Annotated in this window: 60 protein-coding genes (2 of these 60 cut by a window edge); 44 read left to right on the forward strand and 16 right to left on the reverse strand. The window is 63.7% G+C overall.

Going from position 1 to position 56050, the window contains the following annotated elements:
• The 9 genes from F2P45_RS12015 to F2P45_RS12055 all read left to right on the forward strand — a co-directional run.
• Nucleotides 1-148: the 3' portion of a GspE/PulE family protein gene (locus F2P45_RS12015; RefSeq protein WP_166874730.1), read on the forward strand. It extends 1556 nt beyond the left edge of the window; the window shows 148 of its 1704 coding nt (coding positions 1557-1704); its start codon lies beyond the left edge, outside the window; its stop codon occupies nt 146-148.
• On the forward strand, nt 135-941 hold the full coding sequence (locus F2P45_RS12020; protein WP_166874733.1) for a hypothetical protein: 807 nt from the start codon (nt 135-137) through the stop codon (nt 939-941). Before F2P45_RS12015 ends, F2P45_RS12020 begins: the two co-directional genes overlap by 14 nt.
• A 2-nt stretch (nt 942-943) precedes the next feature.
• On the forward strand, nt 944-1498 hold the full coding sequence (locus tag F2P45_RS12025) for a hypothetical protein (protein WP_166874736.1): 555 nt from the start codon (nt 944-946) through the stop codon (nt 1496-1498).
• Nucleotides 1486-2100 (forward strand): type 4a pilus biogenesis protein PilO, encoded by a 615-nt coding sequence (locus F2P45_RS12030; protein ID WP_166874739.1) that lies wholly within the window; start codon nt 1486-1488, stop codon nt 2098-2100. Before F2P45_RS12025 ends, F2P45_RS12030 begins: the two co-directional genes overlap by 13 nt.
• The gene (locus tag F2P45_RS12035) at nt 2097-2636 is read left to right on the forward strand and encodes a hypothetical protein (RefSeq protein ID WP_166874742.1); all 540 of its coding nucleotides are present in this window, start codon (nt 2097-2099) and stop codon (nt 2634-2636) included. The genes F2P45_RS12030 and F2P45_RS12035 overlap by 4 nt, the downstream gene beginning before the upstream one ends.
• Before the next feature lie 53 nt (nt 2637-2689).
• Nucleotides 2690-4609 carry a secretin GspD/PilQ domain-containing protein gene (locus tag F2P45_RS12040; RefSeq protein ID WP_166874744.1) on the forward strand — a complete coding sequence of 640 codons (1920 nt, stop codon included), beginning with the start codon at nt 2690-2692 and terminating at the stop codon, nt 4607-4609.
• Nucleotides 4606-5076, forward strand: a complete 471-nt coding sequence (locus tag F2P45_RS12045) for a prepilin-type N-terminal cleavage/methylation domain-containing protein (RefSeq protein ID WP_370663236.1) — start codon at nt 4606-4608, stop codon at nt 5074-5076. The genes F2P45_RS12040 and F2P45_RS12045 overlap by 4 nt, the downstream gene beginning before the upstream one ends.
• A gap of 5 nt (nt 5077-5081) precedes the next feature.
• On the forward strand, nt 5082-5465 hold the full coding sequence (locus F2P45_RS12050) for a type II secretion system protein (RefSeq protein WP_166874746.1): 384 nt from the start codon (nt 5082-5084) through the stop codon (nt 5463-5465).
• Between the two features lie 169 nt (nt 5466-5634).
• Nucleotides 5635-6174, forward strand: a complete 540-nt coding sequence (locus tag F2P45_RS12055) for a type II secretion system protein (RefSeq protein WP_229505047.1) — start codon at nt 5635-5637, stop codon at nt 6172-6174.
• A gap of 49 nt (nt 6175-6223) precedes the next feature.
• Here F2P45_RS12055 and F2P45_RS12060 read toward each other — a convergent pair whose 3' ends face one another.
• The 9 genes from F2P45_RS12060 to F2P45_RS12100 form a co-directional block, all read right to left on the reverse strand.
• Nucleotides 6224-6529, reverse strand: coding sequence for a hypothetical protein (locus F2P45_RS12060; protein WP_166874595.1), 306 nt, complete (start codon nt 6527-6529; stop codon nt 6224-6226).
• On the reverse strand, nt 6463-7242 hold the full coding sequence (locus tag F2P45_RS12065; RefSeq protein WP_166874748.1) for an MORN repeat-containing protein: 780 nt from the start codon (nt 7240-7242) through the stop codon (nt 6463-6465). The genes F2P45_RS12060 and F2P45_RS12065 overlap by 67 nt, the downstream gene beginning before the upstream one ends.
• Before the next feature lie 139 nt (nt 7243-7381).
• On the reverse strand, nt 7382-7930 hold the full coding sequence (locus F2P45_RS12070) for a GNAT family N-acetyltransferase (RefSeq protein ID WP_166874751.1): 549 nt from the start codon (nt 7928-7930) through the stop codon (nt 7382-7384).
• A gap of 2 nt (nt 7931-7932) precedes the next feature.
• Nucleotides 7933-9060: an acyl-CoA dehydrogenase family protein gene (locus F2P45_RS12075; RefSeq protein WP_166874753.1), complete on the reverse strand. Its 1128-nt coding sequence runs from the start codon at nt 9058-9060 to the stop codon at nt 7933-7935.
• A gap of 19 nt (nt 9061-9079) precedes the next feature.
• A complete protein-coding gene (locus tag F2P45_RS12080) occupies nt 9080-9748 on the reverse strand; it encodes an SDR family oxidoreductase (protein WP_166874756.1) in 669 nt (222 codons plus the stop codon).
• A 103-nt stretch (nt 9749-9851) separates the two neighbouring features.
• Entirely contained in the window at nt 9852-11051 is a 1200-nt protein-coding gene (locus F2P45_RS12085; RefSeq protein ID WP_166874757.1) for an acetyl-CoA C-acyltransferase, read from the reverse strand.
• Nucleotides 11044-12870, reverse strand: a complete 1827-nt coding sequence (gene aceK, locus F2P45_RS12090; RefSeq protein ID WP_166874761.1) for a bifunctional isocitrate dehydrogenase kinase/phosphatase — start codon at nt 12868-12870, stop codon at nt 11044-11046. The genes F2P45_RS12085 and aceK overlap by 8 nt, the downstream gene beginning before the upstream one ends.
• A gap of 107 nt (nt 12871-12977) precedes the next feature.
• Nucleotides 12978-14162, reverse strand: coding sequence for an isovaleryl-CoA dehydrogenase (locus tag F2P45_RS12095; RefSeq protein WP_166874763.1), 1185 nt, complete (start codon nt 14160-14162; stop codon nt 12978-12980).
• A 93-nt stretch (nt 14163-14255) separates the two neighbouring features.
• A complete protein-coding gene (locus F2P45_RS12100; protein ID WP_099881878.1) occupies nt 14256-14648 on the reverse strand; it encodes a MerR family transcriptional regulator in 393 nt (130 codons plus the stop codon).
• Nucleotides 14649-15179: 531 nt separating this feature from the next.
• On the opposite strand from F2P45_RS12100, the gene F2P45_RS12105 reads away from it, so the two are divergent.
• Both F2P45_RS12105 and F2P45_RS12110 read left to right on the forward strand, forming a co-directional pair.
• Nucleotides 15180-15587 (forward strand): hypothetical protein, encoded by a 408-nt coding sequence (locus F2P45_RS12105; RefSeq protein ID WP_166874766.1) that lies wholly within the window; start codon nt 15180-15182, stop codon nt 15585-15587.
• 332 nt (nt 15588-15919) lie between these two features.
• The gene (locus tag F2P45_RS12110) at nt 15920-16090 is read left to right on the forward strand and encodes a hypothetical protein (RefSeq protein ID WP_166874768.1); all 171 of its coding nucleotides are present in this window, start codon (nt 15920-15922) and stop codon (nt 16088-16090) included.
• 112 nt (nt 16091-16202) lie between these two features.
• Here F2P45_RS12110 and F2P45_RS12115 read toward each other — a convergent pair whose 3' ends face one another.
• From F2P45_RS12115 to F2P45_RS12130, 4 genes are all read right to left on the reverse strand, one after another.
• The gene (locus F2P45_RS12115; protein ID WP_166874771.1) at nt 16203-16799 is read right to left on the reverse strand and encodes a UbiX family flavin prenyltransferase; all 597 of its coding nucleotides are present in this window, start codon (nt 16797-16799) and stop codon (nt 16203-16205) included.
• A complete protein-coding gene (grxD, locus tag F2P45_RS12120; RefSeq protein WP_166874774.1) occupies nt 16792-17103 on the reverse strand; it encodes a Grx4 family monothiol glutaredoxin in 312 nt (103 codons plus the stop codon). The genes F2P45_RS12115 and grxD overlap by 8 nt, the downstream gene beginning before the upstream one ends.
• Before the next feature lie 161 nt (nt 17104-17264).
• Complete coding sequence (locus F2P45_RS12125) at nt 17265-17729, reverse strand: GNAT family N-acetyltransferase (RefSeq protein WP_166874776.1); 465 nt, start codon at nt 17727-17729, stop codon at nt 17265-17267.
• A 6-nt stretch (nt 17730-17735) separates the two neighbouring features.
• The gene (locus tag F2P45_RS12130) at nt 17736-20087 is read right to left on the reverse strand and encodes a Tex family protein (protein WP_166874779.1); all 2352 of its coding nucleotides are present in this window, start codon (nt 20085-20087) and stop codon (nt 17736-17738) included.
• A gap of 161 nt (nt 20088-20248) precedes the next feature.
• On the opposite strand from F2P45_RS12130, the gene F2P45_RS12135 reads away from it, so the two are divergent.
• Entirely contained in the window at nt 20249-21253 is a 1005-nt protein-coding gene (locus tag F2P45_RS12135; protein WP_166874782.1) for a serine hydrolase domain-containing protein, read from the forward strand.
• A gap of 131 nt (nt 21254-21384) precedes the next feature.
• Here the strand turns inward: F2P45_RS12135 and F2P45_RS12140 are convergent, their stop codons facing one another.
• Entirely contained in the window at nt 21385-21855 is a 471-nt protein-coding gene (locus tag F2P45_RS12140) for a YegJ family protein (protein WP_166874783.1), read from the reverse strand.
• A gap of 303 nt (nt 21856-22158) precedes the next feature.
• On the opposite strand from F2P45_RS12140, the gene F2P45_RS12145 reads away from it, so the two are divergent.
• From F2P45_RS12145 to tatC, 30 genes are all read left to right on the forward strand, one after another.
• Entirely contained in the window at nt 22159-25269 is a 3111-nt protein-coding gene (locus tag F2P45_RS12145; RefSeq protein WP_166874786.1) for a DEAD/DEAH box helicase, read from the forward strand.
• Nucleotides 25270-25356: 87 nt separating this feature from the next.
• Nucleotides 25357-26544, forward strand: coding sequence for a PAS domain-containing sensor histidine kinase (locus F2P45_RS12150; protein ID WP_229505048.1), 1188 nt, complete (start codon nt 25357-25359; stop codon nt 26542-26544).
• 39 nt (nt 26545-26583) lie between these two features.
• Nucleotides 26584-27267 carry a response regulator transcription factor gene (locus F2P45_RS12155; RefSeq protein WP_166874790.1) on the forward strand — a complete coding sequence of 228 codons (684 nt, stop codon included), beginning with the start codon at nt 26584-26586 and terminating at the stop codon, nt 27265-27267.
• A gap of 373 nt (nt 27268-27640) precedes the next feature.
• A complete protein-coding gene (locus F2P45_RS12160) occupies nt 27641-28342 on the forward strand; it encodes a transposase (RefSeq protein WP_166874792.1) in 702 nt (233 codons plus the stop codon).
• 225 nt (nt 28343-28567) lie between these two features.
• Entirely contained in the window at nt 28568-33304 is a 4737-nt protein-coding gene (locus F2P45_RS12165; protein WP_166874795.1) for a glutamate synthase-related protein, read from the forward strand.
• 54 nt (nt 33305-33358) lie between these two features.
• Complete coding sequence (locus tag F2P45_RS12170) at nt 33359-34822, forward strand: glutamate synthase subunit beta (protein WP_166874798.1); 1464 nt, start codon at nt 33359-33361, stop codon at nt 34820-34822.
• Between the two features lie 498 nt (nt 34823-35320).
• Nucleotides 35321-36124: an ABC transporter ATP-binding protein gene (locus F2P45_RS12175; RefSeq protein WP_166874801.1), complete on the forward strand. Its 804-nt coding sequence runs from the start codon at nt 35321-35323 to the stop codon at nt 36122-36124.
• Nucleotides 36121-36900, forward strand: coding sequence for a lipid asymmetry maintenance ABC transporter permease subunit MlaE (gene mlaE, locus F2P45_RS12180; protein WP_166874804.1), 780 nt, complete (start codon nt 36121-36123; stop codon nt 36898-36900). Before F2P45_RS12175 ends, mlaE begins: the two co-directional genes overlap by 4 nt.
• Nucleotides 36901-36977: 77 nt before the next feature.
• A complete protein-coding gene (gene mlaD, locus F2P45_RS12185; RefSeq protein ID WP_166874807.1) occupies nt 36978-37445 on the forward strand; it encodes an outer membrane lipid asymmetry maintenance protein MlaD in 468 nt (155 codons plus the stop codon).
• A 5-nt stretch (nt 37446-37450) separates the two neighbouring features.
• On the forward strand, nt 37451-38314 hold the full coding sequence (locus F2P45_RS12190) for an MlaA family lipoprotein (RefSeq protein ID WP_166874810.1): 864 nt from the start codon (nt 37451-37453) through the stop codon (nt 38312-38314).
• A gap of 72 nt (nt 38315-38386) precedes the next feature.
• Nucleotides 38387-39025 carry an MlaC/ttg2D family ABC transporter substrate-binding protein gene (locus F2P45_RS12195; RefSeq protein WP_166874813.1) on the forward strand — a complete coding sequence of 213 codons (639 nt, stop codon included), beginning with the start codon at nt 38387-38389 and terminating at the stop codon, nt 39023-39025.
• 37 nt (nt 39026-39062) lie between these two features.
• The gene (locus F2P45_RS12200; RefSeq protein WP_370663237.1) at nt 39063-39359 is read left to right on the forward strand and encodes an STAS domain-containing protein; all 297 of its coding nucleotides are present in this window, start codon (nt 39063-39065) and stop codon (nt 39357-39359) included.
• A gap of 150 nt (nt 39360-39509) precedes the next feature.
• Nucleotides 39510-40439 carry an ABC transporter ATP-binding protein gene (locus tag F2P45_RS12205; protein ID WP_166874818.1) on the forward strand — a complete coding sequence of 310 codons (930 nt, stop codon included), beginning with the start codon at nt 39510-39512 and terminating at the stop codon, nt 40437-40439.
• On the forward strand, nt 40436-41200 hold the full coding sequence (locus F2P45_RS12210) for an ABC transporter permease (protein ID WP_166874821.1): 765 nt from the start codon (nt 40436-40438) through the stop codon (nt 41198-41200). Before F2P45_RS12205 ends, F2P45_RS12210 begins: the two co-directional genes overlap by 4 nt.
• 15 nt (nt 41201-41215) lie before the next feature.
• Complete coding sequence (locus F2P45_RS12215; RefSeq protein WP_166874824.1) at nt 41216-41452, forward strand: BolA family protein; 237 nt, start codon at nt 41216-41218, stop codon at nt 41450-41452.
• Nucleotides 41453-41465: 13 nt separating this feature from the next.
• The gene (gene murA, locus F2P45_RS12220) at nt 41466-42716 is read left to right on the forward strand and encodes a UDP-N-acetylglucosamine 1-carboxyvinyltransferase (protein WP_166874827.1); all 1251 of its coding nucleotides are present in this window, start codon (nt 41466-41468) and stop codon (nt 42714-42716) included.
• A 10-nt stretch (nt 42717-42726) separates the two neighbouring features.
• Entirely contained in the window at nt 42727-43401 is a 675-nt protein-coding gene (gene hisG, locus F2P45_RS12225) for an ATP phosphoribosyltransferase (protein WP_166874830.1), read from the forward strand.
• Nucleotides 43402-43420: 19 nt separating this feature from the next.
• Nucleotides 43421-44743 (forward strand): histidinol dehydrogenase, encoded by a 1323-nt coding sequence (hisD, locus tag F2P45_RS12230; RefSeq protein WP_166874834.1) that lies wholly within the window; start codon nt 43421-43423, stop codon nt 44741-44743.
• Nucleotides 44740-45555 (forward strand): DNA-methyltransferase, encoded by an 816-nt coding sequence (locus tag F2P45_RS12235; RefSeq protein ID WP_166874838.1) that lies wholly within the window; start codon nt 44740-44742, stop codon nt 45553-45555. The genes hisD and F2P45_RS12235 overlap by 4 nt, the downstream gene beginning before the upstream one ends.
• A 141-nt stretch (nt 45556-45696) precedes the next feature.
• Entirely contained in the window at nt 45697-46791 is a 1095-nt protein-coding gene (gene hisC, locus F2P45_RS12240; RefSeq protein ID WP_166874841.1) for a histidinol-phosphate transaminase, read from the forward strand.
• Between the two features lie 12 nt (nt 46792-46803).
• Nucleotides 46804-47415: an imidazoleglycerol-phosphate dehydratase HisB gene (gene hisB / locus F2P45_RS12245; protein WP_166874843.1), complete on the forward strand. Its 612-nt coding sequence runs from the start codon at nt 46804-46806 to the stop codon at nt 47413-47415.
• Between the two features lie 134 nt (nt 47416-47549).
• On the forward strand, nt 47550-48188 hold the full coding sequence (hisH, locus tag F2P45_RS12250; protein ID WP_166874846.1) for an imidazole glycerol phosphate synthase subunit HisH: 639 nt from the start codon (nt 47550-47552) through the stop codon (nt 48186-48188).
• Nucleotides 48189-48237: 49 nt separating this feature from the next.
• Nucleotides 48238-49014, forward strand: coding sequence for a 1-(5-phosphoribosyl)-5-[(5-phosphoribosylamino)methylideneamino]imidazole-4-carboxamide isomerase (gene hisA, locus F2P45_RS12255; RefSeq protein WP_166874849.1), 777 nt, complete (start codon nt 48238-48240; stop codon nt 49012-49014).
• A 16-nt stretch (nt 49015-49030) separates the two neighbouring features.
• Entirely contained in the window at nt 49031-49792 is a 762-nt protein-coding gene (gene hisF, locus F2P45_RS12260; RefSeq protein ID WP_166874852.1) for an imidazole glycerol phosphate synthase subunit HisF, read from the forward strand.
• A 2-nt stretch (nt 49793-49794) separates the two neighbouring features.
• Nucleotides 49795-50241, forward strand: a complete 447-nt coding sequence (hisI, locus tag F2P45_RS12265) for a phosphoribosyl-AMP cyclohydrolase (protein ID WP_166874855.1) — start codon at nt 49795-49797, stop codon at nt 50239-50241.
• A gap of 10 nt (nt 50242-50251) precedes the next feature.
• Complete coding sequence (locus F2P45_RS12270) at nt 50252-50599, forward strand: phosphoribosyl-ATP diphosphatase (RefSeq protein WP_166874858.1); 348 nt, start codon at nt 50252-50254, stop codon at nt 50597-50599.
• 148 nt (nt 50600-50747) lie between these two features.
• On the forward strand, nt 50748-51119 hold the full coding sequence (locus F2P45_RS12275) for a histidine triad nucleotide-binding protein (RefSeq protein WP_166874861.1): 372 nt from the start codon (nt 50748-50750) through the stop codon (nt 51117-51119).
• Nucleotides 51120-51207: 88 nt separating this feature from the next.
• A complete protein-coding gene (gene tatA, locus F2P45_RS12280; protein ID WP_166874864.1) occupies nt 51208-51429 on the forward strand; it encodes a Sec-independent protein translocase subunit TatA in 222 nt (73 codons plus the stop codon).
• Nucleotides 51430-51477: 48 nt separating this feature from the next.
• A complete protein-coding gene (gene tatB, locus F2P45_RS12285) occupies nt 51478-51963 on the forward strand; it encodes a Sec-independent protein translocase protein TatB (RefSeq protein ID WP_166874867.1) in 486 nt (161 codons plus the stop codon).
• 33 nt (nt 51964-51996) lie between these two features.
• Nucleotides 51997-52752, forward strand: a complete 756-nt coding sequence (gene tatC, locus F2P45_RS12290) for a twin-arginine translocase subunit TatC (protein ID WP_166874870.1) — start codon at nt 51997-51999, stop codon at nt 52750-52752.
• A gap of 58 nt (nt 52753-52810) precedes the next feature.
• Here tatC and F2P45_RS12295 read toward each other — a convergent pair whose 3' ends face one another.
• Nucleotides 52811-53470, reverse strand: a complete 660-nt coding sequence (locus F2P45_RS12295) for a hypothetical protein (protein WP_166874873.1) — start codon at nt 53468-53470, stop codon at nt 52811-52813.
• 248 nt (nt 53471-53718) lie between these two features.
• Between F2P45_RS12295 and F2P45_RS12300 the strand changes: the two genes are divergently transcribed.
• Both F2P45_RS12300 and F2P45_RS12305 read left to right on the forward strand, forming a co-directional pair.
• A complete protein-coding gene (locus F2P45_RS12300) occupies nt 53719-54678 on the forward strand; it encodes a hypothetical protein (protein ID WP_166874876.1) in 960 nt (319 codons plus the stop codon).
• Nucleotides 54675-55640, forward strand: coding sequence for a hypothetical protein (locus F2P45_RS12305; RefSeq protein WP_166874879.1), 966 nt, complete (start codon nt 54675-54677; stop codon nt 55638-55640). The genes F2P45_RS12300 and F2P45_RS12305 overlap by 4 nt, the downstream gene beginning before the upstream one ends.
• 1 nt (nt 55641) lies before the next feature.
• Here the strand turns inward: F2P45_RS12305 and F2P45_RS12310 are convergent, their stop codons facing one another.
• A protein-coding gene (locus F2P45_RS12310; RefSeq protein WP_166874882.1) for an extracellular catalytic domain type 1 short-chain-length polyhydroxyalkanoate depolymerase crosses the window boundary here: on the reverse strand, nt 55642-56050 show its 3' portion. 1325 nt of this gene lie beyond the right edge of the window; only the last 409 of its 1734 coding nucleotides appear in the window; its start codon lies beyond the right edge, outside the window; its stop codon occupies nt 55642-55644.

The following is a 56050-nucleotide window of genomic DNA, read 5'->3' on the forward strand; positions in this document are numbered from 1 at the left end:
GCGCGAAATGATCACCACCCGCGCGCCGGTCAGCCGCATGAAGGAAGAAGCCTCGCGCGCCGGCATCCGCCTGGTGCGCGAGGCCGCGCTGGACCTGGTGCGCCAGGGAGAAACCACATTGATGGAGCTAAACCGTGTCACTTACTGAACTCTTCTCCAGCCGCACGGTGTGCGTCTCGCTCGCCCCCGACCTGCTCACCGCCGTGGTCCGCAGCGGCAAGCGCATCGTCGCCCACAGCGAAGTGCGGATTCCCCTCGACCAGACCGACGGCAAATGGGATGGCGCGCTGGCCGCCTTCGGGACCTACCTGCGCACCGCCGGCGTGACCCTGAAAGGCGTGCCGGTGTCGGTCGCCCTGACCACGCGCTGGTGCCAGCTGGCCATGATCCCATGGAGCGACGCCCTGCTGCACCAGGGTTCGGCGCAGCGCTTCCAGCAGGCCCAGTTCATCGGCATCTACGGCGACGCCGCCCGTACCTGGGCCATCGTCTGCGACGACGCCCCGTACGGCCAGCCACGCCTGGCCTGCGCCATCGAACGCGACTTCCTGCAAGGCCTGCAGGACGTGGCGCGCGACTGCGGCCACCCGTGCATGGCGATCGAATCGGTGCTGTCGATCACCTGGCGCGCCATCGCCTCGAGCCAGCCGCAGGCCTTCGCGCTGGTCGAACCGGGCCGCCTGGTGCTGGCCGCCGCCGCCAACGGCCGCATTCATGCGGTGCAGGCGCAAGCCCTGCGCGGCCCGTGGGAAAACGAACTGCCGCAAGCGTGGCAGCGCTGGACCCTGCGCGCGCCCGAACTGGGCGAGATTGCGCAGGTGGCGCTGGTCAGCCTCGACGAGCGCCCGGCAGCGCAGGCGCTGCCCGAGCACTTCGACATGGTCAAGCTGCCGCCGGCCCCGGCGCCCGGCTACGCCGCCGTGGCCATGATGAGGTGCTGAGCATGGCGCTGACCCAACTCAATTTTGTGCGGCAGGCGCCAGCGCCCAGGGGCTGGCGCCTGGCCTTGCTCGCTGGCGGCCTGCTGGCCCTTGGCGTGGCCGGCGTCGACCGGGTGGTGCAGGCGCGCCAGGCCGGCGCCCTGGAAGCGCAGCTGGCCCCGCGCGAAGCGCCGCGGGTGCGCCTGTCGGAAGCCGACCAGCGCGCGCAGGAGCGCCAGTTGGCCATCATCGGCGACGCCGTGCGCCAATTGAATTTGCCGGTCACGCGCCTGGTCAACACCGTGCAGGCGCCGCTTGATATCCACGTCGCGCTGCTCGGCATGGACTTGAACAGCAAACCGGAAAATGGCGCGGACAACGGTGCCAGGGGCGGCAGCGCCGCCGGCGGCCTGAAGATCGCCGCCGAAGCCGAAACCGCGGCCGACATGATGAACTACGTCGCCTACCTCAACGAGCAAGCCCTGTTCACTTCCGTGTACCTGGTCAAGCACGAATTGAACGGCGCGGCGGCCAACCGGCCGTACCGTTTTCAACTGGAGGCGCAATGGCAGGACTGAAAATCGCCAGCACCGCGCGCCAGGCGGCAGCGCCGTCGATGCTGGCCGCGCGCCTCGCCTGGGAAGCGCGCCGCCATGGCGCCCGCCTGGGCTGGGGCGCCGCCGTCGGCGCCTGCGCGCTGGCGCTTGCGGCCGTGTGCGCGTGGCAGGCGCAGCGCCTCGAAGCGCGCCAGCGCGACCTCGCGCAGGCCATCAGCGCCGCGCGCGCGCTCAAACCGGCGCAGCAGCGGGTGGCGCTGCCCGACGGCGCGCGCCGCGTGGCCGCCTTCTACGCCTGGCTGCCGGCCCATGAAGCGATTCCCGACCTGCTCAAGCAGCTGGTCGACGTCGCCGCCAGGAATGGCGTGGTGCTGGCCAAGGCCGACTACAAGGCGCAGGCCGAGGATGGTGCCGCGTTCATGCGCTACCAGATCACCTTGCCGATCAAGGCCGATTACGCCAGGGTGCAGGCCTTCATCGTCGGCGCGCTGCGCGACATGCCGGCCCTGACGCTCGATTCCGTCACATTCAAGCGCGAGCAAATCGATACCGGCGAGGTCGAAGCGCGCGTGCATTTCAACCTGCTGGTCAGGAAGGCCGCAGCAAAAGGAGGACGCCGATGAAAAAGATGACCATGGCGGTGGCGTTGGGCGTGACGCTGCTGGCCTGCTATTTCGCACCCGACGACGATACCGACATCATCGCCCCGGCCCAGGCGCGCACCATCGCCCCGGCGCCGTTGGTGCCGGTGCAGGCGGCGGCGCAGGAAAGCGAGGCGCCGGTGCTCGAGATTCGCCCGCGCGGGCAGGACGAAGAACTGGGCAACGCCTTTGCGCGCCAGAGCTGGCAGGCGCAGGTGCCGGTGGTGGAGGCCGCGCCGGCCAAGCCGGCCGACAGCGCCGTCACCAAGCCGGTGCAGGCCAGGGCGCCCGCCGGCGCCGGCGGCGCGCCGGAACTGCCGATCCGCCTGCTGGGGCGCTTTCTCGACGACGGCAGGCAGGCCTACTTTTTACAGGTCGAGGAACGCAACGTGGTCGCCTACGTGGGCGACAAGATCGACGACAGCTACAGCTTCGACAGCGCCGGGACGGACACGCTGACCTTCACGTATCTGCCGCTCCAGAAACAGCAGACACTCGCAGTAGGGGAGATGAATTGAATCGCACACTGACCCGCAACACGCTTCGCACCACACTTCGCACGCGCTTGTCCATGACTGCGCTGGCGCTGGCGCTTGCCGCCTGCGCCGGCCCGCAGACCTTCAAGGAAGGCAAGGCCCTGATCGAGCAGGGACAGTTCGAGCAAGGCCTGGCCAGGCTCGAAGAAGCAGTGCGCCAGGACCCCGGCAACGCCGAATACCGGATTGGCTATTTGAACCGCAAGGCCAGCATCGTCCATGCCCTGAACGGACGCGCCGACCAGCTGCGCGGCCAGGGAAATTTTGCCGAGGCCGACAAGCTCTCGGCCCAGGTATTGGCGATCGATCCGGCCAACGTGGTCGCGCGGCAGGGCATGCAGGCGGGGGCGCTGGAACAGCGCCACAAGGAGATGGTGGCCGGCGCCGAAGCGTCGTGGCGGCGCGCCGGCGAGGCCGACCTGGCGCAGGCGCTCGAAGCGCTGCGCGTGGTGCTGCAGGAGCGCCCCAACCAGCGCGACGCGCTGGCGCTCAGGAGCCGCATCGCCGACGAGCTGGCCAAAAAGAACGCCGGCGGCGGCAAGCTGGCCGCCGCCTACAAAAAGCCCGTGACGCTGGAGTTTCGCGACGCGCCGGTGCGCTCGGTGTTCGACTTCCTGGGCAAGGTCTCCGGCCTGAACTTCGTGTTCGACCGCGATGTGGATCCGGCCATCCGCACCACCATCTCGGTGCGCAATACCAGCCTGGAAGAAGCGATCCGCATGCTGCTGTCGGCCAGCCAGCTCGAACAGACGGTGACGGGCGAGCGCGCCATCACCATCTATCCGAACACCGCGCAAAAGGTGAAGGACTACCAGCAGCTGGTGGTGCGCAGTTTTTACCTGACCAATGCCGACGCCAAGACCGTCTCGTTTTCGATCAAGACCCTGCTCAAGGCCAAGGACATCGTCACCGACGACCGCCTCGGCATCATCATGATGCGCGACACGCCCGACATGATCCGCATGGCCGAACGCATCATCGCCATGCAGGACATGGCCGACCCGGAAGTCATGCTCGAAGTCGAGGTACTGGAAGTCAAACGCACGCGTCTGATGGAACTGGGCGTGCGCTGGCCCGACAAGGCCACCCTGACCCTGGCCAGCGTGGGCGACAGCCTGAAGCCGCTGACCCTGGCGGACCTGGGTGGCATCAACCGCGGGCGCATCAACGTCGCCGTCGGCAGCGCCACCATCAGCGCCAACCAGGTCGATAGCGACAGCAACATCCTGGCCAATCCGCGCATCCGCGTGCGCAACAAGGAAAAGGCCAAGGTGCTGATCGGCGACCGGGTGCCGGTCATCACCGTCACCACCAACAACGGCGTCAGCTCCGACAGCGTGAACTACGTCGACGTCGGCCTCAAGCTCGATGTCGAGCCGAATGTGCATCTCGATGACGAAGTGGCGATCAAGATCAATCTGGAAGTGAGCAATGTGGTCAAGGAAGTGATCAGCAAGTCGGGCACGCAGGCTTACCAGATCGGCACGCGCAGCGCGGGCACGGTGCTGCGCCTGAGGGATGGCGAGACCCAGGTGCTGGCGGGCCTGATCAGCGACGAGGACCGGCGCAGCGCCGACAAGCTGCCGGGCCTGGGCGAACTGCCGGTGCTCAAGCGCCTGTTCGGCAGCCACAAGGACGATACCTCGCGCAGCGAGATCGTGCTGTCGATCACGCCGCGCATCCTGCGCGGAATGCGCCGCCCCGACCTGACGACCGCGCAGTTCGATTCCGGGACCGAATCGAACGTGGGCGGTGTCGGGCCGGGTCCGGGCGGTGGCGCTGGCGCTGCCGGCGCAGCGCCGCCACCGGCCGCGCAGGCGCAGCCAGTCGAGGCGCCGCCGCCGGCGCCATCGGCCATGACCGGCAACGACGAGCCGGCGCCGCAGCCCCAAAGCGGCGACGCCGGCACCGGCAAGCCGCCCGGCGCCGATGCGCCGCGCAAGGTGATCCAGTGACGGCGCGCGGCTTCACCTTCATCGAGCTGATGATCACGCTGGCGATCATGGGGACGCTGGCGGTGGTGGCGGTGCCGATGGCGCAAGTGGCGGTGCAGCGTGAAAAGGAGCGCAGCCTGCGCAGCGCCCTGATCGAGATTCGCGAAGGGCTCGAAGCGTACAAGAAGGCGGCCGACCTTGGCCGCGTCAAGATCGCAGCCGGCGACTCGGGCTATCCGAAAAAGCTGGAGGAACTGGTCGAGGGCGTGCCCGACCAGCTCAGTCCCGCCAGGAAGAACATGTATTTTCTGCGGCGCCTGCCGCGTGATCCGTTTGCCGCCCCGGACCAGGAGCGCGCCGCCGATACCTGGGCCAAGCGCTCGTATTCCTCGCCTCCGGATAACCCGAGCGAGGGCGAGGATGTGTTCGACGTCAGCTCGCGCTCGGCGGCGCTGGGATTGAACGGCGTGCCGCACAAACAATGGTGATGACGATGAAACTGAAACGGGAACATTCCGGATTCACGCTGGTCGAACTGCTGGTGGTGATGGCGATCATCGCCACTCTCTTGAGCATCGCCGTGCCGCGCTATTTCAGTTCGGTCGACAAGTCGAAGGAAGTCGCGCTCAAGGAAAACCTGCAGGTGCTGCGGGTGGGGATCGACAAATTTTATGGCGACAAGGGCGTCTATCCATCCTCGCTGGGCGACCTGGTCACGCACAAGTATTTTCGCTCGGTGCCGGTCGATCCGGTCACCGAATCGAGCGTGACGTGGCAGCCGGTGGCCTCCAGCGATCCTGACAAGCCGGGCGTGGCCGATATCCGCAGCGGCGCGCGCGGCAAGACGCGCGAAGGCGTACCGTATGAACAGCTGTGATGACGGGATTGTGCGCAGTATCGCCGGCTTAAGAGCCGTCATTCCCGCGAAGGCGGGAACCCAATTTTGTACCGAAGCTACAGGCGATTCCATAAAATTCGATTCCCGCCTTTGCGGAAATGACGGTCTTGAGGTTCCCGATGACTCAAAAAATTGTCGATCGAGAGCGTTGAGGAGCGAGGCGGGGTTTGCCTATATCTGGACCCTGCTGCTGGTGGCCTTCATGGGCATCGGCAGCAGCATCGCCAGCGAGCTGTATTCGACCTCGGTACGGCGCGACAAGGAACGCGAGCTGCTGTTCATCGGCCACGAATTCCGCGCCGCCATCGCGCGCTATCACGGCAGCGCCGCCGCCGGGCCGCAGATGTATCCCCTGACCCTGCAGGACCTGGTCAAGGATCCGCGCTTCCCGAACGCCAGGCGCCACCTGCGGCGCCTGTACGCCGACCCGATCACCGGCAAGGCTGACTGGGGTTTGATCCGGGTGGAGGGGCGCATCGTGGGCGTGCATTCGCTGTCGCGGCGCGCGCCCATGAAGGTCGACAATTTCGACGATCACGACAGCGCATTTCGCGGCAAGGGACGGTATGCGGATTGGACCTTCGTCTATCCGCACGATATGTTCATCCCGCCGCAGGAGGGCGAGGAAGGCAAGAATGGCGGGCCGCTGCGCATCGGCGAGCTGCCCAGGCCGGGTGCGCCGCGCTAGCGCCGGATTGCTGCACCGTGCCGAGCGAAATGATGGCCAGCCGGCGCCGTCAGAACCACTTGCGGGTGAAGGTCATGGTGTACGGGAATGGCATCGCGCAGGGTTTGCCCGCGCAGCGCGCCGGTTTGTATTTCTCTTTCATGGCCACGAAGCCCGCCATTTCCGACAGCTTGGCGTCCGGCGTCACGTACACATTGACCGACTGCGCATTGCCCTCGCTGTCGACCATGACAATCATGCTCAGCAGGCCGTAGGATGGATCGCGCGCGTTGATCTTCTGGATCGCGCTCAGTACGTGGCCGTTGCCGAGCAGGGATACGGCGGCTCGTCGGCCGGGTCGAGCAAGGGGTACCATCCGCGCACGATGGTCCGTTCGGCATCGCTCATTTGTTCGTACGACAGCTTGAAGGGCACCGCGCCGTTGCTGACGACCTTGTGCGGGATGTGCGAGCCCAGGCGCGGCCGTTCCGATTTGAGGTTGTGGTCCTTGGCCGGCTCCGCCGCCTTCGGTGCGGGTGCGGGCGCGCTCACTTTGCCCTGCTCGCCATCGGCGCTCTGGCGGACGGCGGCGGCGCCGACCTGGCGCCCGTCCGCGTAGAACGCCTGGCCCCCGGCCGGCCGGTCATTCTTCCATTCACCGTCGTAGCGCCCGCCGAGCGTGAAGACGATCTTGCCCTTGCCCTCGCGCTGGCCGGCTTTCCATTGGCCGTCGTAGCGGTCGCCGAACTGGTTGACCGAGGTGCCGCTGCCGTCGCGCAGGCCGTCGCGGAATTGGCCGTCGTATTCGTAGCCCGGGTAGTACATCAGGTAGCCCTTGCCATGCGGCCGGCCCTGTTCGACCATGCCTTCGTAGCGCCAGGTTTCCAGTTCGATGGTGCGCTTTTCGATCACGCCCACGCCGTGCGCATACCCGTCCTTGCATGGCCCTTGCCAGCGCATGTCGTCGCCTTTGGCGGCGTCGGGCAGGGCCAGCTTGCAGGCTTCCTGGGCGTGCGCCGCCAGCGGCGGCAGCAGCGCCATGAGCAGGGCGGGGAGGGGGAGCAACAGCGCGCGGGATCGGATCGGCATGGCGGATTCTTTCAGTCGCAAACAGGGATGGCCCTGTTCGATCGGCCAATGAGTGAATGGTTCCGCATATTGCCACGATCCCGCCAGCTTTTGCGAGAAACATTGTCATTTCACCCTTGCCGGCTTACGCCAGGCAATATCAGCGAAGGGCGAGCGACATGAAGCAATAGGCCAGCGCCTGGCCGTCGATGCGGAACATGTCGGCCGTTTCGCCGGTCTGCACGAAGCCGCAGCGCGCGTACAGCTGGCGCGCGGGCAGGTTCACCGACAGCACTTCAAGGTCGATCCAGTCGAGTGCCGCCTCGCTGGCCGCCCACGCCGCCGCCACGGCGATCAGGCGCGCCCCCAGGCCCTGCTTGCGGGCGTCGCGCTGTACGCCCATGCCGAGCAGCGCGCGGTGCGCACAGGCGCCTTCGGGACGCGCCCGCAGGTCGATGTGGCCCGCAATGCCGCCGTCGTTATCGAGCGCCAGCCACAGTCGGCGCCATCCGGGCTGCCCGAGCGCGCTCGCGCAGGCGCTGCGAAAGGCGCTTTCGCGCTCGGGGCCGAAGCGCGAGGCGGCGCGCGCCATCGGCATGAACAGCGCCGTGGCGCCGCTGCCGTTGTCAAGCAGGTGGTCGTTCAGGTAGGCGAAGAACCGATCCAGGTCGTCGCTGCCGGCTTGCCGGATGATCGCTTCGCCCGCCATGCCTACAGCGCCCGCGCGATCAGGATTTTCTGGATGTCGCTGGTGCCTTCGTAGATCTGGCATACGCGCACATCGCGGTAGATGCGTTCGACCGGGAAGTCGCTCACGTAGCCGTAGCCGCCGTGCACCTGGATCGCGTCGGAGCAGACCCGTTCGGCCATTTCGGACGCGAACAGCTTGGCCATCGCGGCTTCTTTCAGGCAGGGCAGGCCGGCATCCTTCATCGACGCGGCGTGGCGGATCAACTGGCGCGCCGCCTCGATCTGGGTCGCCATCTCGGACAGTTTGAACTGCACCGACTGGTGCTCGAAAATCGGCTTGCCGAAGCTTTCGCGGTCGCGCGCGTACACCAGCGCCGCCTCGAACGCGGCGCGCGCCATGCCGACCGCCTGCGAGGCGATGCCGATCCGTCCGCCTTCAAGGCCGGACAGGGCGATCTTGTAGCCCTGGCCTTCTTCGCCGATCAGGTTGGCGGCCGGGATGCGGCAGTTCTCGAACAGGATCTGCGCCGTGTCCGACGAGTGCTGGCCCATCTTCTGTTCCAGGCCGGCCACGATGTAGCCGGGGGTGGCGGTCGGCACCCAGAACGCGCTGATGCCCTTCTTGCCGGCCGCCTTGTCGGTGACCGCCATGACGATCGCCACGTCGGCGTATTTGCCGCTGGTGATGAACTGCTTGGTGCCGTTCAAAACGTATTCGTTGCCCTCGCGCGTGGCGGTGGTGCGCAGCGCCGAGGCGTCGCTGCCGGTGTGCGGCTCGGTCAGCGCGAACGCGCCCAGCATCGCGCCTTGCGCCAGCGGCCGCAGCCACTGTTCCTTTTGCGCGTCGTTGGCATACATCATGGCGATGCTGCACACCGGGCAGTTGTTGACCGAGATGATGGTCGAGGTGCCGCCGTCGCCGGCCGCGATTTCTTCGAGCACCAGCGCCAGCGACACGTAGTCAAGGCCGGCGCCGCCCAGTTCCTCGGGCACCGCCACGCCGAACGCGCCCAGCGCGGCCAGCTCCTTCAGTTCTTCCTTGGGAAAGTAGTGCTCCTTGTCCCAGCGCGCGGCGTTGGGGGCAAGGCGCTCCTGCGAAAAGCTGCGCAGGGCGTCGCGGATCATCTGGTGTTCTTCGGTCAGTATCATGGGTTTCGCTAGGTTGGGCTTACCAGGGAAGTGGCGTGCCGTCGTAATTGAGAAAGGCGCCGTTGGCGCTGGCATCGATGCCGGCCAGGGTGGCGCGCAGGCCGGCCGCGCTTTGTTCGGGTGTGATGTCGGCCCCAGGGCCGCCCATGTCGGTCTGGACCCAGCCCGGATGGAAGGCCACGCAGGTCGCGCCCTTGGGACCGAAGCGCAGGCTGGTGTCGACCAGCACCGAGTTCAGGGCCGCCTTGCTGGCGCGGTACAGGGTGCCGGAAGCGCTGCCGCGCGCGCCCATCGACGCCATGCGCGAGGAGATCACGGCGAGCTTGCCGCGTGCCTCGGCCACCATGGGCGCGATCACCGGCAGCAGGCGCAGGGCGGCCAGCACGTTGGTGTGCATGACCGCGTCGAAGTCGTCCCGGGTGGGAAAGCCGTCGTGGCGCGGGCCGTACACGCCGGCGTTGAGGAAGGCGGCGTCGAGCAGTTCGCCGTCCAGGTTCCAGCCCAGCGCGGCGATGGAGTCGGCGCTGGTGACATCGAGCTGGTATGGATGCGCGCCCATGGCGCCGAGGGCGGGGCAGTCGTCGCTTTTGCGGGCGCTGGCGAGCACGCGCCAGCCGTCGGCCAGGTACTGGCGCACCAGTTCGCGGCCGATGCCGCGCGAGGCGCCGATGATGAGTGCTGTTGGCATGAAGTTTCTAGGTCGGTATTCGGGTATGCAGGGCTGCCGCTATCGTGAGCTCCGTCGTCCCCGCCAAGGGGGCCGCCCAGGCCGGGAACGACGGGTGGTCGGCTTACATCATCTCGAACGCCATGGCCGTCGCTTCGCCGCCGCCGATGCACAGCGATGCCACGCCGCGCTTGCCGCCGGTCTTCTTCAACGCGCCGAGCAGGGTGACGATGATGCGCGCGCCGGAGGCGCCGATCGGGTGGCCCAGTGCGCAGGCGCCGCCGTGGATGTTGACCTTGTCGTGCGGGATGTCGAGTTCGTGCATCGCCGCCATCGGCACCGCCGCAAACGCCTCGTTGATCTCGTACAGGTCGACTTCGGACGGCTTCCAGCCGGTCTTGGCGAACAGCTTTTGCAGCGCGCCGATCGGGGCGGTGGTAAACAGGTTCGGCTCCTGCGCAAACGTGCTGTGGCCGACGATGCGGGCGATCGGCGCCAGGCCCAGTTCGCGCGCTTTCGATTCGCGCATCAGCACCAGGGCCGCGGCGCCGTCGTTGATCGACGACGACGAGGCGGCGGTGATGGTGCCATCCTTCTTGAAGGCGGGTTTGAGCGCCGGGATCTTGTCCAGCTTGGCCTTGGCCGGGCCTTCATCCTTGTCGATGATGGCGTCGCCGGCGCGCGTGGTCACCGTGACCGGCGCGATTTCCCACTTGAACCAGCCTTCGTTGCTGGCGTCCTGCGCGCGCTTGACCGAGGCGATCGCAAACGCATCCTGCGCTTCGCGCGTGAACCCATACTTGGCCACGCATTCTTCGGCAAAAGTGCCCATGGAACGGCCTTCGCCGGTCTTCTCGTTGCGCGAGTAAGCGTCTTCCAGGCCGTCGTACATCATGTGGTCGAGCATCTGTCCGTGGCCGATGCGGTAGCCGCCGCGCGCCTTCGGAATCAGGTACGGCGCATTGGTCATCGACTCCATGCCGCCGGCGACGACGATGTCGGCGCTGCCCGCGAGCAGGCTGTCATGCGCGAAGATGGCCGCCTGCATGGCCGAGCCGCACATCTTTGACAAGGTCACCGCACCGGCGGACAGCGGCAAGCCGCCCTTGATGGCTGCCTGGCGCGCAGGCGCCTGGCCCTGGCCGGCCATCAGGCAGTTCCCGAAGTAGACGTGCTCGACCAGCTTGGCATCGACGCCGGACCGCGCGACAGCGGCGGCAATCGCCACGGCGCCGAGGTCGCTGGCGGACTTGGAGGAAAAATCGCCCTGGAACGCGCCCATGGGTGTGCGGGCCGCGCCGACGATAACGACTGGATCATTCATTGTGTAAGTTCTCCAAATAGGACGGGGTATACGCCGCCGGATTATCGGCGGCACTCTGGTTGCAAAAGCGGATTTGCTGCGGATACGGGAACACGTCTTCGATATGGCCGTCCATGATGCGCTGTTTGCGCGACTGCCAGAAATCCCTGGTCAACAGATCCGCGTGGTGCTTCATGAAATACAGGCGGATTTTTGCGTTACCCAGCAAAAATGCGCCGAACTGCTCGGGAAAAACATCGTGCTTGCCGATGGAATACCACGGCTCGGCCGACATTTCATCTTCTTCGTTGCGCGGCTCCGGGATATTGCGGAAATTGCAGTCGGTGATATATTCGATTTCATCGTAATCGTAAAACACCACCCGGCCGTGGCGCGTCACGCCGAAGTTCTTGTACAGCATATCGCCCGGGAAGATATTCGCCGCCACCAGTTCCTTGATGGCGTTGCCGTATTCGAGCACGCCATGTTCGATCAGCGCATCGTTGCCGGCCACTTCCGCCGTGTTCAGAAAAATATTCAGCGGCACCATGCGCCGTTCGATGTACAGGTGGCGGATGATGATGCGGTCGCCTTCGTACTCGACCAGCGAGGGCGCGTGATGCATCAGCTCGGCGATCAGCTCTTCCGAAAAACGTTCCAGCGGAAAGGCCACGTTCGAGTATTCGAGCGTGTCGGCCATGCGGCCCACGCGGTCGTGGTTCTTGACCAGCAGGTATTTTTCCTTGATCTGGGCGCGTGTGGTTTCCTTGGGCGCTGGAAAGAAATCCTTGATCACCTTGAACACGTACGGAAACGAGGGCAGCGCGAACACCAGCATCACCAGGCCCTTGATGCCGGGCGCGATTTCGAAGCGGTCGGCGGTGTGTTTCAGGTGCTGCAGGTAATCGCGGTAGAACAGCGTCTTGCCCTGCTTTTGCAGGCCGAGGATGGTGTAGATCTCGCTGCGTGGCTTGCGCGGCAGCAGGCTGCGCAGGAACTGCACGTAGGCCGAGGGCACTTCCATATCCACCAGGAAGTAGGCGCGCGTGAACGAGAACAGGATCGTGATCTGTTCGTGGTCGAACAGCACCGTGTCGAGGATCAGCTCGCCGTGGCGGTTGTGCAGGATCGGCACGATGAACGGATATTCGCGGTTGCCGTTGATGCCCTTGCCGACGATATAGGCGCCCTTGTTGCGGAAAAACAGGCTCGACAGCACCTGGATCTGGTGGTTCGGCTCCAGCGCTTCGCCGCCGAAGATCAGCTTCAGGCGGGCTTCGACCAGGGCGATGTCGCGGTCGAGGTTGGCGAACTTGCAGTTCAGCTGGAAATTGGTGACGATGCGCTTGAGCGCGAAGCGCAGGCCGTCCTTGGCCGGGTAGTACACGCGGTAGGTCGGCAGCAGCTCGTCGGTTTCGATGTACTCGGTGGAGACCACCGGGCGCACGAAAATGAAATCGTTGTGGAAATAGGTGCGGTGCAGGATGTTGCAGCAGACCGAGTTGAAGAAGGTTTCGGCCAGTTCGGGCTGCTTGTGGCCGGACAGCATGCCGATGTAATGCAGCTTGAGTTCGCGCCAGACTTCGTCGGTCAGTTCGCCGTTATCGTATTCATCTTCGAGGATTTGCACGCATTCCTGCACGCGCTGGTCGTAGAAGCCGATGCGTTCGCGCGCCGCCTGCTGGGCCACGGCCCAGGAACCGGTTTCGAAATGGCGCTTGGCCGTCTGGCTGGTCTGGCGGAACAGGCGATAGTGCTTGTCGAAACCGTCGAGGATGGTGCGGGCGATGTCGAAAGCAATCTGCGAAGACAGCAGCTTGGGGAACGCAACTTGTGTCATCTGGCTTCTCGATCAGTCTTTGGTGGGAAGACTATTCTATACGCCTCAAGCTCGTCGTTCCCGCCTGCGCGGGAACGACGGTTTTGCATGAAACGTACTAACAGCCCTTACTTCGTCTCGGCAAACAATTCCCGCCCAATCAGCATGCGGCGGATTTCGCTGGTGCCTGCGCCGATTTCGTAGAGCTTCGCATCGCGCCACAGACGTCCGACCGGATACTCGTTGATATAACCATTGCCGCCCAGGGTCTGGATCGCTTCGCCCGCCATCCAGGTGGCCTTTTCGGCGCTGTACAAAATCGCGCCCGCCGCATCCTTGCGCAGGTTGCGGATCGCTTCCGGCGTTTTTGCGCGGTCGCAGGCCTGGCCCACGGCATACACATACGCCTTGCACGCCATCATGGTCGAATACATATCGGCCAGCTTGCCCTGCATGAGCTGGAATTCGCCGATCGGCTGGCCGAACTGCTTGCGGTCGTGCACGTACGGCACCACTGCGTCCATGCAGGCCGCCATGATGCCGAGCGGTCCGCCCGACAGCACGGTGCGCTCGAAATCGAGGCCCGACATCAGCACATTGACGCCCTTGCCCAGGCCGCCCAGCACGTTTTCGGCCGGCACTTCGCAATCCTGGAACACCAGTTCGCCCGTGTGCGAGCCGCGCATGCCCAGCTTGTCGAGCTTTTGCGCGATCGAGAAACCCTTGTAGCCTTTTTCGATGATGAAGGCGGTCATGCCGCGCGGGCCGGCTTCCAGGTCGTTCTTGGCGTACACCACCAGCACGTCGGCGTCCGGACCGTTGGTGATCCACATCTTGGTGCCGTTGAGCACCCAGCGGTCGCCCTTGAAATCGGCGCGCAGCTTCATGCTGACCACGTCCGAACCGGCATTCGGCTCCGACATCGCCAGTGCGCCGATGTACTCGCCGGAAATGAGCTTCGGCAGGTACTTCAGCTTCTGTTCTTCGCTGCCGTTGCGCTTGATCTGGTTGACGCACAGATTCGAGTGGGCGCCATACGACAGGCCGACCGAGGCCGACGCGCGCGAGATTTCTTCCATCGCCACGATGTGCGCCAGGTAGCCCATCTGGGCGCCGCCGTATTGCTCGTCGACAGTGATGCCCAGCACGCCCAGGTCGCCCATCTTGCGCCACAGATCCATCGGGAACTGATCGCTGCGGTCGATTTCCGCCGCGCGGGGAGCGATCTCTACCGCGGCGAATTGTTGGACTGCTTCGCGCAGCGCGGCGATGTCTTCGCCATGGTCAAAGGTCAAGCCTGGAAGATGCAGCATTTGTCGTCCTCGCGGGGTCGGAATGGGAAGAGTTCATCATACGCATGTTTGACGTTAACGTAAACGTCAAGCAGATGGCGTTTTTCTTGGTATTCAGGCATTGGCCGTGGTTTCGGCCAGCATGCGGCGGCATTCTTCTTCATGGGCGGCAATTTCGGCCAGCGCCATGTCGATATCCTCGCGCTGACGCTCAAGCGTTTCGCGCTGGTGGGCCAGCACGCCGAGGAAGCGGTTCATCTGCGCCGCCGTGTCCTTGGGCGACTCGTACATGTCGACGATGCTTTTGATTTCCGACAAGGTCAGGCCAAGGCGCTTGCCGCGCAGGGTCAGTTTGAGGTGGGTGCGGTCGCGCGCCGTGTAGACCCGGTTGCGTCCGCCCACGCCTTCGCGGCTGGGGCGCAGCAGGCCCTGGTCTTCATAGAAACGGATGGCGCGCGCGGTAATGTCGAATTCGCGCGCCAGTTCGGCGATGGTGTAAGTACGGATGGACATCAGAGGCTCGGAGCTATTCAAAGGCGCGGTGGGAAGGGGCCGCGCGCAATCGCCTGGATTGGTGCGCAGCTTGCCGTTTACGTCAACGTCAACCTATTGTAGCGTGCCTGCCGCTATCCCGGACACGAAAGAATGCCGCAGGCGGACCTCGAAAAACCGTCGCGGGCGCTGCAAGTTTCGTGCGGGAAGCGCCGCCGTACGACGCCGGTACGACGGCATCTTGCGCCGCAGCCATGAAAACGACGGCATCCCGCGCTTCCATCTGATCTAAGCCAAACCACCGGTTCGTGCGCGGGGGTGGCGCGGCGGCGCTGCGCCTACACTGGTTTTCCCGACCAGTGACATCCAATCAGGTGCACCAGGGTGTAAAAAACTGCCGAAGAATTAACATTCGACAGCGTTTTTTCCCTTGTTTTATGTGTGTACAAATCTCGCTTGATTGTTACATTGTAAATGTAACTTGTCACAATTGGTCTCAACCGTGAAGAGACTGACTTTCATGCAGTTGCATGAAATAGTGCCACCATGAATTCATCCAACGAACGCGAAAGCTTTAGTGAGCGCCTGCAGCAGGCACTGAAGAACGCCCACTACTCACCCGACAGCCCCACCCGCCTGGCGCGGGAATTTAACATTCGCTTCGATGGACGGCCGATCACTGTGCATGCTGCCCGGAAATGGCTTGTCGGAGAGGCGATTCCGACCCAGGAGAAGCTGCGCATGATCGCGCAATGGCTGGGCGTCCCGGCGGAGTGGTTACGCTTTGGCGGGGACGAAAGCGCGGCCGCGAATAGCGAAGGCGCGGGCGGTTTGTCGCGTTTCGAATCCGCCGATGTGAAATTAATTGCAGATTTACAGCGGCTGGACGAACATCATCGTCAAATTGCGCGAGAATTCATTCGCATGCTTGTACGCATTAATTACCAAAAGTAGCTATTTGGTACGTATATCTATCCTTTGCGGGTTGATATAGACATAAATATTTTCACGCCAGGCGCCCCCAAATTGGCGGCGCCCTGTCCGCCGACGCTTTCTGCGTCACATCAAGCCAAATCACGTCAGCGTCCTCTGCAAATTCGCCGGGACTTTATCATTTGTCATGGCGAGGCCATAAAATTCATGCACAATGGTCAGACCGTGGTGAGGTTTCCCAGGTGCAACGGATTATATTGTGCCGCACAAAAGCGGCATAGTGGCTCATAATCACAACAGCAATTGCAGTCTTGTCATCCCGTTACGCAACACGTCGAGGACCCAGCCGTCTTATGAAAAGTAACTACAGCAACACCGCGCAACTCAAGGACCTGATGACTGTTCCCCCGATGACTGCCGCGCAGCACGCAGAAGTCATGCGCAAGCGCATTGCCCATCGGCGGATGGTCGAGGAAGCAAAGGAATTGAAAAAGGCCGACAGCTGGCAGTTCGACAAGCGCTGATCGCGGCAAGCGCGGCAGGGCGGCGCCGGCGTGGCTGGCGCGGCCGTCTGCTTGCCCGCTGGCCTGTGCGCTCGTTGGCGCTATGCCGCCCACAGCGGGGTAGCGGGGCGCCTCAGGCGTCCGGCCCCGGCTTCATGCCGGCCCAGCGCGGCGCCATCGTGTGCACCACGCCAAACAGGTCCATGACCCGTGCCACCGTATGATCGACCATCTCGTCGATGCTCTCCGGCTTGTGATAAAAGCTCGGCAGCGGTGGAAAGATTACTCCCCCCATTTCCGTTACCGCCGTCATATTGCGCAGGTGCGCCAGGTTGAATGGCGTTTCGCGCACCATCAGCACCAGCCGGCGGCGCTCCTTGAGCACCACGTCGGCCGCGCGCGCGATCAGGTTGTCGGACAGCCCCAGGGCCACGGAGGCCAGGGTTTTCATCGAGCAGGGCGCGATGACCATGCCATCGGACTGGAACGAGCCGCTGGCGATCGAGGCGCCGACATCGCGGTTCTTGTGGACGACATGGGCCAGCGCCTCGACTTCGCGGCGCTGCATGCCCAGTTCCTGGTGCAGGGTCAGGACGGCCGCATCCGAGACGATCAGATGCGTCTCGATGCCGGGCGTGGCGGCCAGTTGCCGGACCAGGCGCACGCCATACACGGCGCCGGTGGCGCCAGTGATGGCGACAACCAGGCGCCGTGGGGGAGAATCAGGCATCGAGCAGGGCTTTGAGTTCGCCGGACTCGAACATCTCGTTCATGATGTCCGAGCCGCCGATGAATTCGCCCTTGACGTAAAGCTGGGGAATGGTTGGCCAGTTCGAATAGTCCTTGATACCCTGGCGCACTTCCGGATCTTCCAGCACATTGACGGTGGCGATATTCTCGACGCCGCAGGCTTTCAGGATCTGGATGGCACGGCCGGAAAAGCCGCATTGCGGGAACTGGGCGGTTCCCTTCATGAACAGCACCACAGGGGTGGCGGTTACGGTGTCTTTGATCCAGGTTTTTACGTCGCTCATGGCTTGCCTCGGTGGGAAATAGGTTAGATGCCGCCATTTTATAAGAAAACGGCGGGGGGCGGACGTTTGGGGGCCGGCGGCGTTGGGAGTAGGGGGGAATAGTCAATTTGGGGTAGGGGGCCGCCGAGGCCGGGAACGACGGGGGGCGGCGAAAGGCGGCGCTATTCCTCTCCCAGCGCTTTACCCAGGCAAACCGCATCGTCGCGTCCCACATACCTGCCGTAATTGGCAATCGGGCGATACCCGTGCCTTTCATAGAACGCCACGGCGCGCGTATTGACCTTGCGCGTTTCCAGCCACAGTGCGCGGTAGCCGAATTCGCGCGCCGCCTGTTCCAGGTGCGCCAGAAGGGCCGCGCCGGTGCCTTTGGTGCCGGGCCGCGCGAACATGCGCTTGATCTCGCCCACGTCCGCGTTTGCCTCCAGCGGGCGCAGCGCCGCGCAGCCGAGCAACTGCCCAGCCTCGCTGCGCGCCACCACGAACAGCGCGCGCGCCGCCCGTGCATCGTCCGCCGAAAACGCGGCCTTGCCGCTGTCCCCGGTAAGCGCCGCCAGCGCCGCCGACAGCTCTTCGATCAGCACGCGCGCGTCAAGGCTGTCCGGATCGCAGGCGCAAATCGCGATCATGGACTGTTACCCGCGCAGCTTGGCGAACGCCGCCGCCATGCTGCCGCCGGCCGGCGCCGGCGCGCGCTCCTGCTTCTGCTGATGCTGCGCCAGGCGCTTGCCGTCGGTGCGGTCGCCGCGCTGCTCGGGCTTGGACCCGGCCTGCGGCGCACTGTCGGTCAGGCGCATGGTCAGGGCGATGCGCTTGCGCTTCTCGTCCACTTCCAGCACCTTCACGCGCACCACCTGGCCGGCCTTGACCACCGTGTGCGGGTCCTTCACGAAGGTGTTCGACAGCGCCGAAATATGCACCAGTCCATCCTGGTGCACGCCGATATCGACAAACGCGCCGAAGGCCGCCACGTTGGTCACCACGCCTTCCAGGATCATGTCCGGGCGCAGGTCGCGGATCTCTTCCACGCCTTCCTTGAAGGTGGCGGTGGTGAACTCGGGGCGCGGATCGCGTCCCGGCTTTTCCAGTTCCTTGAGGATATCGGTAATGGTCGGCACGCCGAATTTGTCATCCGCGTACCTGGCCGGATTGAGCGTCTTCAAAAGCGACGCGTCGCCGATGACGGACTTCATCTCCTTCTTGATATCGGCCAGGATTTTTTCGACCAGCGGATACGATTCCGGGTGCACCGCCGAGGCGTCGAGCGGATTGGCGCCGCCCATCACGCGCAAGAAGCCGGCCGCCTGCTCGAAGGTTTTCTCGCCCAGGCGCGGCACGGCTTTCAGGTCCGCGCGCGAGGTGAACGCGCCTTTCAGGTCGCGGTAGGTGACGATGGCCTGCGCCACGCTCGAGGACAAGCCGGACACGCGCGCCAGCAGTGGCGCCGAGGCGGTGTTGACGTCCACCCCGACCGCATTCACGCAATCTTCGACAACCGCGTCGAGCGAGCGCGCCAACTGGGTCTGGCTGACATCGTGCTGGTACTGGCCCACGCCGATCGACTTGGGATCGATCTTCACCAGTTCGGCCAGCGGGTCCTGCAGGCGGCGCGCGATCGACACCGCGCCGCGCAGCGACACATCCATGTCGGGCAGCTCGCGCGAGGCGAATTCGGAGGCCGAGTAGACCGAGGCGCCGGCTTCCGACACGACGATCTTGGTCAGCTTGAGTTCCGCGCGCTGCTTGATCAGGTCCTGCGCCAGCTTGTCGGTTTCGCGCGAGGCGGTGCCGTTGCCGATCGAGATCAAGGACACATTGTGTTTCGCGGCCAGCGCGCCGAGCACGTGCAGCGAGCCATCCCAGTCGTTCCTCGGCTGGTGCGGATAGATGACGGCGGTGTCGACCACCTTGCCGGTGGCGTCGACCACGGCCACCTTGACGCCGGTGCGCAGCCCGGGGTCGAGGCCCATGGTGGCGCGCGGGCCGGCCGGTGCGGCCAGCAGCAGCGCTTTCAGGTTCAAGGCGAACACATTGATGGCATCGAGTTCGGCGCGTTCGCGCAGGGCGCCCATCAGCTCCGTCTCCAGGTGCATGAAACTTTTCACGCGCCAGGTCCAGCGCGCCGTGTCGGCCAGCCATTTGTCGGCCGGACGGCCCTGGTTCTTGATGCCGAAGCGCGCGGCGATGCGGCCTTCGCACGGGTTGTGCGGCGCGTCCCACTTCGGTTTTTCGGCTTCGGTGTCGAGCCGCAGGACCACGTCGAGGATGCCTTCGCGGCGCCCGCGCAACAGCGCCAGCGCGCGGTGCGAAGGCACGGTCGATATGGTTTCGGAGTAGTCGAAGTAATCGGCGAACTTTTCGCCTTCATCCTGCTTGCCCTCGACCACTTTCGATTCGACGATGCCGTGTTCCTGCACGTATTCGCGCAGCGACTGCAACAAGGTCGCGTCTTCGGCGAAGCGCTCCATCAGGATCTGGCGCGCGCCGTCCAGCGCGGCCTTGGTGTCGGCCACGCCGGGGTTGTTGCCGTCGTCGCTGGTGAAGGCCTCGCGCAGGTACTTGGCCGCTTCTTCTTCGGGAGCGATGGTCGGGTCGCCCAGCAAGCCTTCGGCCAGCGGCGCCAGGCCCGCTTCGATCGCGATCTGCGCCTTGGTGCGGCGTTTCTGCTTGTACGGCAGGTACAGGTCTTCCAGGCGCGTCTTGTCTTCGGCGTGGGTGACGGCGTCGAGCAGGGCCGGCGTCATCTTGTTTTGTTCGGTGATCGACGCAATGATCGCGGCGCGCCGGTCTTCCAGTTCGCGCAGGTAGCGCAGGCGCTCTTCCAGCAGGCGCAACTGGATATCGTCCAGTCCGCCGGTCGCTTCCTTGCGGTAACGCGCGATGAAGGGAACGGTGGCGCCCTCGTCGAGCAGGGCAATGGCGGCGGCAACCTGGACAGGCTTGGCGGCAAGTTCAATGGCGAGACGTTGTTCGATAGTTGGGAGCATGGGAGAACATCCTGATGAGTCAAGCAGGCAATGATACGCAATCGCGGCGAATGCGCCAGTCTTGACAGTGCCTGAACGGTGTGCAGGGCGACCGCCGGTCTGGCTGTTTAGTATCGGACAGTGTACATTGCCCCGGTCCTGTTGATCAGCATAAAAAAACGATGGAAACATTGCGCCAGTATTTTCTTGAACTTCAATCGACATTACCGGTCGAAGGGCCGGGTTTCAGTGCCGTCGTGCTGCAGGATAATGCGGTGGCATGCGAGCTGCATCACGGGATGGCGTCGCTGGAACTGGCGGTCCCCTTGTCGGGAAAGTCGGCCTATTATCTGGCGTCGGAATCGAAGCAGTTTACGGCGGCCTGCGTGCTGGTGCTGGTGCGCGCAGGGCGGATCGGGCTCGATGACGATGTGTGCAGCCACCTGCCGGAACTGGCGCGCATGGAACAGGCGTTTCCCTTGCGCTCGCTGCTCAATCACAGCAGCGGCATTCCCGATTATTTTCAGTTTTTGCAATGCCAGCTGGGACGGCACGAGGCCGATTATTTTAACAATGCGCTGATTTTAAAAATGATCGCCGGTTTCGCGTTGGTGGCTTTTCCGACCGGTACCCAACATGGTTACAGCAACAGTAATTATATCCTGCTTGCGGCACTGATCGAGCGCCTGAGCGGCGTCTCCGCGGCGCGCTTTGCACGCGACACCTTGTTCCAGCCGCTCGGCATCGAGCGCATGGGGTTCGACGATGACCGCAGCAATGTCATCATGCAGCGCGTGCTCAGTTATGAAGCGGATGCGGCGCGCCCGCGCGGGTTCAAACAGCATCTCGGCAATGCGAACACCGTGGGCGATGGCGGCGTGTATGCCAGCACCGATGAACTGCTACTGTGGGAACGCGAATGGCATCGCCAGTGGCACGATAGCGGGAGTCTGTTGCATGCGATGCTGCAGCCATCGGCGCTGGCCGATGGCACGGTGCTGCCTTACCGTTTCGGGCTGGAGATCATCGAGCGTAACGGCGCCGCCGTGGTGTTTCACAGTGGCGGCTTATGGGGATTCAATACCCTGCTGATGCGGCTGCCGGCGCGGCGCCTGTCGGTGATCTTCCTGGCCAATTGCGACAGCGCGCAACCGGATATGGAACGCATGCTGGCGGCGCTGGCGTAACATGGTGGCCGGCCGGGCCGACTTCGTCGCTGCCGTCGTCGTAAAAATCGTCGGCCGCGAGCCTCGCAAAGCGCGGATGGCAATTGTCCCGGTTCATGCCTTCTTCAGGGTCGAAAAAGTACTGCTTCATGTCAGCATTCGAAGCCATGCTGTTCGCGATACTGCTTGACCACGTTGGCCGGCATCGTTTTGAACAGGGCGCACACGGTGTAGCTGCCTTTCTGCTTGCCATTCTGAACATAACCCCAGTCCGAAATGTCGGAACGCTTGAAGGTGATTTCTTCGCCGTTTTCGACGCTCTCGATGATCTGTGGATCATTCGAGACGGTGCCGCTAAAGCCGGTTTTGGTCTGCTTGAATGGCATCACCCACATATGCTCGCTGCCATTTTCATCGGTGATTTTCACCTTCACGCGGAACATGTCGGCGCCGGCGGGTGGTTTCGCGTAGGTCGCCAGAAAAGTATCGAGCGAGCCTTGCGCCTTGGCGATTGCCGCAGCCATCACCGGACTTTCATCCTTGGCCATGACCACGCGGTCGCCGATCTGGGCATTGGCAGTGGCGGTAAACAGCAGCAGGGCGAGGACGGCGGACAGTTTCATGATTTCTCCAGGAGGGGATGAGCGGGGCGACCAAAAACGCAGGGCTCGAAAGTTGCCATCTTATCTATTTAGTAAATAAATAGCAATATTCGTAACACACCGGTGTCAATATCAGGAATGTGGCGGCGCGCTCCATGCAACTTCCCGGACTTACCCGTGCCGCATGAATGCCCTCGCACGCCCCATGCGCCCGCACAAACCCGGCCCCTTCGTGCGAAAGAGAACAGAACACAAGCGTCTTTATGTCGGATAATATCGGGTGTTATCGTCTTCGATATTGCCCTTACAGAACACATGCACACGATGGATTTAACGCGCGACGAACCCCGAGAAGGACGCCCTGCCACCGCTGCGCCGCACGCCACGCCGGCGTCGGCCCTGCCGGCGCCGATCGCCAGCTGGCTGCAACGGGTCGAGGCCGCCGCCCACCCGCAGCCCAAGCTCGACCTGGAGGTCAAGGATCCCAAAGTCGCCCAGTACAAGTTCGTCTATGTGCTGGCCCCGACCAGCGGCGGACGCCACGTGGCCCTGTGCCTGTGCAAGGCGCGCCTGCGCCCCAACGGCGAAGTGGCCGCCGCCAGCCCGGTCAGCGAAGTGTTTTCCCTGCTCTCGGCCCCGCCCGCCTATCTCGAAGGCGACGATGAAGACCTGGTGCGTTTCTTCATCGCCATGCGCAGCGGCGCCGCGTCCCAGGGCGGCAGCGCGACCGAGCCGAAAGGCAAGGTCGGCGCCATCCTGCTGCACATGTTGCTGGAACAAGACAAGCTGCTGTGGGCGAATTCCTGGGCCGACATGGCCAACGGCCTGATCTATCCGCTGCAGGCCGGCCCCGTGCGCGAAGCCAACCTGGTCTGGCGCGAGGAAGGCCGTAGCGCGCGCCTCGGCTGGCAAGTCCAGCCCGCCAGCGGCGCGACCCACACCGCCGCCGACCAGATCGACTACATGCTGCCGACCGATCCGCCGTGGTACATCGACAACCTGTCCTGCGGCGCGCTGGCGCTCAACCGCGGCGGGGTCGACATTTCCCTGGCCGACTTGCAGGCGCTGGTGGCGCAAGCCCCGGCGCTGAGCGGCAACGACAAAAAGCGCGTGTCGCAACTGTTGCTGGCCCATGGCTTGCAGCAACTCATGCCCCTGCCGCAGCCGCTCATCCAGCGCCTGCGCGACGACGTCAAGCCGCGTCCGCACTTGCTGCTCGACAGCGTGCCGCTGGCCGACGGCGCGCATCAGCGCTGGCACGATTACGCCGTGCTCTCCTTCGACTATGACGGCGAGCGGGTCGCCTTCGACCCGGCCCAGCGCGTGGTGCGCCAGGTGGGCGACGTGACCGAAGTCATCGCGCGCGATAGCGCGGCCGAGGCCGCCGCACTGGAAGAACTGACCGCGCTCGGTTTCCGCAAGCCCGGCACGGCGCCGCTCAACGCCCTGGCCGGCGCCCGGCAGCTGGAAAGCCAGGCGCACTGGCTGCGTTTTGCCGAAGGCGACCTGGCCGGCCTGATCGAGGCTGGCTGGCATGTTCAGAAATCGAGCAAATACCGCTACGACGTGGTCGCGGTGGAAGACTGGTACGCCGAGATCGACGAGCCGGCCGAAGCGGGCAACGCCTGGTTCGAGCTGGAGCTGGGCATCGTGGTCAACCAGAAACGCGTGCCGCTGCTGCCGGTGCTGGTGCAGCTGATCCGCAGCGCCCCGAGCGACTTCGATCCCGAGGTGCTGGCCGCCCACGCCGACGCCGACCAGATGCTGGCCACCCTGCCCGACGGCCTGCGCGTGGCGCTGCCCTGGGGCCGCCTGAAGCCGATTCTCAACACGCTCGGTGAACTTTACTTCAGCGACAAGATCAAAACCAAGGTCAGGCTCTCGACCCTGGATGCGGGCCGTCTCGAAGAACTGGCGCGCGGAACCGCTTTGCGCTGGTTCGGCGGCGAGCAGTTGCGCGAAACCGGTCGTAAGCTGAGCTTGTTCGGTTCGGTGCAAAAAGTGGCGCCTCCGGCGGGGCTGCAGGCGACCCTGCGCGACTACCAGGCAGACGGCCTGGCCTGGATGCAGTTCCTGCGCGAGTACGACCTGGCCGGCATCCTGGCCGACGACATGGGCCTGGGCAAGACGGTGCAAACCCTGGCCCACATCCTGATCGAAAAAGAAGCCGGCCGCCTGACCCATCCGGCCCTGGTCATCGCGCCCACCAGCCTGATGACCAACTGGCAGGACGAGGCGGCCCGCTTCGCGCCAAGCCTGCGCGTGCTGCTGCTGCAAGGCAAGGAGCGCCTGGAACAGTTCGACAAGATCGAGGAAGTCGACCTGGTCCTGACCACCTACGCCCTGTTGCCGCGAGACGAAGAAAAACTGCGCGAGCACGAGTTCCATCTCGTCATTCTCGACGAATCGCACTACATCAAGAACAACCGCTCCAAGGCGGCCCAGAGCGCCGGCCTGCTCAAGTCGCGCCACCGCCTGTGCCTGACCGGCACGCCGCTCGAAAACCACCTGGGCGAATTGTGGTCGCAGTTCCACTTCTTGCTGCCGGGCTTGCTGGGCGATGAAAAAACCTTCAACAGCCAGTTCCGCCATCCGATCGAGCGCCAGGACGATCCGCTGCGGCGCGCGCTGCTGAACCGCCGCATCCGGCCTTTCCTGCTGCGCCGTACCAAGGACAATGTCGCCAAGGAATTGCCGCCGAAAACCGAGATGGTGCGCAAGGTCGAGTTGTCGGGCGCCCAGCGCGACCTGTACGAAACCGTGCGCCTGGCGATGGACAAGAAGGTGCGCGACGAGATCGACAAAAAGGGCGTGGCGCGCAGCCAGATCGTCATCCTGGAAGCCTTGCTCAAGCTGCGCCAGGTCTGCTGCGACCCGCGCCTGGTGAAGGCGCTGCCTGCCAAGAAGAAAGACAGCGGCTCCGCCAAGCTGATCGACCTGATGCAGATGGTCGACGATTTGCTCGAAGAAGGCCGCAAGATCCTGGTGTTCTCGCAATTTACCAGCATGCTGGCGCTGATCGAGGAAGAGCTCAACGCGCGCCGCATTCCGTACGCCTTGCTCACCGGCGACACCAAGGACCGCGCGGCCCAGGTCGCCGCCTTCCAGCAGGGCGCGGTGCCGATCTTCCTGATCAGCCTGAAGGCGGGCGGCGTCGGCCTGAACCTGACCGCGGCCGATACCGTGATCCACTACGATCCGTGGTGGAATCCGGCCGCCGAAAACCAGGCCACCGACCGCGCCTGGCGCATCGGGCAGGACAAGCCCGTGTTCGTCTACAAGCTGATTGCCAAGGGCACCCTGGAGGAAAAGATCCAGTTGCTGCAGCAAAAGAAATCCGACCTGGCGCAATCGATCCTGGCCGAAGGCGAGTCGCAAAAAATGAGCCTGACGCAAGAAGACCTGCAAGCCATTTTCGCGCCGCTGGACGAATAGCGGTCGCGGATTTGTGTTCATATACTTACTACAATGTTGGCGATATACTAGCGAAATGTGATATTGAACAGGTAAAGAAAGCGTTCCATGAACAATAGTGTCACCGAGGCAAACACAGGGTCGGTGCGGTCCAGCGACAACATGCTCGTGGAACAGTTTCGCGCCATCGCCGAGTTGCGCGGCGATGTGGCCTGGATCGTCGATTGCGCGTCCGGCACCTTGTCCTATATCAGTCCCTCGGTGCGGGACCTGCTCGGATACGAGGCGGTCGATTTCATCAAGCAACTGTCCAGCCGGCAGGCGGAGTCGCCGCTGGCCGCTCTGTGCGCGGGATTGCCGGAACGTATAGCTCGCTTCACCGCCGGCGACCAGAGCCGGCGCGAGCTGCTGCGCCGTGTCGACCAGCTGCGTCCGGATGGCAGCACGGTCCCGCTCGAGGTGCGCTCGACCTTGCTGACCGACGCCAGCGGCAAGCCGTGCGCGCTGGTCGGCGTGCTGGTCGACGCCAGTGCCGAGCGCGCGCGGGCCGAGGAAACGCGTCGCTTTGCGAGCATGCTGAACCATGAATTTCGCACGCCCTTGTCGACCATCGACGGCGCCATCCAGCGCCTGGAGGCGACCGCAACGCACGCCGACGAGCCGACCCGCCAGCGTTACCGCAAGATTCAGGGTGCGGTGGACCGGCTGATCGGTATGCTTGACCAGTACCTGTCGCCCGACCGCATGGACGAGATCGGCAGCGCGCGCCAGCCCGACACCGTCTCGCCCGAGCTGCTGTTGCAGGAAGCGGCGGCCCAGGTCAGCGCGGCAGGGGGCATTGCGCGCGTCGAATCGAGCGGCTTGCCGCCCTTGATTCGCGCCCAGCCGAGCGCGCTGCGCCTGGCGTTGAAGGTGCTGGTGGACAACGCGCTGCAATATTCGCCGCCCGGACAGCCCATCATCCTGGCCGGGCACGCGACAAAGGACGGCATCGAACTGTCCGTGCGCGATCGCGGCCAGGGCGTGCCGCCAGCGGAAACGGCCACGATCTTTGGCAAGGGTTGTCGTGGGAGTAACGCCGTGGGTGCGGGTTCCGGCCTCGGCCTGTACATGGCGCGGTCGGTCGTCGAAGTGCATGGAGGCACCATCGATGTTCAAAATGTGACATTGTCGGGCCCGGTGTTCAAAATCTGGCTCCCCGCGCAACGCGCGGCGGGGAAAAGAGTTGCGCCAGAAGGTAGCAGCAGTGATAATTCCGGTAATCAACACACTAGGGAAGGCACCGCGCGCAAGTAGGGAAGCACGGGGTAATGAAATGAAGAAAATGGCCAACCCATGACGCAGATATTGATTGTTGAGGACAACGGCGACTATGCCGGCGATATGGCGGAGTTTCTGACGGAACTCAACCATGAAGTAATGATTGCGACCACCGCCGCCGACATGTGGGCGGCCCTGACCAAGACCCCGACCGCCGTGGTCGTGCTCGACCTCGGCTTGCCCGACGAAGACGGTTTCAATGTGATTCCGCGCATGCGCCAGCTGTATCCCGAAATCGGCCTGCTGGTGCTGACCGGGCGCGTCGCGTTCGACAACCGCATCCTGGGCTTGCGCCTGGGCGCCGACCATTACCTGACCAAGCCGATCAAGTTTCCGGAACTGGCCGCGCATATCGAGGCGCTGGACCGGCGCGTGCGTCCGCCCGAGCCGGCCGCCCAGCTGCCGAGCAAATGGACCTTGCGCGTCAGTGCGCGCCAGCTCGAACTGATGGGGGCGGTGATCGACCTGACCGAGAAAGAGTGCAACTTCCTGCACCTGCTCACGCTCAACACCCGTCCGGTGCCGCGCCAGGTGATCGTGGCCGGCATGGGCGGCGACGATCCGGACGCCAGCCGCCGGGTCGACATGCTGGTCTACCGCTTGCGCAAGAAAGCGCGCTCCGGCCTCGGCCAGGACTTGCCCCTGCGCAGCGCCTACGGCGAAGGCTACAGCCTGTCCGCCGGCTTCACCCTCGCGTAACCGGTTACATCGCGCCGCCTTGTGCCAGTCCACCATTGCCGGCGCGCCACTTCCGGCGCCGGGCGATGCGCGCGTCGCCGCAATGACAGCGCCGACATTGCCGCTCGCCGCGATCGCTTGCCGCTCGACCGGGCAACAAAATGACTGCCGAGCCCTCAGGTTTCACCGCGATCTGTCTCGTATCGTGGTTTCGTCACGCGGCATTTGACGACATGATGGCCTTTGGGATCAACTGTGGCGGCGACGTGGACACCGCCGCCGCGTCATAAATAGGGACATAGCCACGCATCATCAGCATGAGCCTGTATTTAATGAGGGACAGAGTCGCGACAGTTCAGTAAAATACGGCGCTCCGCTTCCTTTTCATACCACCATGGCCCGCCTTCCCCGTCTCGTCCTGCCCAACCAGCCGCACCACATCATCCAGCACGGCAACGACCGCCAGCTGATTTTCCGCGAAGCCGACGATTACCAGCGCTTCCTCGGCTGGCTGAAAGATAGCGCCAGGGAATTCAAAGTCGCCATCCACGCCTACGTGCTGATGCCCAACCACCTGCACCTGCTCGCTTCCCCATCGACGCTGGAAGGCCTGGCCCAGACCATGCAGCGCGTCGGCCGCTACTATGTTCCCTGGTTCAACGCCAAGTACGGCCGCAGCGGCAGCCTGTTCCAGGGCCGCTTCAAAACCTCGCTGATCGACGCCGCCGCCTACTTCCTGCTGTGCAGCCGCTATATAGAACACAACCCGGTGCGCAGCGAGCTCGTTTCCGATCCGCTGGACTACCCGTGGTCGAGCTACCCGCACCACGCCGGCGCCCAGCCCGACAATGTGATCACCGACCACGCCCTGTATTGGGCGCTGGGAAACACTCCCTTCCAGCGCGAAGCCGCTTATATCGAACTGAGCCGCCCAGCCCTGACGCGCGAGCAGCTCGACCAGATCAACGGTGCCGTGCTCAAGGGCTGGCCGCTCGGTTCCGATGCCTTTAAGACAGAATTGCAACACCGCGCCAAGCGCCAGGTACTACCCGCCAAGCGCGGCAGACCGTTCAAAATCAAGCCGCCCGCCCCCTGAAAACGCCCGCTGGGCGTTTTTTTTCGCCTGCCAGAAACGCCAAAAACCCTTTTCCCAGCTAGCCGCAAGGCATAAACGCGACAATCGACTGACTGTGTCCCTATTAAATTTTCGGAGCGACGCCAGCGCGATTAATTGGACTCTGACCCTAATTAATCCGCTTGCCCATTCTGCTGCATTGCACTAATGTTGGTGTTCGATTTTAAAAAGCTGTGGAGAATGCGCATGATTGCCCAAGGAATGTACGATCCATCCAATGAACACGATGCCTGCGGCGTCGGTTTCATCGCCCACATCAAGGGCAACAAGAGCCACTCCATCATCGAGCAGGGCCTGCTGATCCTGAAGAATCTGGATCACCGGGGCGCTGTCGGTGCCGACAAGCTGATGGGCGACGGGGCCGGCATCCTGATCCAGATCCCGGACCAGTACTTCCGCGACGAAATGGCGAAGCAGGGCGTGGAACTGCCTCCGCCGGGCGAATACGGCGTCGGCATGGTATTCCTGCCGAAAGAAAACGCTTCCCGCATCGCCTGCGAGCAAGAAATCGAGCGCGCCGTGCGCATCGAAGGCCAGGTCGTGCTCGGCTGGCGCAACGTGCCGCTGGACGACACCATGCCGATGTCGCCGACCGTGCGCGGCAAGGAACCGGTGATCCGCCAGATCTTCATCGGGCGCGGCCCGGACATCATGGTCACCGACGCGCTCGAACGGAAGCTGTACGTGATCCGCAAGTCGTCCGGCCACGCGATCCAGGCGCTCAAACTGCTGCACGGTAAAGAATTCTTCGTGCCATCGATGTCGGCCCGCACCATCGTCTACAAGGGCTTGCTGCTGGCCGACCAGGTCGGCGTCTATTACAAGGACCTGCAAGATCCGCGCTGCATCTCGGCACTGGCGCTGGTGCACCAGCGTTTCTCGACCAACACCTTCCCGGAATGGCCGCTGGCCCACCCCTACCGCCTGATCGCCCACAACGGCGAAATCAACACCGTCAAAGGCAACTTCAACTGGATGCGCGCGCGCGAAGGCGTGATGAAGTCGGCCGTGCTGGGCGACGACCTGCAAAAGCTGTTCCCGCTGATCTATGAAGGCCAGTCCGACACCGCCTGCTTCGACAACGCCCTCGAACTGCTGATCATGGCCGGCTACCCGATCGCCCAGGCCATGATGATGATGATCCCCGAAGCCTGGGAAAATCACACCATGATGGACGACAACCGCCGCGCCTTCTACGAATACCACGCCGCCATGATGGAACCGTGGGACGGTCCGGCCGCCATGGCCTTCACCGACGGGCGCCACATCGGCGGCACCCTCGACCGCAACGGCTTGCGTCCGGCGCGCTACATCGTCACCGACGACGACCTGGTCGTGATGGCCTCCGAATCGGGCGTGCTGCCGATTCCGGAATCGAAAATCATCCAGAAATGGCGCCTGCAGCCGGGCAAGATGTTCCTGATCGACCTGGAAGCGGGCCGCATCATCGACGACAAGGAATTGAAAGACACCTACGCCAACGCCAAGCCCTACAAGGCATGGATCAACTCGGTGCGCATCAAGCTCAACGAGATCAAGCTCAAGGAAAGCCAGCTCGGCCACAACCGCGCCAAGGACGGCACGCTGGCCCAGGGAGAAAAAGCCCCGGCCACCGTGCTCGATCGCCAGCAAGCCTTCGGCTACACCCAGGAAGACCTGAAATTCCTGATGGCACCAATGGCCGTGCTCGGTGAAGAAGCCACCGGTTCGATGGGCAACGATTCGCCGCTGGCGGTCATGTCCAACAAGCTGAAACCCTTGTACAACTACTTCAAGCAACTGTTCGCGCAAGTGACCAACCCGCCGATCGACCCGATCCGCGAAGCCATGGTCATGTCGCTGGTCTCCTTCATCGGCCCCAAGCCGAATTTGCTGGACACCAACAACGTCAACCCGCCGATGCGCCTTGAAGTGTCGCAGCCGGTGCTCGGTTTCGACGACATGGCGCGCCTGCGCAACATCAGCGCCCATACCGGCGGCAAGTTCAAGTCGTACGAGCTGAACATTTGCTACCCGGTCGCCTGGGGCAAGGAAGGCATCGAAGCCTCGCTCGCCTCGCTGTGCGCGGAAGCGGTGGACGCGGTCAAGTCCGGCCACAACATCCTGATCGTCTCCGACCGCGCCGTCTCGGCCGAACAGGTCGCCATCCCGGCCCTGCTGGCCACCTCGACCGTGCACCAGCACCTGGTGGCGCGCGGCCTGCGCGCTTCCACCGGCCTGGTCGTCGAAACCGGCTCGGCCCGCGAAACCCACCACTTCGCCCTGCTGGCCGGCTACGGCGCCGAAGCCGTTCACCCCTACCTGGCCATGGAAACCCTGATCGAACTGGCCCAGGGCATGAGCGGCGAGATGTCGGGCGAGACCGCCATCTATAACTACACCAAGGCCGTCGGCAAGGGCCTGATGAAGGTGATGTCCAAAATGGGCATCTCGACCTACATGTCGTACTGCGGCGCGCAGATTTTCGAAGTCATCGGCCTGAACAAGTCGCTGGTCGACAAATACTTCAAGGGCACGTCCTCGAACGTCGAAGGCATCGGCGTGTTCGAAGTGGCCGAAGAAGCCCTGCGCCTGCACACCCTGGCCTTCGGCAACGATCCGCTGCTGCTCGACGCCCTGGATGCCGGCGGCGAATACGCCTTCCGCGTGCGCGGCGAAGAACACATGTGGACCCCTGACGCAATCGCCAAGCTGCAGCACTCCACCCGCAGCAACAATTTTTCGAGCTACAAGGAATACGCGCAGATCATCAATGACCAGAGCCGTCGTCATTTGACACTGCGTGGCCTGTTCGAGTTCAAACTCGATCCGACCAAAGCCATTGCGCTCGACGAAGTCGAACCGGCCAAAGAGATCGTCAAGCGTTTCGCCACCGGCGCCATGTCGATGGGCTCGATCAGCACCGAAGCCCACGCCACCCTGGCCATCGCCCTGAACCGCATCGGCGGCAAGTCGAACACGGGCGAAGGCGGCGAAGATCCGTTCCGCTACACCAAGGAATTGAAAGGCATCAAGATCAAGCAGGGCGAAACGATGGCCTCCGTCATCGGCGAGCAGAATGTGGTGGTCGATATTCCTTTGCAGGAAGGCGATTCCCTGCGTTCGCGCATCAAGCAGGTCGCTTCGGGCCGCTTTGGCGTCACCGCCGAGTACCTGAACTCGGCCGACCAGATCCAGATCAAGATGGCGCAGGGCGCCAAGCCGGGCGAGGGCGGCCAGTTGCCGGGCCACAAAGTGACCGAATACATCGCCAGCCTGCGCTTCTCGGTGCCGGGCGTGGGCCTGATTTCGCCACCGCCGCACCACGATATCTATTCCATCGAAGATCTGGCGCAATTGATCCACGACCTGAAAAATGCCAATCCGCGCGCCTCGATCTCGGTCAAGCTGGTCTCGGAAGTGGGTATCGGCACGGTCGCCGCAGGCGTGACCAAGGCCAAGGCCGACCACGTGGTCGTTGCCGGCCATGACGGCGGCACGGGCGCATCGCCATTGTCGTCGGTCAAGCACGCCGGTACGCCGTGGGAACTCGGTCTGGCAGAGACGCAACAGACATTGGTGCTGAACGGCTTGCGCAGCCGTATCCGCGTGCAGGCCGATGGCCAGATGAAAACCGGGCGCGACGTCGTCATCGCCGCCATGCTCGGCGCCGACGAGATCGGCTTCGCCACGGCCCCGCTGGTGGTCGAAGGCTGCATCATGATGCGCAAATGCCACCTGAACACTTGTCCGGTCGGTGTGGCGACCCAGGACCCAATCCTGCGCGCCAAGTTCTCGGGCAAGCCTGAATACGTGGTGAACTATTTCTTCTTCGTCGCCGAAGAAGCGCGCCAGTTGATGGCCCAGCTCGGCATCCGCAGCTACGACGAACTGATCGGCCGGGTCGACCTGCTCGACAAATCGAAAGCCATCAGCCACTGGAAAGCCCGTGGCCTGGACTTTTCCAACATTTTCTACCAGCCGGAAGTGCCGGCCGGCGGCGCCGTGCGCCAGGTCGAAGAACAGGACCATGGCCTCGAAAAAGCCCTGGACCACAAGCTCATCGCCCAGGCCAAAGCGGCCCTGGAAAAAGGCGAGCGCGTCTCCTTTATCTCGCCGGTGCGCAACGTCAACCGCACCGTCGGCACCATGCTCTCGGGCGAAGTGGCCAAGCGCTACGGCCACGCCGGTTTGCCGGACGACACCATCCACATCCAGCTACAAGGCACGGCCGGCCAGTCCGCCGCCGCCTTCCTGGCAGCCGGCATCACCCTGGACCTGGTGGGCGAGGGCAACGATTACGTGGGCAAGGGCTTGTCGGGCGGACGCATCATCGTGCGTCCCAACACCGAATTCCGTGGCTGGGCGGTGGATAACATCATCGTCGGCAACACGGTGCTGTACGGCGCGATTGCCGGCGAAGCCTTCTTCAACGGCGTGGCGGGCGAACGCTTTGCCGTGCGCAACTCCGGCGCCACCGCGATTGTCGAAGGCTGCGGCGACCACGGCTGCGAATACATGACCGGCGGCACCGTCGTGGTGCTGGGCGCGACTGGCCGCAACTTTGCGGCGGGCATGTCGGGCGGCGTGGCCTATGTCTACGATCCGCTGGGCGACTTCGAGAAGAAATGCAACACCGCCATGGTCAATCTGGAGCGCGTGCTCAGCACCAAGGAGCAGGGCGACCGCGCCGGCTGGCACAGCCAGAGCCGCGCCAGCGATCCGGAATCGGACGAAGCCATCCTCAAGCGCCTGATCGAACGCCACTTCAAGCACACGGGCTCGACCCGCGCGCGCAACCTGCTGGACGACTGGGCGACAGGCCGCGCCAAGTTCGTCAAAGTCTTCCCGACCGAATACAAGCGGGCGCTGGAAGAACTGCACAACAGCAGCATGGAAGAAGCGAACGACAAGATCGATACGGTCGCCAAGATCGCTGCCTAAGACAGTCCGGGCGGGCACCAGGTGCCCGCCGCATAGAACACAAGGAAAAACATCGTGGGTAAAATCACCGGCTTCATGGAATTCAAGCGTCAGGACGAGGGCTATCTCGAGCCTGCGGCGCGCGTCAAGAACTACAAGGAATTCGTTCTCCACCTGAGCGACCCGCAAGCGAAGGTGCAGGCGGCGCGCTGCATGGATTGCGGCATCCCTTTCTGCAACAGCGGCTGTCCCGTCAACAACATCATCCCCGACTGGAACGACCTGGTCTTTCACGGCAACTACCGCGCCGCATTGGAAAACCTGCACTCGACCAATAACTTCCCCGAATTCACCGGCAGGGTTTGTCCCGCGCCATGCGAGTCGGCCTGTACGCTCGGCATCATCAACGACCCGGTCGGCATCAAATCGATCGAGCACAAGATCATCGACACCGGCTGGGAGCACGGCTGGGTGGTGCCGCAGCCGCCGGAAAAACTGAGCGGCAAGAAAGTGGCGATCATCGGCTCCGGTCCGGCCGGCCTGGCGGCGGCGCAGCAACTGGCGCGCGTCGGCCATGCCGTCACCGTGTTCGAGAAAAGCGACCGCATCGGCGGCCTGCTGCGCTACGGCATTCCCGACTTCAAGATGGAAAAGAGCCACATCGACCTGCGGGTCAAGCAGATGGAAGCCGAAGGCGTGACCTTCCGTACCAGCGTGCTGGTCGGCAAAGACTTCCCGGCCTCGGTCAACAACTGGGCCAAGGAAACGATTTTCCCGGAAGACCTGGCAAACGACTTCGACGCCATCGTCATGGCTGGCGGCGCCGAACAGCCGCGCGACTTGCCGGTGCCTGGGCGCGAGCTCAAGGGCGTGCATTTCGCCATGGACTTCCTGCCGCTGCAAAACAAGGTCAACGCCGGCGACAAGCTCAAGGACCAGATCAAGGCCAGCGGCAAGAATGTGGTCGTGATCGGCGGCGGCGATACCGGGTCGGACTGCGTCGGCACCTCGAACCGCCACGGCGCCGCCTCGGTGGCCCAGTTCGAACTGATGCCGCAGCCGCCCGAGCAGGAAAACAAGCCGCTGGTGTGGCCGTACTGGCCGACCAAGCTGCGCACCTCGTCCTCGCACGAAGAAGGCTGCGAGCGCGACTGGGCGGTGGCGACCAAGCGTTTCGAAGGCAAGGGCGGCAAGGTCGAGAAGCTGATCGCCTGCCGTGTCGAATGGAAAGACGGCAAGATGATCGAAGTGCCGAATTCCGAATTCGAGATGAAGGCCGACCTGGTGCTGCTGGCGATGGGCTTTGTCTCGCCGGTGCAGCAGGTGCTGGACGCCTTCGGCGTGGAGAAGGATGCGCGCGGCAACGCCAAGGCCACGACCGATGGGGACGGCTGCTACGCCACGTCGGTGCCGAAGGTATTCGTCGCCGGCGACATGCGCCGTGGGCAGTCGCTGGTCGTGTGGGCGATCCGCGAAGGCCGCCAGTGCGCCCGTGCCGTCGACGAATTCCTGATGGGCGAATCCGTCCTCCCCCGCTAAAACCACCGGTGTCAGGTCTGACATTCGGACACGAGCCGAGCCTTCAACCCCGGTGTCAGGTCTGACATTCGGACACGAGCTCAGCTTTAGAAAACCGCCATGCGATTTTTACAGCCGGGCCTGTGTCCGAATGTCAGACCTGACACCCGGCGAGTGTCCGAATGTCAGACCTGACACCCGGCGAGACACCCGGCGAGACACCCGGCGAGACACCCGGCGAAGTGTCTCTTTTTTCACCTATTTCCACGCTGTTGTATGCATGAAGTAATGTAAAGTTACATAAACGCATTGTTGGGCCGGAGTAATAAGTCCGCCTTCGAACCAATTCCTTCCGCACCGCTATCCCAGCAAAAACAAGGACTTAGCCTCGAAAATATCTGACCCGCCGTTCAGTAGTGTTGTATTCTGACCTCGGGCACCCATGCTGGATCGGGGGCCTCTCAGCAGAGATTGCCCTTTCTGCACTACAATACGCCATTCCCAAATATGAACAGCGCCGTGTCTAATCTTGTCGAAATCCGCGATCTACATTTTTCTTACGGCGACCGTTCGATCTTGTCGAACCTCCGGATGGACTTCCCACGCGGTAAGGTCGTGGCCGTCATGGGCGGTTCCGGCTGTGGCAAGACCACGGTGCTGCGCCTGATCGGCGGCCAGATCCGCCCGCAAAAGGGCTTCGTCAGCGTCGCCGGCGAAACCGTCCACGAACTCGATACCGATAATCTGTACCGCCTGCGCCGCAAAATGGGCATGCTGTTCCAGTTCGGCGCCCTGTTCACCGACTTGACCGTCTTCGAAAACGTCGCCTTCCCGCTGCGCGAACATACCGACCTGCCCGAAGAGCTGATCCGCGACCTGGTGCTGCTCAAGCTCAACGCGGTCGGCCTGCGCAATGCCGCCAGGCTGAAACCGGCCGAGATTTCCGGCGGCATGGCGCGCCGCGTGGCCGTGGCCCGCGCCGTCGCGCTCGACCCGGAACTGATCATGTACGACGAGCCCTTCGCCGGCCTCGATCCGATTTCGATGGGCGTTACCGCCAACCTGATCCGCAGGCTCAACGATGCACTCGGCTCCACCTCGATCCTGGTGTCGCACGATGTGCACGAGTGCTTCGCGATCGCTGATTATGTGTACTTTATGTCCGCTGGGAAGATTGTTGCCCAGGGTACGCCGGCCGACATGCGCGTGTCCGACGACCCTTACGTCAAGCAGTTCGTCAACGCCGCGCCCGATGGCCCCGTGCCGTTCCACTATCCCGGCAAGTCGCTGGCCGAGGACCTGGGCCTGGGAGAGCGCAAGTGATCGCTAACTTCTTCGGCGCCGTCGGCCAGTCCGTGCGCGAAAACATCGCCAGCGTCGGTTTCGCGACCCGCTCCTTCTTCACCCTGCTGGGCGTGACCCCGGGCGCGCTGCGCCGTCCGGGCCTCATTTCCGAGCAGATTCACTTCATCGGCAATCATTCGCTGGTGATCATCATCGTCTCCGGCTTGTTCGTCGGCATGGTGCTCGGCCTGCAGGGTTACATTACCCTCACGCCCTACGGCGCCGAACAGAAGCTCGGCCAGGTGGTCGCGCTGGCGCTGGTGCGCGAACTCGGGCCGGTCGTGACCGCCCTGCTGTTCGCCGGCCGCGCCGGGACCTCGCTGACCGCGCAAATCGGTTTGATGAAAGCCGGCGAGCAACTCTCGGCCATGGAAATGATGGCGATTAACCCGGTGCAGCGCGTGCTGGCGCCACGTTTCTGGGCCGGCGTCATTGCGATGCCGATCCTCGGCACCATCTTCAGCGCCGTCGGCGTGCTTGGCGGCTACCTGGTCGGCGTGCAGCTGATCGGCGTCGACGAGGGCGCGTTCTGGTCGCAGATGCAAGCGAACGTGGATGTGCAGCATGATGTCGTCAACGGCATCATCAAGAGCTTCGTGTTCGGCATCGCCGTTACCTTTACCGCGCTGTTCCAGGGCTACCAGGCCCAGCCAACGCCGGAAGACGTGTCGCGCGCCACCACCCGTACCGTTGTGATCGCGTCGCTGACCGTGTGGGGTCTGGACTTCGTGATGACCGCGATAATGTTTAACTAAATACCGTTTAACTAAATACCGTTCAACTATTGAATCTGGCGGCACACAGCGCCGCATAACACGAGTTAGGAAATCAAATGCATCGTAAATCCATCGACGTCTGGGTCGGCCTGTTTGTTCTGCTGGGTCTGGCAGCGCTGCTGTTCCTCGCCCTCAAGGCCGGCAATATGAGTACATTGTCGTTCGGCAAGACCTATCTGGTCCAGGCCAAGTTCGACAATATCGGCGGGCTCAAGCCGCAGGCACCGGTGAAAAGCGCCGGTGTGGTGGTCGGGCGCGTGGGCGATATCAAGTTTGATGACAAAACTTATCAGGCGCTGGTAACCTTGGAATTGGAGACGGGCTATAACTTCCCGAAAGATAGCTCGCTCAAAATCCTCACTGCCGGCCTGCTCGGTGAACAGTACATCGGTATTCAGGCAGGTAACGACGATGCCAACAAGCTGGTCAATGGTGACCGGATCACCACGACCCAATCTGCCACCGTGCTGGAAGACCTGATTAATCAGTTCATCTACAGCAAGGCGGCTGACGGAAAGGAATAAGAGCAATGACATTCATGAAGCCGAACCGCGCCCCGACCTGGCGCGCCAGCGCTGCCGCCCTGGTGGCCATTGCCACCTTGAGCGGTTGCGCCACCAACAACCCGCGCGACCCGCTCGAGCCGTTCAACCGCACGATGTTCAAGTTGAACGACACCATCGACCAGGCCGCGCTGAAACCGGCCGCCACCGCCTACAAGAAGGTGTTGCCGAGCTTCGTGCAAACCGGCGTGAACAATTTCTTCGGCAACCTGTCCGATGTCTGGACCGGCGCTAACAACTTGATGCAAGGCAAGGGCGAGCAAGGCATGTCCGACTGGACCCGCGTGGCGCTCAACTCCACCTTCGGCATCGGCGGCCTGTTCGATATCGCTTCCGAAGCGGGCCTCAAAAAGCACAACGAAGACTTCGGCCAGACCCTCGGCTACTGGGGCGTGCCGAGCGGCCCGTACCTGATGTTGCCGCTGCTCGGTCCATCGACCGTGCGCGATACCTCCGGCCTGCCGGTCGACATGGCCGCCAACGGCTGGTCCCACGTCGATCCGTCCTCGACCCGCAACATCGGCACGGTGGTGCGCGTGATCGATGCGCGCGCCAACATCCTGGACGCCTCGAACCTCATGGAAGAAGCCGCCCTCGACCGTTACGAATTCATCCGCGACGGCTTCCTGCAGCGCCGCCAGGGCCAGGTGTTCGATGGCGAAAGCTCGCGCAAGGCATTGAACGAGGCCAACGAAGGTCCGGCCGACGCGAAGAGCATCCGCGCCGCCTACGCCGACGACGCGCCGGCTAGCGATGCGGCCCCTGCGACGCCAGCGTCCACGCCGGCCCCTGCCGCACCGGCTGTGTCATCCGAAACGCCCTCGAAGTAGTTAACCGTTAAACTGGGCTGTCAACGCACAGTCCAGTACGGGTAAAACACGCAACCTTTTCGAAAAGAGCTTATGAAACTGATCAAACAACTTATCGCCCTCGCGACGGTGGCCGTTGCCACCAGCGCCATCGCCGCCGCCCCTGCCGAAGCACCGGACGCGCTCGTCAAACGCATCAGCGCCGACGTGATCGACACCGCCAAGACCGACAAGGATATCCAGGCCGGCAACCAGAAAAAGGTCATGGACCTGGTCGAAAGCAAGATCTTGCCGCACGTTGACTTCATGCGCATGACCCAGCTGGCCGCCGGCCGCGCCTGGCGCGATGCCTCGCCCGAGCAGCAAAAGCAGCTCTCGAACGAGTTCCGCACCCTGCTGATCTTCACCTACTCGGGCGCGCTGTCGCAGATCAAGAATGAAACCGTCGAGTTCAAACCGCTGCGCGCCGCGCCGGAAGACAAGGAAGTCGAAGTGCGTTCGCAAGTGAACGTCGCCCGCGGCGAGCCTGTCACCCTCAACTATCGCCTGGCGCAAACCCCGGCCGGCTGGAAGATTTTCGACATCAACGTGCTGGGCGCGTGGCTGGTGGAAACCTACAAAGGCACGTTCGCGTCCGAAATCAACAAGTCCGGCATCGATGGCCTGATCAAGACCCTGGCCGAGCGCAACAAGAAGCTGGCCGCCAAGCCGCTGGCCAAGCCACTCAAATAGTATGGTTCAAACCAACACCGTGGTTCAAACCAACATCGTGGTTCAAACCAATAAGCTCGAGAACATCGATACCCTGACCGTGCACAACGCCAAGGCGGCACTGGTCCAGGGTTACGATGCGATCACGGCGGGTCAGACCGTGTTCGATTTCGGCTCCGTCAAGGTGGCCGATTCGTCCGCGGTCGCGGTCCTGCTCGCCTGGCAGCGCGCCGCGCGCAGCGCCGGCGTGGTGCTGTCCTATGTCAATCTTCCGGACAGCCTGAAAAGCCTGGCCGCGCTGTACGGCGTCGATGCCTTCCTGGTGGACACTCCCGCCAACCTGCACCACCATTGATCCTGCCTTTGGGGAGGCGCCCGCGCCTCTCCACTCCCCCTGCCTGTAACTCCGGGCAACTCTGTTTCTCCCGATTTCCCCTATAATTGACGGCTCACCCCGCAATGTCTCTGCATGCTGTATAGACATTTGCTCACCCAAAAAAGACGCATGACAGCGATTCAAATTACCAACGTCGAGAAAAGCTACAAGGCCCTCAAAGCCCTGGGTGGCGTCTCCCTGACGATTGAAGAAGGCGAGTTCTTCGGCCTGCTCGGCCCCAACGGCGCCGGCAAGACCACCCTGATCTCCACCATCGCCGGCCTGATCCGCCCCGATGCGGGCACGGTCGCCATTCACGGCCACGATGTCGTCACCGATTTCCGCGAAGCGCGCAAGAAGCTCGGCGTGGTGCCGCAGGAACTGGTGTTCGATCCTTTCTTCACGGTGCGCGAAACCTTGCGTCTGCAATCGGGCTATTTCGGCCTGAAAAACAACGACAAATGGATCGACGAGGTCATGGGCAATCTGGACCTGACCAACAAGGCCGATGTGAACATGCGCGCGCTCTCGGGCGGCATGAAGCGGCGCGTGCTGGTGGCCCAGGCGCTGGTCCACAAGCCGCCCGTGATCGTGCTCGACGAGCCGACCGCCGGTGTCGACGTCGAACTGCGCCAGACGCTCTGGAAGTTCATCTCGCGCCTGAACAAGGAAGGCCACACGGTGGTGCTGACCACCCACTACCTGGAAGAAGCGCAAGCGATGTGCCAGCGCGTGGCCATGCTCAAGGGCGGCAAGGTGGTCGCGCTCGACACCATGTCGGCCCTGATCCGCCGCATCTCGGGTTCGCAATTGATCGTGCACCTGGCCAGCGGCAGCCTGCCGGAAGACCTGCGCCATTTGGTGTCGCACGACGAACGTGACAACGGCAATGGCAATGGCGGCGGCATGAAATACAGCCTGCGCGTGAACGAATACGGCGAAGTCGAACAGATTTTGGCGCGCCTGCGCGAGAGCGGCGCCGTCATCGACGAAATGCAGCTGCAGCAGGCCGACCTGGAAGACATCTTCCTGCAGATTATGGACAAGGGCGCACTATGAACATGTTTTCGGTGGGCTTCCAGACCCTGCTCTACAAGGAAATGCTGCGCTTCTGGAAGGTGGCCACGCAAACCGTGGCCGCGCCGGTCCTGACGGCCATGCTGTACCTGCTGATCTTCGGCCACGTGCTCGAAGGGCACGTCAACGTGCGCGGCGTGAACTACACCGCCTTCCTCATTCCCGGCCTGGTGATGATGAGCGTGCTGCAGAATTCCTTCGCCAACTCCTCGTCCTCGCTGATCCAGTCCAAGATCACCGGCAACCTGGTATTCATCCTGCTGCCGCCGCTGTCGCACTGGGAGATCCTGTCGGCCTACGTGCTGGCCTCCGTGGTGCGCGGCCTGACGGTCGGCGCCGGGGTGTTCATCGCCACCGTGTGGTTCGCCAAGCTGTCGTTTTCCGCGCCCCTGTGGATCCTGGCCTTTGCGCTGCTGGGCGCCGCGATCCTCGGCACCATGGGCGTCATCGCCGGCATCTGGGCCGAAAAATTCGACCAGCTGGCCGCGTTCCAGAACTTCCTGATCATGCCCGCCACGTTCTTGAGCGGCGTGTTCTACTCGATCCACTCGCTGCCGCCGTTCTGGCTCACCGTGTCGCATTTCAATCCGTTTTTCTACATGATCGACGGCTTCCGTCACGGTTTCTTCGGCCAGTCCGACGTCTCGCCGTGGACCAGCCTTGCGATCGTGTCGGCCTTCTTCGCGGCCCTCGCGGGTATCGCCATCAACCTGCTCAAGCGCGGCTACAACCTGCGCCACTAATCAGAGGAACCTATCGTGGCTACCACACCAGAACTTATTCACGGCTACATCAGCGCCGGTCTCGAATGCACCCACCTTGAAGTGGACGGCGACGGCCAGCACTTCACCGCCGTCATCGTCTCGCCGGCGTTTGCCGGCAAGCGCCCGATCCAGCGCCACCAGATCGTCTACGCTGTGCTGGGCGAGCGCATGCGCGAAGAAATCCACGCGCTGTCGATGAAAACGCTCACCCCAGAAGAATACCAAGGATAAAAGGATAACAAGCATGGACAAGCTCCAAGTGGTCGGAGGCAAGCGCCTCGAAGGGGAAATCGTCATTTCGGGCGCCAAGAACGCGGCCTTGCCGATTCTGTGCGCCGGTTTGCTCACCTCGGGCGACCTCGAACTGTCGAACGTACCGCGCCTGCACGACGTCAAGACCATCCTCAAGCTGCTGGCCCAGACCGGCCTGAAGGTGGCCCAGGACGACGAGCGCGTGACCCTCAACGGCAGCGCCATCACCACCCTGGAAGCGCCGTATGAGCTGGTCAAGACCATGCGCGCCTCGATCCTGGTGCTCGGTCCCCTGCTGGCGCGCTTCGGCGAAGCCAAGGTCTCGCTGCCGGGCGGCTGCGCCATCGGTTCGCGTCCGGTCGACCAGCACATCAAGGGCTTGCAGGCGCTCGGCGCCGAGATCACCATCGAAGGCGGCTACATCTACGCCAAGTGCAAGAAGCTCAAGGGCGCCCGTATCCGCACCGACATGATCACCGTCACCGGCACCGAGAACCTGCTGATGGCCGCCACCCTGGCCGACGGCGAAACGATTCTGGAAAACGCCGCGCGCGAGCCGGAAGTGACCGACCTGGCCAACCTCTTGGTGGCCATGGGCGCCAAAATCGAGGGCATCGGCACCGACCGCCTGGTCATCCAGGGCGTGGCCGAACTGCACGGCGCCAGGCACGCGGTGATCTCCGACCGCATCGAAGCGGCTACTTTTCTGTGCGCGGTGGCGGCCACCGGCGGCGACCTCCTGCTCAAGAACACCCGCACCGACTATTTTGACGTGGCGCTCGACAAGCTGCGCGAGATCGGCCTGGTCATGACCATGGGTCCCGATTCGATCCGCGCGCAGATGGGCGGCCGCCCGAAGCCGGTGTCGTTCCGCACCACGGAGTATCCGGGCTTCCCGACCGACATGCAGGCCCAGTTCATGGCCGTCAATACCATCGCCTCGGGCAGCAGCCGCATTACCGAAACGATTTTCGAGAACCGCTTCATGCACGTGCAGGAGATGAACCGTCTCGGCGCCTCGATCCAGACCGAGGGCAACACCGCCCACGTCAAGGGCGTCGACAAGCTGGTGGGCGCGCCTGTGATGGCGACCGACCTGCGCGCCTCGGCCTCGCTGGTGATCGCCGCCATGGCCGCGCAAGGCACCACCATCATCGACCGCATCTATCACCTCGACCGCGGCTACGACCGCATGGAAGTGAAGCTGTCGGCGGTGGGCGCCGATATCGTCCGCATCAAATAAAGAAGACACGATGAGCACATTCAGTAACCCGGCCAACTCCCAGCTGATCCTGGCGCTGTCGAAGGGCCGCATCTTCGACGACACCATGCCTTTGCTCGAAGCGGCCGGCATCACCGTCACCGAAAACCCGGAGACCTCGCGCAAGCTGATTTTGGCGACCAACGATCCGAACGTGCGCGTCATCATCGTGCGCGCGTCCGACGTGCCGACCTACGTGCAGTACGGCGCCGCCGATTTCGGCGTGGCTGGCAAGGACGTGCTGCTCGAGCACGGCGGCGAAGGCCTGTACCAGCCGATCGACCTGAACATCGCCAAATGCCGCATGTCGGTGGCGGTGAACGCCGGCTTCGACTACGACAAGGCGGTGCGCCAGGGCGCGCGCCTGCGCGTGGCCACCAAGTTCGTCCAGACCGCGCGCGAACACTTCGCCGCCAAGGGCGTGCACGTCGACCTGATCAAGCTGTATGGCTCGATGGAACTGGCGCCCCTGGTCGGCCTGTCGGACGCGATCGTCGACGTGGTCTCCACCGGCAGCACCCTGCGCGCCAACAACCTGGTCGAAGTCGAAGAGATCATGGACATTTCATCGCGCCTGGTGGTGAACCAGGCCGCGCTCAAACTCAAGCGCGAGCGCCTGCAACCGATTCTCGACGCCTTCGAACGCGCGTCGCGCCTGAACAACTAAAGATTTAGAAACGACTATCATGACCATCCAGATCCGCCACCTCGATTCGGCCCAGCCGGACTTCAAACAACGCCTCGATACCCTGCTGGCCTTCGAAGCGTCCACCGATGAAGCGATTGAAAAATCGGTGGCGGCGATCCTGCATGACGTCAAACATCGTGGCGACGCCGCCGTCCTTGAGTACACCAACAAATTCGACCGCATTCCCGGCGGCGCCGCCAGCATGGCCGCCTTCGACGTGCCGCAAGCCGAACTGCGGGCCGCACTCGATGGGCTGCCGGCAGCCCAGCGCGCGGCGCTGGAAACGGCCGCCGAACGGATTCGCGTGTTCCACGAGCGGCAAAAAGAAGAACTGCGCGGCTTCACCTACACCGAACCCGATGGCACAGTGCTGGGCCAGAAAATCACCCCGCTCGACCGGGTCGGCATCTACGTCCCGGGCGGCAAGGCGGCCTATCCGTCGTCGGTGCTGATGAACGCCGTGCCGGCCAAGGTGGCTGGCGTGGCCGAGATTATCATGGTGGTGCCGACCCCGGACGGCGTGAAGAACCAGATGGTGCTGGCCGCCGCCGCCATTGCCGGCGTGACGCGCGTGATCACCATCGGCGGTGCGCAAGCAGTTGGCGCACTGGCCTACGGCACCGCCAGCATCGCCCCGGTCGACAAGATCGTCGGCCCCGGCAACGCCTATGTGGCCGCGGCCAAGCGCCGCGTGTTCGGCACGGTCGGCATCGACATGATCGCCGGCCCGTCCGAAATCCTGGTCCTGTGCGACGGCAGCACCGACCCGGACTGGGTCGCGATGGACCTGTTCTCGCAGGCCGAGCACGACGAACTGGCGCAGGCGATCATGCTGTGCCCCGACGCCGGTTACATTGCCAGGGTCGAAGCGAGCATCCACAAGCTGCTGCCGACCATGCCGCGCGCCGACACCATCCGCACCTCGATGACCGACCGCGGCGCGCTGGTCAAGGTGCGCGACATGCAGGAAGCGTGCGACATCGCCAACGCCATCGCCGCCGAGCACCTGGAAATTTCGGCCGAGGACCCGCAGCAGTGGGCCGATAAGATCCGCCACGCCGGCGCCATGTTCCTCGGGCGTTTTTCGTCCGAGTCGCTGGGCGACTACTGCTGCGGTCCGAACCACGTGCTGCCGACCTCGCGCACCGCGCGCTTTTCGTCGCCGCTTGGCGTGTACGACTTCCAGAAGCGTTCGTCCGTCATTTTCGTCAGCGAAGCCGGTGCGCAAACGCTCGGCAAGGTCGCGGCCGAACTGGCCTATGGCGAAGGCTTGCAGGCGCACGCCCGCAGCGCCGAACTCCGATTGCGACCGTCGGCATGAGCGACTGGCTCAATCAGGTATTTTGCGAGGATGCGCTGAGTGGACTTTCGCGCATCCCGGATGGTTCCATCGACCTGATTCTGACCGACCCGCCATATAACCTCGGCAAGGACTACGGCAACGACTCCGACCAGCAAAGCGTGGCCGATTACCTGGCCTGGACCGAGCAATGGATTTCCAGGGCGCTGCCCAAGCTCAAGCCCAACGGCAGCCTGTACATCTTCCTGACGTGGCGCTTTTCGCCCGAGATTTTTGTCATGCTCAAGCAGCGCATGACGATGATGAACGAAATTATCTGGGACCGCCGGGTGCCGTCGATGGGCGGCAGCGTGAGGAGTTTCAGTTCGGTGCACGATACCATCGGCTTTTTTGTGAACCGCAAGGACTATTACTTCGATCTGGACGCGGTGCGCATTCCCTACGACGCCGCCACCAAGAAGGCCCGTTCGCGCTCGATTTTCGTCGGCGCCAAATGGCTGGAAGTGGGCTACAACCCGAAGGACCTGTGGAGCGTGTCGCGCCTGCACAAGGAACACCCGGAGCGCGCCGACCACCCGACCCAGAAACCGCTCGAGATCATCGAGCGCATGGTCAAGGCATCGTGCCCGCCGGACGGCGTGGTGATGGACCTGTTCATGGGCAGCGGCACCACCGCCATGGCGGCCAAGCGTTGCGGGCGCAATTTTGTCGGCTTCGAGCTCAATGCCGCCTACTGCGACATCATCGCCGCGCGCCTGGCTTCGCCGCCGGAGCAGGAAATGGTCAAGAAGCGCAAACCGCCCAAAAAGACCGCGAAGGCTGAAAATGCTTAGAACTGTCATTCCCACCACCACCGCCAGCGCCGTCGTTCCCGCGCAGGCGGGAACCCAAGTTCGCCGATCCGCCGACGGCTACGGTACGAACTTGGATTCCCGCCTGCGCGGGAATGACGGTAACTTAAGGAGCAAAGCAGCATGAGTTTCATCGACACGCTGATCGCCAACACGATCCGTCCCGAGGTCCAGGCCGACCACGCCTACGTCGTCGCCGACGCCGACGGCTACATCAAACTCGACGCGATGGAGAACCCGTACTCGCTGCCTGCCCACCTGCGCGAAGAACTGGGCCGGCGCCTGGCCGGCGCGGTCCTGAACCGCTATCCGCTGCCAAGCAACGCCGCGCTCAAACATAAAATCTGCACGCGCCTGGGCGTACCAAGCGGTTACGACGTCATTCTCGGCAACGGCTCCGATGAGCTGATCTCGATCATGGCCACCGCCGTTTCGGGCGGCACGCGCCACCCGGCGATCCTGGCGCCGACGCCCGGCTTCGTGATGTTTTCGCGCTCGGCCATGCTGGCCGGCGCCGACTTCGTGGGCGTGCCGCTGCGCGCCGACATGACGCTCGACAAAGCCACCATGCTTGCCAAAATCGCCGAGCACAAGCCGGCGCTGGTGTTCCTGGCCTACCCGAACAACCCGACCGGCAACCTGTTCGACCCCGGCGAGATGGTCGAGATCATCCGCGCCGTCGGCGACACCGGCATCGTCGTCGTCGACGAAGCCTACGGCCCGTTCGCGCGCACCTCCTTCATGGAGCGCCTGCCCGAGTTCGAGAACCTGGTCGTCATGCGCACCGTCTCGAAACTGGGCCTGGCCGGCATTCGCCTCGGCTACATGGCCGCCGCCCCCAGGCTGCTGGCGCAATTCGAAAAGGTGCGCCCGCCGTACAACATCAATGTGCTGACCCAGACCGCCGCCGAATTCGCGCTCGATCATATCGAGGTGCTGAACGACCAGGCCACCCTGCTGATCGAAGCGCGCGAAAAACTGGCGGCCGACCTGGGCGCGCTGCCCGGCGTGACCGTGTTTCCGTCGGCCGCCAACTTCCTGCTGGTGCGCCTGCCGGACGCCGACGCCGCCGTCGCACGGCTCGACGCGGCCAAGGTACTGATCAAAAATGTGAGTAAAATGAACGGATTGGGCGGATGCATCCGCGTGACCGTGAGCACACCTGAAGAAAATGCTGTTTTCCTGGATGCCGTCAAGGCATCGCTGACTTCGCACTAACCGAGCCTCCCCATGAACATCGCAGACCTCACCGCAGACCGCACCGCAAGCATCACGCGCAACACCAACGAGACGCAAATCCGCGTCGCCATCAACCTCGATGGCACCGGCCAGCAAAAGCTCAACACGGGCGTGCCTTTTCTGGACCACATGCTCGACCAGATCGCGCGCCACGGCCTGATCGACCTCGATATCGAGTGCGTGGGCGACCTGCACATCGACGCCCACCACACGGTGGAAGACACCGGCATCACGCTCGGCATGGCGGTGGCCAAGGCGATCGGCGACAAGAAGGGCATCCGCCGTTACGGCCACGCCTACGTGCCGCTGGACGAAGCGCTGTCGCGCGTGGTGATCGATTTTTCCGGCCGTCCGGGGCTGGAAATGCACGTGCCCTGGAAGCGCTCGATGATCGGCAATTTCGATGTCGACCTGGCGCATGAATTTTTCCAGGGTTTCGTCAATCACGCGCTGGTCTCGCTGCACATCGATAACCTGCGCGGCGAGAACGCGCACCATCAGTGCGAAACCGTGTTCAAGGCCTTCGGGCGCGCGCTGCGCATGGCGGCCGAACGCGATGCGCGGTCGGCTGGCACGATCCCGTCGACTAAAGGTAGTCTGTAACGTCATCGTCGCCGTCGTTCCCGCGCAGGCGGGAACCCATAGCACCGCCGATTCGCCAATGTGCTATGGATCCCCGCCTTCGCGGGGACGACGGTAGAAAGCGCGTCTGTCTCCGATTAAGAACCTGAATTGCTATGAATAAAATTGTTGTGGTCGACTACGGTATGGGCAACCTGCGCTCGGTGGCGCAAGCCCTGCGTGCCGTCGCTCCTGAAGCCAAGGTACTCATCTCCGGCGATGTGGCCGATATCGATTCGGCCGACCGGATCGTGCTGCCCGGCCAGGGCGCCATGCGCGACTGCATGGCCAGCCTGCGCCAGTCCGGCGTCGAGGAAGCCCTGCTGCGCGCCGCCGCAAGCCGTCCCGTGATGGGCGTGTGCGTCGGCGAGCAAATGCTGTTCGACGCAAGCGAAGAAGCCGACACCCCCGGCCTGGGCCTCTTGCCCGGCAAAGTGGTGCGCTTCCAGCTCGACGGCCGCCTGCAGCCGGACGGCTCGCGCTTCAAAGTTCCGCAGATGGGCTGGAACCGCGTCAAACAAGTGCGCCAGCATCCGCTGTGGCAGGGTATCCTCGACGATAGCTACTTCTATTTCGTGCACAGCTACTATGTCCAGCCCGACGATGCCAGCCTCACCGCCGGCGAAACCGATTACGGCGCGCCGTTCTGTTGCGCCGTCGCCCGCGATAATATTTTCGCGACCCAGTTCCATCCGGAGAAAAGCGCCGGTGCCGGCCTGCAGCTGTACAAGAACTTCGTCCACTGGAATCCCTGATTGTCATCCGGTCACCCAATCACCCAACCCAACTAAGCGATAACCGATCATGCTGCTCATTCCTGCCATCGACCTCAAAGACGGTCACTGCGTTCGCCTCAAACAGGGCGATATGGAACTTGCCACCGTCTTCTCCGAAGACCCCGCCGAAATGGCGCTGCACTGGCTCAAGCAGGGCGCGCGCCGCCTGCACCTGGTGGACCTGAACGGCGCCTTCGCCGGCAAGCCGAAAAACGAAGCCGCCGTCAAATCGATCCTGCAGGTGGTGCAGGAGTTCGCCGTCGATAACGATATCGACGAGATCCCCGTCCAGCTGGGCGGCGGCATCCGCGATCTCGACACCATCGAGCGCTATCTCGACGACGGCATCACCTACATCATCGTCGGCACCGCCGCCGTCAAAAACCCCGGCTTCCTGCACGACGCCTGCGGCGCCTTCCCCGGCCACATCATCGTCGGCCTGGACGCCAAGGATGGCAAGGTCGCAACAGACGGCTGGAGCAAGATGAGCGGCCACGAAGTGATCGACCTGGCCACCAAGTTCGAAGCCTACGGCGTCGAATCGATCATCTACACCGACATCGGCCGCGACGGCATGATGGGCGGGATCAATATCGAAGCGACCGTCAAGCTGGCCCAGGCCGTGAGGATTCCCATCATCGCTTCCGGCGGCCTGCATAACCTGGGCGATGTCGAAGCGCTGTGCGCGGTGCAGGAAGAGGGCATCGAAGGCGTGATCTGCGGCCGTTCGATCTACGAGGGTACGATCAACCTGGCCGAAGCCCAGGCGCGCGCCGACGAACTCACCGAAGGCGACCTGGCGTAAGCCGGAAGAACACACCATGCTCGCAAAACGTATCATTCCCTGCCTCGACGTGACCGATGGCCGCGTCGTCAAGGGCGTCAATTTCACCGAACTGCGCGATGCCGGCGACCCGGTCGAAATCGCGCGCCGCTACGATGAGCAGGGCGCCGACGAAATCACTTTCCTCGACATCACGGCGTCCTCGGACGAGCGCGACCTGATCCTGCACATCATCGAAGCGGTGGCCTCCACCGTGTTCATTCCGCTGACGGTCGGCGGCGGGGTGCGCAAGGTCGAAGACGTGCGCCGCCTGCTCAACGCCGGCGCCGACAAGGTCAGCATGAACACCTCGGCCGTGACCAATCCCGACCTGGTGTTCCAGGCCTCGCAAAAGCACGGTTCGCAGTGCATCGTGGTGGCCATCGACGCCAAGCAGACCGCGCCCGGCAAGTGGGAAGTATTCACCCATGGCGGGCGCCGCGCCACCGGTCTCGATGCGGTCGAATGGGCGATGAACATGGAGCGCCTCGGCGCCGGCGAGATCCTGCTCACCAGCATGGACCGCGACGGCACCAAGGTCGGCTTCGACCTGGGCCTGACCCGCGCCGTGTCGAACGCGATCGGGATTCCCGTGATCGCCTCGGGCGGCGTGGGCGGCCTGCAAGACCTGGCCGACGGCATCAAGGTCGGCAAGGCCGACGCGGTCCTGGCGGCGAGTATTTTCCACTACGGCCAGCATACGGTCGGCGAAGCGAAGCGCTTCATGGCCGCGCAGGGCATTCCGATGCGTCTGGATTGAACATGACACCAACGATAACGAGTAGTGCGGCCAATTTCAGCTGGCTGAAAAAGGTGCGCTGGGACGAGAACGGCCTGGTGCCGGTGATCGCCCAGGAAGCCGGTTCCAACGATGTGCTGATGTTCGCCTGGATGAACCGCGACGCGCTGGCGCGCACGGTCGAACTGGGCGAGGCGGTGTACTGGAGCCGCTCGCGCAAGAAGCTGTGGCACAAGGGTGAAGAATCGGGCCACATTCAAAAGGTGCTGGAAATCCGCCTCGACTGCGATGAAGACGTGATCCTGCTGAAAATCGAGCAGGCCGGCGCAATCGCCTGCCACACCGGCCGCCATTCCTGCTTCTATCAAAAGTTCGAGGGCGACGCCAAAAGCGGCGACTGGCAGGTGGTCGAACCGGTGCTGCAGGATCCGCAAACGATTTACGCCAATCCCAAGAATAGCACCCCATGAAGGGCACACCATGAGCCAGACCCTCGCCCGCGTGGCGCAAACGATCGAAGCGCGCAAGCTCGAAAACGGCGGCGACCCGGCCACCTCGTACGTGTCGCGCCTGTTTTCCAAGGGCGACGACGCGATCCTGAAAAAGATCGGCGAAGAAGCCACCGAGCTGGTGATGGCCGCCAAGGATGCGCGCGTCGATGGCGATGCTTCCCAAGTGCTGTACGAATGCGCCGACCTGTGGTTCCATTCGATGGTGCTGCTGGCCCGATTCGACCTCTCGCCGCAGCAGGTGCTCGACGAGCTGGCGCGCCGCGAAGGCCTGTCCGGCCTGGCCGAAAAAGCCGCCCGCCCTGGGGACCCCCGATAAACCTACTGCGCGGCGCAATTTTCGCCCTGCGATGCTCACCGTACCTTCGTACGGCTGCGCTTCTCGGACTGCGCGTCCCGGACGAAACTTGCACCGCTCGCTACGGTTTCTCGAGGTCCTCTTATTTCTAACTCTACGGAAACTGTCCATGACCGACTGCCTGTTTTGCAAAATCGCCGCCAAGCAAATTCCATCGAGCATTGTCTACGAGGATGAAGAGTTGCTGGCGTTCAAGGATATCCATCCGGCCGCACCCGTGCACCTGCTGGTCATTCCCAAGGTGCACGTTGCAACCTTGTCCGAATGCAACGAATCGCACGGCGTACTGCTCGGCAAGCTGCTGGCGCTGGCGCCAAAACTTGCCAAGGAGCACGGCTGCGAAGTCACCTACGATGCCGGCGGCAAGCCGGCCGGCGGCTACAAGACACTCATCAACAGCGGTCCGGATGGCGGCCAGGAAGTCTATCACCTGCACCTGCACATGATCGGCGGCCCCCGTCCGTGGACCGGTCAACGCTGACAATGCGGCAGGAATGCCCGGCATCGCGTAGAATACGCGGCGTAAGCTTTCGCGAATTCGGGCGCGTGTGCCTCGACAGGAGAAAATGATGGGTGGACTGAGTGTTTGGCATTGGCTGATCGTGTTGCTTGTCGTTGTGTTGGTTTTCGGAACCAAAAAACTCGGCAACATGGGTGGCGATATTGGCAAGGCCGTCAAGGGCTTCAAGGATGGCGTGCGCGGCGACGAAGACAGCAAGCCGGTGGTTCCTTCGCAGGTGACGGACAAGACGACCATCGACGGCGAAGCGAAAGAGAAAACGAAGTTCTGATGACCGTGCGTGCCCCGGCACGCGCCTTGTCCGACACTTCCAGACGCCATGATCGATCTTGGACTCTCTAAACTCGCCATCATCGGCGTGGTTGCACTTATTGTCATCGGCCCTGAAAAGCTGCCCAAGGTGGCGCGCATGGCGGGCACCCTGTATGGACGCGCCCAGCGCTACCTGCATGATGTCAAGTCCGAGGTGAGCCGCGAGATCGAGCTCGATGAACTGCGCAACCTGCAAAAGGAAGTGCAGGAAACAGCCCAGTCGATCAAGGACAGTGTCGAAAACACCATCGCCCAGAACATCGACGATGTCGATGCCGCCTGGCGCGACCTGCCCTCCTCAAACGCGCCCAGCGCCACCATGAGCGACCTGGAGCGCAAGGCGCGCGACTTCCGCCGCAAGAAGCTGGTGCGCAATTCGGCCGTCCCTGGCTGGTACAAGCAGCGCCACGGCGGCAAGGCCCACATCATGTCGGGCGCCGCGCGCGTGAAAAAATTCCGCCCGCGCTCGTCGTCCACCTCGTCCTTCTTCTAAACCGGTTCTTCCACCTACCTCCTTGAATCCTCAATGACAGATAAAGCAGCGGGCGAAGAGACCTTTATCTCTCATCTGGTCGAATTGCGCGACCGCCTGGTCAAGGCCACCATCGGCATCGCCATCGTGTGCGCCGCGCTGATGATGTGGCCTGGACCGGCCCGGATTTACGACATCATCGCCCAGCCGATGATCGCTTCGCTGCCGGTCGGCTCGAAGATGATCGCCACCGGCGTCATCTCGCCGTTCCTGGTGCCGATGAAAGTGACCCTGGTGCTGTCGATTATCCTGGCGCTGCCGTGGGTGTTCTACCAGATGTGGGCCTTCATCGCGCCCGGCCTGTACCAGCACGAAAAACGCCTGGTGCTGCCGCTGGTGGTGTCGTCCTCGTTCCTGTTCATGAGCGGCGTGGCGTTCTGCTACTTCTTCGTGTTCGGGCGCGTGTTCAAGTTCATTTCCGACTTTTCGCCGACCTCGATCGCGGTCACGCCCGACATCGAGAACTATCTCGATTTCGTCATGTCCATGTGCCTGGCCTTCGGCGCCACCTTCGAGGTGCCGGTGGTGGTGGTGATTCTGGTGCGCATGGGGATCGTCAGCGTGGCCAAGCTCAAGGAAATCCGTCCCTACGTGATCGTGGGCGCATTCGTGATCGCCGCCATCGTCACGCCGCCGGACATCGTCAGCCAGTTTGCGCTGGCCTTGCCGATGTGGATCCTGTTCGAACTCGGCCTCTTGATCGCGCCGGCCTTCGTGCGCGCCACCCAGGCGCCGGAAGAAGCGGCGTAAAGACGCCGCAGCTGCCGCGGTTTCTGTTCCCTGCGGCGGTGCTCGCCTTTCCCGGCCGCTAGCGCGTCAGGTACACCACCGTCGACTCGCTGTCATCACCGCTTCCTACTTGCGTTGCCCTCATGTTCGGCAGCGTTTCCCCCAGATTGGCCAGCACGGCCGGCATTGCGCTTTCGAGCAGGTCGGCACTGGCCGGGTTGACCTCGACCCGGCAGGTTTTGGTGCGGCATTCAAGCACCCTGACCTGCGGTTCAAGCCCGGCGTTGGCACGCGCCAGCGCCGTGCGCACCGCCGCTGACGCCTGGCTGCTCCACGCATGGTCCACCGGTTCCGCGCGAAACATGGTCTCGGCCGGGGCCACCCCCGGCGTTTCGGGCGTCACCGGGGTCGCCAGCGTGGCGGCCGGCTGCGCTGCGGGCGGCGCGGGCGACGCGCGCGTGAGTATCATGCGCAGCTCGGCCACTTCACGCCGCAGAAGGGCCACTTCCTGGCGCAGCTGCATGACGTCGTTCGGTAGCGGTGCCTCTGGCGGCGCCAGCGCCGGCGCGGCGCGCAGCGGCGGCGCTGGCACGGCCCGGGCAGGCCCGGAAGCCGGGACGGCAGCCACTGGCGGCGCCGCCTGCGCCGGTGCGGGCGCCGGGGTATCGTCGTCGCCGCCGCAGGCGCCCAGCATGGCCATGACGGCCAGCAATATGGTTGCGGAAATCATTCGCCTCATGGGTCCTCCTGCGGACATGTGGATCTGGCACGGCGGCGTGCGCCATGCCGGCCGCGGAAATGCCGCTGCCGATACGTCCAGCCTAGGAGTTGCGGCGCGCGCGCGTATGAGGTGCATCAATCGTCCCGGGTCGGAATCGGCTGCCTGCTCGCCTTGCGCCAAACAAGCTGCGGGCAAGGCTTCCGGCCTGAAATAGCTTGGCAACCGGTAAGGTAAGATGGGTTGTTTTCATCCCCGTTTGCGATCCGATGCGTTCAGCCATTTTGTTTCCTGGTATTCTTTTCGGCGTGCTGCTGGCGTCTTGCAGCGAGCACAAGACGGCCACGCCGCCAGCTGCCGCCGCGCCGCCTGCCAGCGCCAGCGCAGCCGGTGCCGGGGACGGCCGCGATATCGACATGCCGCCCGATCCGCCCACGCCCGCGCAGCGTGCAGCCGAGGCGGCCTTGCGAAAAGAGCGCCTGGTCCTGATGCAGGCCCTCTTCGGCCAGGCGTATCAGCCGCAGACGTCGCAGGCGACCATCGAGGCCGCCGAACCGGGCCGTCCCGGCACGCGCCGCTACGCGCTGCTTGCGATCGCCCACACGTTTTTGCCGGACGGGGACGCCGTGCTGGTCGGTGTCGGCGGGCAAACGGACGAACAAGGCCACGCAAGCGCCCATCGTCTCGACGCCGGCCTGCTCAACGTGTTCATCCTGCGCAAGGTCGATGGCGCATGGACGCAGCTGCGGCACCATGCCAACGTCATCGCGCTGGCGAACGACCTGTGGATGAACAAGGCGGTGTTCGTCAACCTGGCGCCCGGTAAGCCGGGGCTGGCGATGCTGGTTGGATTCAATTCGCAAGGCGAGGAGCGCACCCTGCTGTCGCCGTTCGACCTGGGCGCCGCCACCCTGCGCGACCTGGCGGGCCAGCCGATCCATATTGCATCGGGCAACCGCGCCGGCTGCAATCCCTCGGGGCCGGCCACCTGTTTCAACATCGCGGGCGGCTGGCACTTCGCGCCCGCGGCAGGCGCAGCGGCCTACAACGACCTGGTAGTGACGCTCAAGGGTGAAGAAGACATTAAACAGCGCCGCAAGACGCCTGGGCCGGACGGGGGCGAATACCAGACCGCCGCAACCCGCAAGCTCGGCGGCACGGCGCGCTACGCCTGGAACGGCAGCGCCTACACGCTGGTCGAGGGCGCCAACAAGGAACCACACGCATGATGCCCACATCCGCTTTGCTAACCAGGCTGTTCCTGTGCGCGCTCCTGTGCGCCTGCCGCGAGCAGCGGCCTGCCGCCACCCCAGCCGCGCCGGCCGTGGCGGCGAGCGCTTCCGCTACGGCAGCGGTGACCGCGCCCCCTGCCAGCGAGGCCGTGCCCGCGCCGCCGGCGCCCACGCCGGAACAACTGGAAGCCCAGGCCGCCGGAATGCGCGAGCGGGTCGTGCTGATGCAATCCATCTTCGGCGGCAAGTTCAATCCCGTGCGCAACGACGCCACCATGCAGCTGAGCGTGCCGGAAGAGCCTGGAATGCAGGTGTACACCATCGAACCGGTGGCGCACACCTTCCTGCCCAATGGCGACGCGGCGCTGGTCGCCAACGCCTTGCGCGGCGACCGCGGGCCGGACGACGGCCGCGTTCGCACCGAAGGCGGGCTGCTGAACATCTTCATCCTGCGCAAGACCGAGGGACGCTGGGCGCTGCTCAAGCACCATACCAATATTGCGCGCATGGGCAGCTGGGAGAGCATCGGCAGGGCCAGGTTCATGCAGCTCGCTCCCGGCAAACCGGGGCTGGCCATGCTGCATGGCTTCGCCATGATGGATTATGCCCATCGCCGGCTGTCCCTGTTCGACCTGACTGCCGATCCGGTCCGTTCGCTCACCGGCGACGGCATCACCATCTTCTTCTCCACGTCCGGCTGCGTTCCCGAGGAGGAAAACATCTGTTCCGATATCGTGGCGGGCTGGCGCTTCGCCCTGCCCGCCGCACAAGCCGACTACAACGACCTGGTCCTCACCTTCGTCGGCCAGGACGACGGCAAGAAGGAAGCGCGCCGCAAGGGCCAGGAAGGCCCGGTGCTGGCCTCGGACATCACCAGCCTGAACGGATCGGCACGCTACGCCTACAACGGCAAGACCTACGTGCTGGTCGAAGGCAAGAACCCGGCGCCGCAAGAATGAACTACGGACAGTTCCCAAGCACGTAATGCCCGGGTGAGGTCTGCGCCAGGGTCTGGATGTAGAACAGATTGTCCAGCCCCATGTTCTGGTTCGACCCGTTGGCCAGCGCATAGCCGCCGCTGTCATGCGCGCGACCGGCCTGCACGTGGGCAAAGTTGCTGGCCGTGACCGTGCTGCAGGTAAAGCCGCTGGTGGTGCTGGCGCTCACGCCGGCCGACAGCCCGCTTTCCAGCGCGCCCGCCACCGACGAGGCCTGGTAGGTGTAGGCGGTGGACGGCGCCAGGCCGGTATCGGTGTACCCCGTGCCCGCGAGCGGCGCCGGCGTGACCTTGGTGCCGTTGCGGTAGACGTTGTAGCCGCTGGCCCCGCTGGCCGCGCTCCATGACAGGGCGATGCTGCTGGCGCTGGCG

The sequence above is a fragment of the Massilia mucilaginosa genome, from assembly GCF_011682145.1.
GTDB classification, from domain to species: Bacteria; Pseudomonadota; Gammaproteobacteria; order Burkholderiales; family Burkholderiaceae_D; genus Telluria_A; species Telluria_A mucilaginosa.

Bases quoted from the DNA above. Each gene is read 5' to 3' on its own strand.
- F2P45_RS12300 (WP_166874876.1), top strand. From the start codon at position 53,719: ATGCGTTCAGCCATTTTGTTTCCTGGTATTCTTTTCGGCGTGCTGCTG.
- F2P45_RS12040 (WP_166874744.1), top strand. From the start codon at position 2,690: ATGACTGCGCTGGCGCTGGCGCTTGCCGCCTGCGCCGGCCCGCAGACC.
- hisG (WP_166874830.1), top strand. From the start codon at position 42,727: ATGAGCACATTCAGTAACCCGGCCAACTCCCAGCTGATCCTGGCGCTG.
- F2P45_RS12095 (WP_166874763.1), bottom strand. From the start codon at position 14,162: ATGCTGCATCTTCCAGGCTTGACCTTTGACCATGGCGAAGACATCGCC.
- F2P45_RS12145 (WP_166874786.1), top strand. From the start codon at position 22,159: ATGGATTTAACGCGCGACGAACCCCGAGAAGGACGCCCTGCCACCGCT.
- F2P45_RS12130 (WP_166874779.1), bottom strand. From the start codon at position 20,087: ATGCTCCCAACTATCGAACAACGTCTCGCCATTGAACTTGCCGCCAAG.
- tatA (WP_166874864.1), top strand. From the start codon at position 51,208: ATGGGTGGACTGAGTGTTTGGCATTGGCTGATCGTGTTGCTTGTCGTT.
- F2P45_RS12270 (WP_166874858.1), top strand. From the start codon at position 50,252: ATGAGCCAGACCCTCGCCCGCGTGGCGCAAACGATCGAAGCGCGCAAG.
- F2P45_RS12195 (WP_166874813.1), top strand. From the start codon at position 38,387: ATGAAACTGATCAAACAACTTATCGCCCTCGCGACGGTGGCCGTTGCC.
- hisH (WP_166874846.1), top strand. From the start codon at position 47,550: ATGAATAAAATTGTTGTGGTCGACTACGGTATGGGCAACCTGCGCTCG.
- F2P45_RS12125 (WP_166874776.1), bottom strand. From the start codon at position 17,729: ATGATCGCGATTTGCGCCTGCGATCCGGACAGCCTTGACGCGCGCGTG.
- F2P45_RS12295 (WP_166874873.1), bottom strand. From the start codon at position 53,470: ATGAGGCGAATGATTTCCGCAACCATATTGCTGGCCGTCATGGCCATG.
- F2P45_RS12060 (WP_166874595.1), bottom strand. From the start codon at position 6,529: ATGGTACCCCTTGCTCGACCCGGCCGACGAGCCGCCGTATCCCTGCTC.
- F2P45_RS12035 (WP_166874742.1), top strand. From the start codon at position 2,097: ATGAAAAAGATGACCATGGCGGTGGCGTTGGGCGTGACGCTGCTGGCC.
- aceK (WP_166874761.1), bottom strand. From the start codon at position 12,870: ATGACACAAGTTGCGTTCCCCAAGCTGCTGTCTTCGCAGATTGCTTTC.
- F2P45_RS12085 (WP_166874757.1), bottom strand. From the start codon at position 11,051: ATGAATGATCCAGTCGTTATCGTCGGCGCGGCCCGCACACCCATGGGC.
- F2P45_RS12150 (WP_229505048.1), top strand. From the start codon at position 25,357: ATGAACAATAGTGTCACCGAGGCAAACACAGGGTCGGTGCGGTCCAGC.
- F2P45_RS12030 (WP_166874739.1), top strand. From the start codon at position 1,486: ATGGCAGGACTGAAAATCGCCAGCACCGCGCGCCAGGCGGCAGCGCCG.
- hisC (WP_166874841.1), top strand. From the start codon at position 45,697: ATGAGTTTCATCGACACGCTGATCGCCAACACGATCCGTCCCGAGGTC.
- F2P45_RS12080 (WP_166874756.1), bottom strand. From the start codon at position 9,748: ATGCCAACAGCACTCATCATCGGCGCCTCGCGCGGCATCGGCCGCGAA.
- grxD (WP_166874774.1), bottom strand. From the start codon at position 17,103: ATGAGCGACGTAAAAACCTGGATCAAAGACACCGTAACCGCCACCCCT.
- F2P45_RS12305 (WP_166874879.1), top strand. From the start codon at position 54,675: ATGATGCCCACATCCGCTTTGCTAACCAGGCTGTTCCTGTGCGCGCTC.
- F2P45_RS12160 (WP_166874792.1), top strand. From the start codon at position 27,641: ATGGCCCGCCTTCCCCGTCTCGTCCTGCCCAACCAGCCGCACCACATC.
- mlaD (WP_166874807.1), top strand. From the start codon at position 36,978: ATGCATCGTAAATCCATCGACGTCTGGGTCGGCCTGTTTGTTCTGCTG.
- F2P45_RS12205 (WP_166874818.1), top strand. From the start codon at position 39,510: ATGACAGCGATTCAAATTACCAACGTCGAGAAAAGCTACAAGGCCCTC.
- F2P45_RS12140 (WP_166874783.1), bottom strand. From the start codon at position 21,855: ATGAAACTGTCCGCCGTCCTCGCCCTGCTGCTGTTTACCGCCACTGCC.
- F2P45_RS12210 (WP_166874821.1), top strand. From the start codon at position 40,436: ATGAACATGTTTTCGGTGGGCTTCCAGACCCTGCTCTACAAGGAAATG.
- F2P45_RS12050 (WP_166874746.1), top strand. From the start codon at position 5,082: ATGAAACTGAAACGGGAACATTCCGGATTCACGCTGGTCGAACTGCTG.
- hisB (WP_166874843.1), top strand. From the start codon at position 46,804: ATGAACATCGCAGACCTCACCGCAGACCGCACCGCAAGCATCACGCGC.
- hisI (WP_166874855.1), top strand. From the start codon at position 49,795: ATGACACCAACGATAACGAGTAGTGCGGCCAATTTCAGCTGGCTGAAA.
- F2P45_RS12155 (WP_166874790.1), top strand. From the start codon at position 26,584: ATGACGCAGATATTGATTGTTGAGGACAACGGCGACTATGCCGGCGAT.
- F2P45_RS12115 (WP_166874771.1), bottom strand. From the start codon at position 16,799: ATGCCTGATTCTCCCCCACGGCGCCTGGTTGTCGCCATCACTGGCGCC.
- F2P45_RS12070 (WP_166874751.1), bottom strand. From the start codon at position 7,930: ATGGCGGGCGAAGCGATCATCCGGCAAGCCGGCAGCGACGACCTGGAT.
- F2P45_RS12065 (WP_166874748.1), bottom strand. From the start codon at position 7,242: ATGCCGATCCGATCCCGCGCGCTGTTGCTCCCCCTCCCCGCCCTGCTC.
- F2P45_RS12275 (WP_166874861.1), top strand. From the start codon at position 50,748: ATGACCGACTGCCTGTTTTGCAAAATCGCCGCCAAGCAAATTCCATCG.
- F2P45_RS12025 (WP_166874736.1), top strand. From the start codon at position 944: ATGGCGCTGACCCAACTCAATTTTGTGCGGCAGGCGCCAGCGCCCAGG.
- F2P45_RS12105 (WP_166874766.1), top strand. From the start codon at position 15,180: ATGAATTCATCCAACGAACGCGAAAGCTTTAGTGAGCGCCTGCAGCAG.
- F2P45_RS12190 (WP_166874810.1), top strand. From the start codon at position 37,451: ATGACATTCATGAAGCCGAACCGCGCCCCGACCTGGCGCGCCAGCGCT.
- tatC (WP_166874870.1), top strand. From the start codon at position 51,997: ATGACAGATAAAGCAGCGGGCGAAGAGACCTTTATCTCTCATCTGGTC.
- hisD (WP_166874834.1), top strand. From the start codon at position 43,421: ATGACCATCCAGATCCGCCACCTCGATTCGGCCCAGCCGGACTTCAAA.
- tatB (WP_166874867.1), top strand. From the start codon at position 51,478: ATGATCGATCTTGGACTCTCTAAACTCGCCATCATCGGCGTGGTTGCA.
- murA (WP_166874827.1), top strand. From the start codon at position 41,466: ATGGACAAGCTCCAAGTGGTCGGAGGCAAGCGCCTCGAAGGGGAAATC.
- F2P45_RS12075 (WP_166874753.1), bottom strand. From the start codon at position 9,060: ATGATACTGACCGAAGAACACCAGATGATCCGCGACGCCCTGCGCAGC.
- F2P45_RS12110 (WP_166874768.1), top strand. From the start codon at position 15,920: ATGAAAAGTAACTACAGCAACACCGCGCAACTCAAGGACCTGATGACT.
- hisA (WP_166874849.1), top strand. From the start codon at position 48,238: ATGCTGCTCATTCCTGCCATCGACCTCAAAGACGGTCACTGCGTTCGC.
- F2P45_RS12165 (WP_166874795.1), top strand. From the start codon at position 28,568: ATGATTGCCCAAGGAATGTACGATCCATCCAATGAACACGATGCCTGC.
- hisF (WP_166874852.1), top strand. From the start codon at position 49,031: ATGCTCGCAAAACGTATCATTCCCTGCCTCGACGTGACCGATGGCCGC.
- F2P45_RS12135 (WP_166874782.1), top strand. From the start codon at position 20,249: ATGGAAACATTGCGCCAGTATTTTCTTGAACTTCAATCGACATTACCG.
- F2P45_RS12235 (WP_166874838.1), top strand. From the start codon at position 44,740: ATGAGCGACTGGCTCAATCAGGTATTTTGCGAGGATGCGCTGAGTGGA.